We start from the raw sequence: 57671 nt of genomic DNA, 5'->3' as shown, positions 1-57671 counted from the left end.
CCTGCTCAGCAGCTTTGATCGATCGACCACGCCCCACCCCTAAACATTGATCTTGCAGCCAAACCTCCGCTTCAAAGCGTTCTGGATCCCCATGAACTGGACTAATTTCCCGACTCCGGTATTGGGGCAAAAGCTTTTGCTTACTCTGGGTCAGCGTCTGTAGCGCTGCTTTATAGTTATTGCGCGCAGGATCGGCCAAAATTTTCTCGGCACTTGCTTGAAACAACGGATCCAACCAAGGGTGAATCAAGTCAAGATTTTGTGAACTGAGATAGAGGGCGGCCAACACGGCCTCAAAACTGTCGGCCAGTCGCGACTCTCGGCCATTACTGTCAGCAGCAGCACTGCCCCCAACTACCAAGTAACGATCGAAATCGTATTGATCCGCAATGGTGGCTAAATTACGATCGCTCACTAAAATCGATCGAATGGCTGTAAAGTCGCCAACCTTCAACTGGGGATAGGTTTTGAGCAAAAATGTAGCAGCAGCCAATTTAACCACCGCATCTCCCACAAATTCTAACTGCTCATAGTTTGCAGTCGGAGAAGCACTGGCATGGGTCAAGGCTAAATCCAGCAAATCCCACCGCAGCTCAGACAGCTCATCCAATCCTAAACGGTGAACTAAGCTGACGAGTTGCTTTTGACGACGGGGATAGGGCAGGCTCATGAATGGACGGTTGATATGGACGATCGGGCAAGGTACTGTTTCTACCATCGCACGAAATCCTATCAAAACCACGCCCTTCGACAGCACTAACCGCTTCGACAGACTGACACCCCTCAGCAACCAGATGCATCCTCTCAGGCAGACTGAAGCTTTTCATAAACCCGATGGATTTCCTGCAAGGTCAGATTGCGGCCCAATGGCATCTGATTCGCGTGACCTTGGGTGGTGATCGTCTCTAGGTTGAGGGTCGTAATTTGAAGTTGTTCCGACGGGAAAATCACCGTCGTAGTATCAAATCGGGTAGGATGCCCTTGCCGCCGCCGGACTGTTTCCACCGTACTGGGTAAGACCCCCACCAACAGGGACAAAACTTCTGTCGGTAAGCTCATCACCACTTGGCGTCCAAAAAAGCCTTCTAGTCCAGCAAATAATCGCTCAACGCGACTCGTGGGATCGGGGTGGTCAGCAATCTTATGCAACCAACGCTCCCACTGGATCCGCAATCCATAGGCTTTGCGACGAGATTCCCAATCCTGAACGGGGACTAAACTCGGGGCTCCGATCGCAATGACTGCCTGGTAGGGTTGCTCACTCGCGCAGGCAACGGCTGCTCCAGGGCCAGCAAATTCTGCATGGAATTCCTTGCACAAAATCAAGCCACTCCGCTTCTGCTCTCCAACGGTCAACAGGAACCCTGGATTGCTTTCTTGAGTCACTTGACTAGATTGGAAGGTTAACAACGGGGTACTCACAAATCTACCCTAAATTAAATGAAGTCGTTAACAGGTCTGACGTGAAGGTGAATGAAGAATCTGCTCAGTAGCCTAAATCTAGCGGTTCAAACCCAGTACTCTAGCTAAATCTAGCGGTCTAAATCTAGCAGCCCAAGCCTAGCCCGTATAAGAATTAGGGAGCAAGGCTCCAGCACCTTCATCCTAGGTTAGATTAGGCACCCGACGGTCAATGCAAACGGAGCTTTGCTGAATTTATACATTACCTCAGCATTTATAAAGAAACCCCAAACCTCACCCTGTACTTGAGCAAAGTTTGCTGCCCATGGGTGTAATAAGGAGCTGCACCAATTTCGCCCTAAACCTTGCTGCGTTTTCATGCAGAACAATCAACGCAACCAGTTGTTCTCCAACTGCTCTAGTCACTTTCCTAGACGCGATCCACTATCTGAATGCACCTCGCACAAAGCGGGGAACAACACAGACATTAAATAGTCTGGATTCCTAGAAGGCTGGACGATCGTAAACAGAAGAAAAGGTAGATTGAAGAGAATCTTCCTGCGCCTGACCAAAGACTTGAAAAAATCATAAACCCAGCGGTTGACAAAAAACAGTCCCCTTCAAGATTTATACAAATCTACATATAACCCTGGATATATAGCTCTGGATATACGACCCTGGATATATAGCTCTGGATATATAGCTCTGGGTATACAACGCGGAAAATACTAGGAAGTATCCCCCTAGATAGTTGCTCTAAGATCGTTGCTCTAAAAATTTTTACTTGAAAGTCCCGTCGGGTAATGCGTTACTTGAATGACTCAGATTTATATCTGCTCCCAAAGGGATGAGCATGGGTCGTCAATCGAAGGTCGTCAATCTGTCAGTCATCAAACCCAAATCACTAAAACTCAAGAAGAGAAGAGTCAGACATAAGCCGGGTTCTGTTCTACATCAGCAAGCTGACGCGGGCAGTTATCTATCTGGGACAGTTGTTACCAACGGCCTCAAGCGGCACTCCGTAGAGTTGCCCCTACGGCACGGAACCGGGAAAAGACCAACCTTGGTTCCATCGGCCTTGCTCCCCACCGGGGTTTACCGAGCCAGCACCTCACGATGCTGCTGGTGCGCTCTTACCGCACCTTTGCACCCTTACCTTTCGGATCCTAAAAATTTAAGATCCTAGGGGCGGTATGTTTCTGTGGCACTATCCTCACGATCGCTCGCACTGGGCGTTACCCAGCAGGTCTGGTCTTTCGGGAGCCCGGACTTTCCTCAGAGGGATTCCCCTCCGCAACTGCCTCGCTGGCTCTTCTCTATTACTAGTGTACAGGGGCTTGTGTTATGGAGACTTGTGCATGGGGACTTGCATCCCAGAGGTTGCTGTGTCCAGGGCAAATCATGGGTCTCGTGACTGGGCACTTTACCTGTGTGCTTGACTTGTATGCATTACTTGGGATTCCAGGGTAAGCCCGCTGTCCAATGCAATTTAGACATGGTGAACTTCATGGGCACACGGGTGCGATAGCCGGTCACAGGGGTGTCGTTATCCACAAACCGAAAGACGAGATCAAGGGAAAATTGGAGCGTCCGTTGCAGGGCAATAAATTCCAGGTAACGGGTGAGGGCTGCGCCGGGTTTTCCGGGCTTACTCAAGTCAATTAGGGTTTTGGCAATTTCCATCTCGCCGTTGTCCCCTTTGCGCTTCAGCATATCTTCAGCGACGATTTTTTCCTTCAGGGTGGTACCAGGGGCGATCGCACTAAAGGCTTGGTCTTGGAACAAATCGAGGGTGGTTCCCGGCGGGAGTCGTGTGACACGACGGGCTTTGCCATCTAGGTCAGTGATTGAGCTATAGTCCCAATCAACATAGATAGGATAGTCGTTAGATTTGTTTTTAATTGAAATGGCGAGATCCTTCAACTTATCAAATTCGTAGCGGCCATTGAAATTGAAGCTAATCTCCACCCAGTCCTTGAGCTTCATCTTTTCAAGCCATTCTTCTAGCTCACCCTTTTCTAGCTTGATTGTGAACTCATCATTAAATGAATTGATGATCTGGTAGAGCACATAGGTGACACACAGAAAGTAGATGGTGAGTAGTAGAAGATCTGTGCTGGTCATGTAGACACATCAAGGAATCAACATTCCCCTTATACCATTGGTTTTCTAGATTGAACTGGTATTTTGCTGAGGTTGGGTCAAACCGCACTAGGCCGCCTAAAAAGTCGCATAAAAATAGGGGATCCGATCGGATCCCCTGCTGAGCCAATGGACTCAATCCAGATGGATTAGGACATCACCCAATTGACGAGCAACCGTACACCGTAGCCTGTTGCACCCACGCCGTTGTAGCCGTTTTCCTTATCAGCCCAGACAGGCCCCGCTACATCCAAGTGCGCCCAGGGGGTGTCTTTGACAAATTGCTTCAGGAAAACAGCGGCACTGATGGCTCCCCCAGCCCGAGCTCCCGTGTTTTTCATATCTGCCAAGGGGGATTTCATGCTGTCAAAGTAGGATTCCTCCATGGGCATCCGCCATAGCTTTTCCCCTGCTGTTTCGGATGCTGCCAGCAGGCCATTGGCGAGATCGTCATTGGGACTCCACAGCCCCGCAATGTCGTTCCCCAGCGCGATAACACAGGCTCCGGTCAGGGTCGCGAGATCCACGATCGCCTCCACACCGAGTTTTTCGGTATAGACCAGGGCATCGGCTAGGGTGAGACGGCCTTCCGCATCCGTATTATTGATTTCGATCGTTTTCCCATTGGAAGCGGTCAGAATATCACCGGGGTGGATGGCTTTGCCGCTGACCATGTTTTCCGTAACAGCGCTGATAAAGTGCACTTCCACATCGGGTTTGAGTTCGCCGATCGCCTTGGCAGCGCCAAAAGTGGCTCCGGCTCCCCCCATATCGGTTTTCATCATTTCGATCGAGGCGGCTCCCACCTTCAGGTTCAAGCCACCGGAATCGAAGGTTAAACCTTTACCCACGATCGCGACTTTTTTGCGGGGCGTTCCGGTAGGTTTGTAGACTAGGTGAATAAATTTTGGGGGAATATCCGAGGCTTGGGCCACACCGAGGAAGGCTCCCATCCCTAATTTTTCGCAATCTTCTTGCTCCAGGATGGTCAATTCCATTCCATAGGTCTTGGCCAAATCCTGAGCCATTTCGGCCATGGTGATGGGGGTAACGTAGTTGGCAGGGGCGGCTACAAGTTCACGGGTCAGGAAGATGCCAGAACAGATTTTTTGGGCTGTTTCGATCGCGGCTTCTTGTCCTACTAAGCCGATGAGTGCGATCGTATCGATTTTTCCATTCTCATCTTTTTCAGACTTAAAGCGTAGATCTTTATATAGAGCCAGTTCTACACCTTCCGTGATGGCTTGGGCCAAATTGCTGGCCTCCAGGTTCCCCGTCGGCAAGGAAATCCCAAGGGTTTTGCATTTTTCGCGGCGAGCGGTTTTGGCGATCGTGGCGGCAGCGCGGCGGATATGGTCGAGTTTGAGCTGATCAGCCTTGCCTAGGCCCACCAGAATCAGCTTTTTGAATCGACCGCCTGCTACACGAGTCGTGACAGTACTGCCCAGTTTGCCTTTGAACTCTGCGTCGGCAATGACTTCTTTAATCAGACCGGAGAGGGCTCCATCTAAATTGGCGATATCTCCGCTGAGTTCGAGTTGATTGTCAAAGAGGCCGATCGCGAGTCCGTCACCGGAAAAGTCGGTTAACTCGATCGCTGAACCTTGTACCTTCATGCGCATTCCCTTCTTATATGGGTTCTAATCATGTTTTTCCATTGTAGAGGGCTGGGGAGAGGTAGGGGCTACAGGGCGATCGGGGCTTATCAACAGTTCCTAGTGAACGATTTGGCTACTGAATCAGCCGCAGGCAGAGTAGGACGACTCCGACAACGGTGAGAAAGCCAAAAAACCAGAAGGTATGACGGGTGATGCTCTCAGGCAGGAAGGTGTCGAAGGCGTAGCCTTTCTGGGCTCCATAGTGCACAGCAAGGGCAGTTAAGGGGCATTTCATGCCGTTGCCAAAGAAAACCAAAGTTTCGATCGTGAGCAGCGCGAGTGCCATCCAGAGCCAGACTCCGGTGTAGCCTGTGATGCCAGCGTACAGCAGAACCCCGATCGCAGTTACCATGATGAGGTAAATCACGGTGTGAATGGCTCTTACGAGGGCTAAAGCTTTCGTATGCCTCATACAATTGCACCTCCATTGCACTGCCCAGGATTCCAGGATAGGGGCGAATTCTTAAAACGTTAATTCTTAAACCGCTACTTCTTAAAACATCGACTCTGGTTAAAACATCGGCTCTTACAATGCTGGATCGCTAAATAAACGATGCATCACTCAATTGATCACTTGTACGATCGCGCAACATTTTTTGATTGATCCCGTGTAAATCGATCCTTCTTCAATTGTATGGGGCTGAAATTGCGATTGCTGACTGCGATTGCTGACCGTTACTAACTAGCGATCGCCAACGGTTTTGGATTGGCTTGTGGGATTGCGCAACGACTGAAGCCTGCCAAAAACCTTGGGTGACGCCACGATCGATTTCTGTGGCGGCAAGGGGCATTCTAAAACGGAATATCCAAATTAATAGTCCTACTAGCAGGGTCGAGGGGTCGGCATGAGCGATTTATTCAAGGGCTTTGAGCAATTGCTAGAACTGGCAAAGGCACTCGAAGACAAAATCGACAGCGGCGAAATTAAAACCGATGTGCAAATTTCCTCCCGCCGTCTCAGTAGTATTCCCCGACGCACTGCATCCAATGCGGGGATTGGCGTCAGTCGCTTGCAAACTGATGCACCGACTCCAAGTTCCGACCCAGACGTGGTGATCATCACGCATCCTCCCAGCAATCCCGCTGCGCCCCCTGCCGATTCGACCCCAACAAGTTCGCCCCAACCCGCCCCCTCGCTCCAGGATGTCGGTGGACTGGGTGAAACCCTGCGGGAACTGCGGGAATTGGTTGAACTCCCGCTCAAACGGCCAGAATTGCTGGCAAAACTGGGTCTGGAGCCACCCAAGGGGGTGTTGCTGGTGGGGCCACCGGGCACAGGTAAAACCTTGACCGCTCGCCTGCTGGCGGAGGCATTGGGGGTGAATTACATTGCGATCGCAGGGCCGGAGGTGATGGGCAAGTTCTACGGCGAGGCGGAAACGCGCCTACGAACGGTCTTTGAAAAAGCAGCGAAAGCGGCTCCCTGTATTGTGTTCATTGATGAAATTGATAGCCTTGCCCCCGATCGCAGCAAGGTGGAAGGGGAGGTGGAAAAACGGGTCGTGGCGCAGCTACTCACTCTGATGGATGGGTTTGCCAAAACGACGGGGGTGATTGTCCTCGCGGCGACCAATCGCCCCGATCATCTCGATCCGGCCCTACGGCGTCCCGGTCGCTTCGATCGGGAAATTCAGTACCGAGTGCCCGATCGAGCCGGACGCTTGGAAATTTTGGCCATTCAAACCCGATCGATGCCCTTAGCTGAATCGGTGGATTTGGACGCGATCGCCGATCTCTGCGTCGGAATGGTGGGGGCTGATTTAAAAGCCGTCTGCCAAAAAGCTGCCTATCTTGCCCTGCGTCGCCAAGTGCCCTCCCTACAAGCCGCCGTACCCGATACGTTGACCCTAGAGCAAACAGACTTTCTGGAAGCGTTAAAAGAGATTAAGCCCTCGGTTCTGCGATCGGTGGAAGTGGAATCGCCCAACGTCTCCTGGGAGCAAATTGGCGGTCTGGAGGAAATCAAGAAAACCCTTCAGGAATCGGTGGAAGGGGCTTTGCTTTACCCAGAGCTCTATCAACAAACGGGGGCCAAGGCTCCGCGCGGGCTGCTGCTGTGGGGGCCACCGGGTACGGGTAAAACGTTGCTAGCCAAAGCAGTCGCGTCCCAAGCACGGGCAAATTTTATTGCGGTCAATGGCCCAGAATTGCTCAGCCGTTGGGTGGGAGCTGCCGAGCAGGAAGTGCGCGATTTGTTTACCAAAGCACGGCAAGCATCCCCCTGTGTCGTATTTATTGACGAAATCGATACCCTGGCTCCGGCCCGTGGCAAATTTAACGGGGATTCTGGTGTCAGCGATCGGGTGGTGGGGCAGTTGTTAACCGAGCTAGATGGCTTACAAGATGCGGGAACGGTGTTACTCATCGGTGCAACCAACCGGCCCGATGCCTTGGATGCAGCTTTACTGCGGGCTGGACGATTGGATCTGCAAATCAAGGTTGATTTACCAGATCAAGCAAGTCGCTTGGCCATTCTTCAAGTCCACAACGCCGATCGACCCTTAGAAGCGGTCGATTTAGTCAATCTTGCGGTGCAAACTGAAGGCTGGAATGGGGCTGATTTAGCGCTACTCAGTAATCAAGCCGCTCTGCAATCCATCCGTCGCTATCGTGCTCAAGGTCAGACCGACCCCAGTGCCCTTCGGATTACGCCAGAGGACTTTGAGACAGCCTATCAGGTGCTAGCCAACCAAAAAACGGTGGAATCGTAAGTAACTCATCAATTGCAACGATCAAATTGTTCGATCGTATTTTCGATCAAAGTACGACCTTTTTTCATCAATGCATTAGGCTCAATCCCATGTTTACCCATACCCAAAATGACCCCGTTCGTCAGCAAGCATTAACGGCCTTAACGGCTGCCTTTATTGCCCAAGGGCATCCGGCGGATTACGCCAAGCAAATGGCGATCGCAACGGTTTTTCAAGCGGATTTGGAATTACGCAATGCCCAACTCGCCCGACTTTTGGCTTGGCTCCAAGAGGCTCATCCGGAAATCGCGATCGCGGCCAATACCTTAGTTGAACAAACTCGTGAAGAATTTGAACGGCGAGTTCAACAAGGTTAGTAATTCGGTGAAAATTTCCCCGCTTTCTTCACAATTAATTGCCTCAGGTTTTTGTCAACTCAACAAGAAAAATCTCTAGCACGAGATTAGTAGATGTACGGATCTTTCAATTAAGAGCATATCTAGAAGAAGAATGAACTTCCGTAGATATAGCAGCTAGATTCCTAGACAGTTTGTCTACCTTAAGAACAGCTAAAGATTGGGTGGATACCCAGCCACTCAGAAAAACTCCAACCAACCGACCAACACTGAATTTTCGAGGATCTAAACAATGGCTGTTGAAAAAGTGAACTCTTCTTCTAGCTTGGCTGAAGTGGTCGATCGCATCCTGGACAAAGGGATTGTGGTTGATGCATGGGTACGGGTTTCTCTTGTAGGGATTGAGCTACTCTCCATCGAAGCTCGTGTCGTCATTGCCTCCGTAGAAACCTACCTGAAGTATGCCGAAGCGGTGGGCCTGACTTCCCAAGCTGCAGTACCCGCTGCATAACGTTTGATAACTGTGCAGGGATGTCCAGTTTGGATGTCCCTGCAAAGGATTCCCTTCAACGCATTTAGTCATGGCTCTCAAAGATATTTGGCAACAGGAACGGCAACGGCGTCAGCAAGGGCTCAGGGCACGGCAACAACGGGTGGCTACAACCCGTGACACTAACCGCCAATCCCACGCGAAAATGGCGTCTAAAATTCAACAGGAATTAGCAGATATTCGATCAAACCTGGCTCAAGATGACCAATTGCGTCGCCTTGAGTTTCAGTGTTTTCAGGCGGGGTTACAGGCAGATCAACAACAGCGTCAAGACGATGTGCAAGAGATGCTAGCAACCCTGTGCGATCGTCGCCAAGCCGAGGCTCAACAATCCGCGATCGATCGCAGCTTATTTGTCACCCAACTGCAAGCCCAAACCGCAGATTTCCTCAACCAAGCGGCCGTTGCCCGACAGCAGATGGCAGCCGAACTGCAAACCAACCTCCAGAACTGTCGTGCAGCCTTGCAATCGAGTAACCAGGAATTACGCCAAACTCTCCGGGCGGATCTGGACTTGCTCAAAGCAGAAGTGGAAGCCACCTTACAGGACTATGCTTTGAATCGGCAAGCGATGGGACAGGCGTTGCGGCAGGATTTGTTGGCCTCCGTCGATCGCTTGCAATCGGACGTTGCCCAACTGCTATCGGACTACGCTGAGCAACGACAAGTAAGGTCGATCGACCTCGCTGCCCAGCTACAAACTGCCCGCGAAGACCGTCAAGCGGAAATGGCTGAACTGTTTCAAGATTTGGCCGACTTCCGCCAATCCCTCGCGCGATCGGTGCAGGACTTGAAACGATCGGTTTGGGGAGATGGGACAAGCCAACCGGAAACCCTGCGACAGGAAGAGGCTGTAGCGGCGATGATTGAGATCGATCCCACCCCGGCGATCGTGCTTCAGTCCGCGAAAACGCCATCCATGCAAGCGCAGCCTGTTAAAACGCAGTCTATTAAAACGCAGCCTGTTAAAACACAGCCTGTTAAAACACAAGCCCCGAGCCAAACCCGTCCGGCAGTCGCTAGCAAGCCCAGTAAAGTCCCGACTAGTCAAGCACCTGCCAGCGGCAAGCAGCGATCGCCCCAAAAGTCGGAAAAGTCTGCCACTTCCACCCCAGCGACTCCCGTTCCGGCTATGCCCCTAGCCCAAGGGCCTCAGGAAGCGCTGCCGATCGAGCAAGTGCTGACGGATTTATTGATGATGGCGCGATCGGATACGCCGGTCAATGCGGAAAGTGTCAAGGAACTTCTGCAATCCGTGGATCAAACCCTGACAGCAAAAGTGGTACAGACTGCATCTTCTGAGGCAGCAGTACTCGAACCGTCGTCGGCCCAGACTGCGGAACCCCAATCCCGATCGACCGCCAAAACCCAGGCATCGCCAGCAACTTCGATGGAAATGCAGATGTTGCATCTGATCCAACAGAGTGAAGGTGTTCGTTTATCGGATCTGGAGTCCACTCTAGAGATGAGCCGTGCCGATGCGGTCAGTACGCTGACTCGGTTGATTCGGGAAGGCCATGTGATCCAGCGCGATCGCCTTTATATGGCTCGTTAGGGATCGGGCTCGCTAGTTGATCCGCCATCGGTGATTAGCGGCCCATCACTCAATCACCCATCGCTCAATCCACCTTCGGTAACGCTAGTTGCCCCTAGCGTGGCCCAAGGGTCTCCATCCCCTGCCCTGTCTAGACATTAGTTGATAGCAATTTATTTGAGGAAGTGCCTGTGACCACTGTACTTCGTACCAGCCCCCGACGATTTGTCACGACTCCTGCGATCGAACGTGTGACGGCACGGGCGCTGCGGTACTTACTATCGGGATTCTCGATTCACCTGCGGGGCCCCGCCGGAACCGGAAAAACCACCCTGGCGTTACATCTAGCGGATTTGCTGGAACGTCCGATGATGCTGATGTTTGGCGATGATGATGCCAAAACGTCGGATTTGATCGGGACCCAATCGGGCTACACCCGCAAAAAAGTGGTGGATAACTACATTCACAGCGTGGTGAAGGTGGAAGACCAACTGCGGCAAACCTGGGTAGATTCTCGGCTTACCTTGGCTTGTCGTGAAGGTTTTACGCTCATCTATGACGAGTTCAACCGATCGCGCCCCGAGGTGAATAACGTTCTGCTGTCGGTGCTGGAGGAAAAAATTCTGGTACTGCCGCCGGAAAGCAATCGGGTGGAATACGTGCGGGTCAACCCTCAGTTCCGTGCCATCTTTACCTCCAACCCGGAAGAATACTGCGGTGTTCACTCCACCCAGGATGCGTTGATGGATCGCCTCATTACCATCACGATGCCGGAGCCGGATGAACTCACCCAGCAGGAAATTCTGGTGCAAAAGGTCGAGATCGATCGGGTGAGTGCAGCCTTAATTGTGCGTTTGGTCAAAGCCTTCCGGGCGGAAACCAAGACCTCCAATTCCTCCGGGCTACGGTCCTGCTTGATGATCAGCACCATCTGCCGGGATCATGACATCGAGATTTCGCTGCATAATCCCGATTTCCGCGACGTTTGCCAGGACATCCTGCTGTCCCGATCGCCCTTAGAGATGGAAGAAGCAACCACGCTGCTATGGCATTTAATGCAGGGCGCGTCACCTATTCCAGAAAGCCAATCCATTCTGAAGGAACTGGTGCCCGTGCAAACGGTGTCAGTCCCCCAACCCGCGCAGCCGATCGCGCCCACGCCCTCCCCAGAACCCGTTGACAACACTCAAATTTCCACAATTTCAATTCCTCAAACAACAGTAGTCAGTGCAGCTAGTGAATCCTTGGGGGATGAACTGGTCAGCGATGAATCTGTAAGCAATGAACTGGTCAGTAACGAACTGGTCAGTAACGAACTGGTCAGCGATGACTTTGGACTGGGTGAACTCCCCATGGCCGATCTCATGTCTGATCTGATGTCTGCAACGTTGCCTGAAACGACGGAAACTGGGGTGGAAATCGCTCCCGACCCGCTTGTGATGGTGTTGGAGTCGGAACCGGAAACCCAAGATTTCCGAGGGAATGCCTTGGAAGTCGAAGTCGTGGCTGAAGTCCAGACTGCTGACGAACTCGACGCAATGCCTGAAGCCGATGAAATCGCTAGCGAGTTAACCGACGTGTTAGCCATGCTGCCCGATGCCTCGGAAGCCGAGACTGAAGCTGCCCCCGAACCGCCTGTGCAGTTATCGATCGAGGAGCAGATTTACCAATACCTGACCCTTTGCACAACTGGGGCACGGCTCTCCGAAATTGAAGGCGAACTGGGTCTACAACGCAGTCAAACCGTAGATGCCCTGCGCAAGTTAGCCCAAGAAAAACGCCTAGCCCATCGCGATCGTTCATTTTTTGCAATTCCCTAGGAGCTTGCCATGAGTTATTCGTCGGCAATGCCCCCGACTGGATTGCAATCCAATTTGCGATCGGATGCTACGAAATCCATCACCACGTCCACCCAAGGTTCCACGCTAGCGGATGTGCTAGAACGGGTACTGGATAAGGGAATTGTGATTGCTGGAGATATTTCCGTTTCCGTTGCCCATACGGAATTACTGAATATTCGGATTCGGTTGTTAATTTCCTCCGTCGATAAGGCACGGGAAATTGGGGTGAACTGGTGGGAAAACAATCCTCATTTCAGTAGCCAAACCCAAACCCTCGTCGAACAAAACCAGAAGTTACTCAACCGAGTGGAACAACTGGAAGCCGAACTGCAAGCCCTCAAAGCTCTGCCGCAGCAGCCGATCGGCTAATTGAACTGCCCCCTCTTGCCCCCCTCCTATTGCCGTGTCCCTTGAAGTTTCCCCTGTAAGCCCCGACGCCCCCGATTTAGGCTCGATCGTTCCCGAACCCACGGGTAAACGAGATGCGGGTTTGGCTCCTTTGTTATTGACGGTGGTTGAACTGATTCGCCAACTGATGGAAGCACAGGTGATCCGCCGGATGGACAGCGGAGAACTGACCGATGAACAACTCGATCGGGCAGCGGACAGCTTACAAACTTTAGAACAGCAAGTTTTAGAAATTTGCAAAATTTTTGACATTGATCCGGCGGATTTGAATCTGGATCTGGGCGAGGTGGGTACTCTATTACCAAAAGCAGGGGGCTATTATCCCGGTCAGCCGACGGAAAAGCCCACCCTTTTGGAATTACTCGATCGCCTGTTAAATAAGGGCATTGTGGTGCAAGGCAGTGTGGATTTGGGATTGGCCCAGTTGGATTTGATTCATGCCAAATTGCAATTGGTGTTAACCTCCAAACCCATCTAATCCCAAATTGATTAGCTATTACATTCCGCTGCTGCTTCCATTTTTGACTTCTCAGTTTCTTCCCCCAAGTCTCTAAGGTATTTTTCCCATGTCCCATGGTTTATATTTGTACGGCATCTTCCCCAGCCCCGGCCCCACTGGGTTAGCGCTAGAAGGCTTAGATCAACAGCCGGTTCAGACCCAAGTCATTGAAGATTTTGTCTTCCTATATTCCGAGGCCAAGCAAGCCCGCTATCTCGCCAGTCGGCGCAACTTGTTAGGCCATGAAAAAGTGTTGGAAAAAGCCATGGGTGAGGGCTATCGCACCGTTTTACCCTTGCGATTTGGCTTGACGATTCAGGATTGGCAAACGGTCAATGAGCAGTTGATTGCACCCCGTAGTGCGGAAATGAAAGCCCTATTAGCGCGACTGGAAGGATACCGCGAAGTGGGAGTAAAGGTATTTTGGGATGCGGAGGCAGAATTACAGCGTCTCATGGCAGAGAATGCAACGCTGAGGGCCGAACGCGATCGCATGTCTGGCCGCAATCTGAGCATGGATGAAGTGGTGCGAATTGGCCAAGCGATCGAGCAGGCGATGGATGCACGGCGCAACGCAATTATTACCGCCTTTAGGAATGGGTTAAGTGCCCTCGCGATCGAGGTAGTGGAGAATGACAATCTGACGGAAGCAATGGTTTACAATGCCGCCTTCTTGATTCCTTGGGAGACGGAAGTCGCCTTCAGTCAACAAGTGGAGGCGATCGATCAGCAATTCCCCGATCGCTTGAAAATTCGCTACAACAACTTCACCGCTCCCTATAACTTTGCACAGCTGAATTAAAGTCGCTGGGTTGAATTCAAGTTACTGAGCTGAATTAAAGTCGTTGAGCTGAATTAAAGGTGCTACGTGGTCACAGTGACGGGGATGACAACGATCGTGGGAGAGTTGGGTTATGTTGCATCAAATTTTGTTTGCACCGATTACGGGGTTGACTTGGATTGCAGAACAGGTTCACGATCGGGTGATGGTGGAACTGGATCAAAAGGAAAACCTACACAAACGTCTGTTAGCCCTGCAAATGGCCTTTGATATGGGAGAACTGGACGAAGAAACCTTTGAAATCCAAGAAGAGGAACTGTTGCTAGCCATTCAGGCCATGGAGGAGGCTGAATAACTATGTATACCTATGCCTTCACCGACGATACCAATATTTGTCTACCCACAGGAATGGTCGGTGAGTTAACGATCGTCGAGCATAATGGAATTTCGGCCATTGTCGAACCAGGTTTTAGTCTTCAATCCTGTGAAACGGACGATCGCGCCTTGCTTCAGGCCGTGATGATTCATGATTGTGTATTACGAGTTCTGTTTGCCCAGACGACAATCCTGCCCCTGCGATTTGGGACTGAATTTGCGTCGGAACAGGATTTACTTCAGCATTTGCAGGAGAGCGCTTCTCACTATTTCAACAAACTGACCGATCTAGATGGCAAAGCAGAATATCTCTTAAAGCTCTCGCCCGTGGATTGTCCGGAAGAAGACCTCAACCCACAACTCAAAGGTCGCGCTTATTTTCAGGCGAAAAAACAGCTTGCAGAGCGCCAATATGAATGGCAACAAAAACAAAGAACCTCCTTTGAAATGATGTTGGGCATGATGGCGACGATCGGTGCGAAGTTCGTTGCAGGCAGTGGTCATCAGGTGCATTTGTTGCTCGATCGGGCCAATAATCTTCCACAAACCGTTTCGGATTGGCAGGCCCATTGTCCATTTTGGCAAGTGCAAGTTAGCGAAGAGTTACCGCCCTATCATTTTGTTTAGTTGGGACTGGTGATTTAGTTGGGACTGGTGATTTAGTTGGGACTGGTGATTTAGTTGGAACTGGTGATTTAGTTGGAACTGGCTATTGAATTAGACCTGATCTCCGGGATGAACCCAATGGCTGGTACCCTGAACCACTGAGGACACAGTAGAATAGCTTTGCTGAGTAAGGACAACGCTGAGTAAGGAGGATTCTATGACCTTTGACCCGAAGTCTGTGTCTGTCAACGAATCTTCGGCACAGATCGATCGGGGAGATCGGTCACCCATCATCATTGCCCAGGATGTCCAGAAATGGTATGGCCAGTTTCAAGTGCTGCAAGGGGTGAGCCTGCAAGTCTATCCCGGTGAGGTTGTCGTCGTCATGGGGCCATCGGGATCGGGCAAGTCCACCTTCATCCGCACCTTTAATGCGCTGGAAGAATATCAACAGGGGCACATTACGATCGACGGGATTGAACTGTCCCAAGATGTGAAAAACATCGAAAAAATTCGCCAAGAAGTGGGCATGGTCTTCCAGCAGTTCAACCTATTTCCCCATCTGACAGTCCTGCAAAACATCACCCTAGCGCCCACCCACGTCCGCAAATGGAGTGCCGCCAAAGCCGAAGAAGTGGCGATGCAACTGCTGGAGCGGGTGGGCATTCTGGAACAGTCCCACAAGTATCCCGGTCAGCTTTCCGGGGGCCAACAGCAGCGGGTCGCGATCGCCCGTGCCCTGGCCATGCAGCCCAAAATCATGCTGTTTGATGAACCCACCTCAGCCCTAGACCCGGAAATGGTGCGGGAGGTGCTCGATGCGATGAAATCCCTGGCGCAGTCCGGTATGACCATGGTCGTGGTGACCCATGAGGTGGGCTTTGCGCGGGAAGTGGCCGATCGGATCGTTTTTATGGACAGTGGGTCGATCGTGGAGATTGCCCCGCCGGACGCATTTTTCCAAAATCCCCAGGAGGAACGCACCCAGCGGTTTTTGGCACAAATTCTCTAGCTTTTCAACCTTTTCAACCCAAATCCCATAACGGTTGCAATGGCACTACCAAGATAATTAACTCTCGAAAAGTTAACCGAATGGCAGAACTTACGCTGTACTTCTTAACGAAATCCCATCCATTTGTTAAAACATGCTGCGACGATCGCTCCGAGGACTCAGAATTTCGGGATAATGCAATCAAGCAGGTACAGCTTAGCTCAAAGTTCAACTCAAGGTTGAAGAGGTGATGAGCCTCAGGCTTCGTCAATATTTGCCTAGGTACTCTGCATCTAGGTCTTCTGCACAAGTATTGCGAAGGCTTCCCCTTCCCGTACTGGATTCTCGCTGAACTCCTTCCAGTACTCTCCCAAGGTCGCTACGCCTAACGTCTCTATCTGACTGGTTTAGTGATCGGCTCTCCATCTCTTCATCCCTCCAACTCATTCGCTACATGCAAGTTCGCTACATGTAAAGAGAGGGATCTGTTATGACCGAAAGAAGACTCTCGGGGTCACGAAGCGTTGCGATCGTTGGCCCCTACCTCAGCGGAAAAACTACCCTATTAGAAAGCCTACTGTCTGTGACGGGAGCCATTACCCGTAAAGGTTCGGTTCAAGAGAAAAATACGGTCGGGGATAGTTCACCAGAGGCCCGCGATCGGCAGATGTCCGTTGAAGTGAACGCCGCCAGTACGTCCTATGGCGGTATTTTATTGACCTTTTTAGACTGTCCGGGTTCCATCGAATTTGCCCAGGAAACCTACAATGCTCTGGTGGGCGTAGACGCCGTGGTTATCGTCTGCGAACCCGTGGTCGATCGGGTATTGAATCTGTCGCCCCTGTTTAAATTTCTGGATGATTTGAAAATTCCGCATTTGGTCTTCCTCAATAAAATGGATCGGGCCGATGTGGACTTTATGGAAGTGCTCCATGCGTTGAAGGGCATTTCCAGCCGTCCGTTAGTACCGCACCAATACCCGATCGGACGGAGCGAAAATCTACTGGGCTTTATCGACCTAGTTACTGAGCAAGCCTACCACTACCATCCCGGTGCCCCCGCCGATCCGGTGCCCTTCCCCAAGGAATTGGAAACGGAAGAACACATCGCTAGAACGGAAATGTTGGAAACACTAGCGAACTTTGATGATCACTTACTGGAGGAATTGCTAGAAGACATTGCCCCCTCGGAAGAGGAAATCTTCCAGGATCTGAAGATGGAACTGGGAGCCGATCAAATTGTGCCCGTGTTCTTTGGCATGGCCGATCGGGATTTTGGCGTCCGGCCTTTATTGGATGCCTTGGTGCGGGAAGCCCCAGAAGCTGATACGACTGCCGATCATTGGGGGCTGAAAGCAGCGGAGAAAGACCCGATCGCCCAAGTACTCAAAACCTACTACACGCCCCAGGGCGGTAAATTAACACTGGCACGGGTCTGGCAGGGCGAAATCACCGATGGCATGGTGCTAAACGGGGTTCGGATTGGCGGACTCTATCGCCTCATGGGAATGCAAACCCAGTCGGTACAAACGGCGCGGGCCGGAGATATCGTGGCTTTGGGCCGGATGGAAGGCATCAAAACCGGAGACATTCTCACCACGGGGACAAATCTGCAACCCTTACCGCAGGCAGATTCAATCTCTCCAGTGTTCGCCCTAGCGATCGCAGCGGAAAAACGCAATGATGAAGTCAAACTCACCACAGCGTTGACAAAACTGTTGGAAGAAGATCCCGCCTTGAGTTGGGAACACCATCCCGACACCCACGAAATTATCCTGTGGGGCCAGGGGGATATTCATTTGCAAGTCGCCCTCGATCGGCTGCGGCGGAAATACAATCTGCCCATGGTGACCCATAAACCGCAGGTGCCCTATAAGGAAACCATTCGCAAAGCTGCTAAATCCCACGGGCGCTACAAGCACCAAACCGGCGGCCATGGTCAGTTCGGCGATGTGCATTTGGACATTAAACCCGTGGGTCGTGGGGAAGGCTTCAGCTTTAGCGAAACCATTGTTGGGGGAGTTGTTCCCAGACAATACATTCCGGGGGTGGAAATTGGGGTGCGGGAATACCTCAACCAGGGGCCGTTGGGATTCCCGATCGTCGATATTGCCGTGACGCTCACCGATGGTTCTTACCACAACGTGGATAGTTCCGAGCAAGCCTTTAAGCAAGCGGCCCGCATTGCCATGCAGGAAGGCTTAGTCAAGTGTGAACCGATTTTGCTGGAACCAATTCTCAGCATTACGATTTCCGTACCCACGGACTTTACCTCCAAGGTTCTGCGCTTGGTCAGTGGCCGTCGGGGCCAAATCCTGGGCTATGATGCCAAGGCGGGTTGGGTTGGCTGGGATGAGGTGCAAACCCAAATTCCCCAGGCGGAAATGCATGACATGATTGTGGAACTGCGATCGCTCACCATGGGCGTTGGCAATTTTGAGTGGCAGTATGACCACTTGCAGGAAGTGCCGGATAAGTTGGCAGAACGGATTTTGGCTAAAACCGATAAGGGAACGGTAACGGCCAACGGTAAACGTTAGGGGCGTCCTGCTAGGCCAGGGTTACCCCCCCTACGATCGAATGACTTTTGGGCAGATCAAGGTGGATTGCAGAAGCGATCGATTACCATAGATCTGCCCTTTTGTTGTGATCTCCCATGACTTCTGCTGCTACGCCCAAGCTTTGGCCCAAACCCGCGATCGCGACGAAGGTGTTCCACTGGCTCAATATCATCAGTGTGGCGATCATGCTGACCAGTGGCCTGCAAATTTATAATGCTAATCCAGTTTTTGGAGGTCGGGCGGGGTGGCACATTCCCCCCATTTTCGGCCTCGGTGGTTGGCTGGCGGGGGGACGCGATTGGCACTTTGCCGGGATGAATCTCTTTGCCCTCAATTTGTTGTGGTATGGCGTTTATATTTTGGCGACCCGCCGCTGGAAAATTCGCTATGTTGGCTGTAACGATGGGAAAGCGTTAATTCAAGGTAAAAATCCCAAACGCAAAGTCTATGCGCTACATCGCTTGGTTTACACTGCGATCGTGCCGGTGTTGCTGCTAGCAATCCTGACGGGCTTGGGAATGTATAAACCGGCGCAGTTTGCTTGGATTCTGGAACTTTTTGGGAACGATTGGCAAGTGCTTCGCACAGTGCATTTTCTAACGGTTCCGATTACGTTAGTGTTTACTGCGTTACATTCCACCCTGGCATTGCGGGCCGGGGGTTCTCGGCTGGTGGAATCCATGTTTTGGTGAGCCGTTCCCGCAACCATTACCAGTCCCGACGATCGGAATAGTCCTCCGAGGATTTGGGATCCAGTTCCCAGCGGTGGGAGTCGCGATTTTCCAGCATTTCTGTGGTGTGGAGCCATTCCCGATCGGGAATTTCAATGCCCACGGCAACAGCTAAATCTTCCACGACATTTTGTTCTGGGGTGGGCGCTGTGCCGCCGACGGCTTCCTCACCGGAAACTTGCGCTAGGGACTGATCAATATTGAAATCTCCGCCGGTGGTCGAAGCCCCAGTTGAACAGTTGTTTTGGAGTTGTTGCAAAACCCGACCCATTCCAGTATCCCGATCGGTCAGTCCAGCCCAAAGGGGCGATCGGGCATTTTGCAAGTTGGGGGCATGTTTCAGAATTTCATTTTCCATAAGGGGTTGAATACGATTGGGGGGAGTTGGAGACTGTTCATTGTCATCGCATTCCACGGGGTGTTGTTTTAACATGGCTAACTCTCCTGTAATGATAGATATCTATCTCCATTACAATACTTTCTTGCTATCTCTAGCATATAAATTATTTCTAAATTCCATCAGATTAAATACATTACTTTTTAATCGCGACTATCCACGGAATCGCGGGCGATGCCTTGCAGATAGACCGGTGTGGCAATGCCCCAAAAACATGGCAACACCTACAAAACCGACGCATGGGTTGAAGCGATGGATGAGCGACGGATGGACCATTGCATTATGACGAATCGATCGCGTTAATTGTATATGATTTTAATCAGCTTGTTCCCTCAAAAAAAATAGGACTAAAAACAGATTGCTCCGCTCTTAGTCTCTAACATTTCTAGTACTTAAACAGGAAGTAAACCAATGAATGATGTTGTGAGGTTGACAGTCACCTATTCCTCATCTTCTTCATCCCAGGTCTCTTGGGTATAGCCCAGAGCTTCCGCAGATTGGCGTTCGGAACCACTCAGCTCTTCCCAATACTTTTCGCTCGATGCAGGGGGATCGGTTTCTTCCTCCCAACTGTCAGCATCCCAACCCAGATTGCCCCAAAGTTGTTGTTCTGCGCGGTTCAAGTCATCCCAGCTTAGATCATCCCACACTTCAGAAGGATTGCCTGCTACTGCCCGAACGTCTGACATGATGATTTTCCCTTAGCGTTTCAAGGTGTTAGCTCTAGACTGCCCACCTGATTCGTTCAGAGAACACTATTTTCCCAAGAGCCTAAAAAACAAGAGCATACAAAAGATGTTGCCCAATTTGACCCAAAGTTGATCTGGATGGGGACAGGGCCTGTGACCGCCTGGAGGAGAGAGGATCGGGAATGAAGCCTGTCGGGACTGCAAGCGCATCAGGACTGTGAGAGGACTGTAAGGAGCCTCGGCGGACGGGATTTGCTAGACTAAACGAGGATTTCTTGTTGTAAGCAGGTTCACGATCGAAGACCATGACTAACATTTCCAATATCACCGTCAAAACGATTACTGGCGACGAAAAGAAGCTATCGGACTATGCAGGTAAAGTTCTGCTGATTGTTAATGTAGCTTCCTACTGTGGTTATACGGGGCAGTACAAGGGATTGGAAGACCTGCAAAAACAATATGCTGACCAAGGCTTGCGGGTATTGGGCTTTCCTTGCAATGATTTTGGGATGCAGGAGCCAGATTCCAATGAGAAAATCCAGCAGTTTTGTGAAACTCGCTATGGGGTGACGTTTGATTTGTTTGATAAGGTGAAAATCCTGGGAAGCGATCGCCATCCGCTATATGCAGAATTGACCCAAACGCCGCCCCAAGGGGATGTGAAGTGGAACTTTGAAAAATTTCTGGTGAACAAGCAAGGGGACGTAGTGGCTCGCTATGGCAGCAGTGCTACACCGGGAAGCTTGGTTGCAGCGATCGAAGCGGAATTGGCCCAGTAGTCTTCATCGCAACTGTCTAACTGTCACTAGCGAATCAATAGGCTAGGAGTCCGATCGCGCTCCTAGCCTATTCAGTTTAGGATTCAACAGTACAATAGAGGGCAATGACCCTTTAACAAGCGATTGGATTCGGCTATGGTGGGATTTTTTCGGCGCAAAACGTGGAGATGGGGCGTTCTTTGGGCAGCGATCGCCCTCTGCCTTGCGGTTCAACTCTCCGCCTGCAATCCCACCCACTTCAAAAGCCAAGCGGCCCGAGTCCCTGAACTGATCATTAGCCAAACTGGCAACCCAAAAACCTTTAATTATGCCCTGAGCAACGAAAATCCGAATGTTTTTGGCTACCTGTATGAAGGCTTGATCAACGAAAATACCTTGACTGGCGAACTAGAACCTATCCAAGCAGAGTCTTGGGAAGTTTCGCCCGATAAAAAACGAGTGATTGTGACCCTGCGCCCCGGACTGCAATGGTCGGATGGGCAACCACTCACAGCAGATGATGTCGTGTTTAGTTTTCAGGATGTTTATTTCAATCCTGATATTCCGACGGATATTCAAGATGTTTTGAAGATTGGAAAAGATCGCAAGTTGCCGACGATCCGCAAAATTGACGATCGGCGCGTGGAATTTACCACCCCAGAACCCTTTGCGCCGTTTTTACGCCAACTGGGTCTCGCCATTTTACCGAAACATGCCCTGGAATCGACGGTGCGGGAAAAAGTGGATGGCAAGCCCAAGTTTATGTCTACCTGGACAACGGAAACTGACCCTCGGCAAATTGTCTGTAATGGCATGTATGTGCTGGACAGCTACACACCGAATCAGCGAGTGATTTTTAAACGCAATCCCTACTACTGGCGCAAAGATTCGCAAAATCAGCAACAACCCTACATCGAACGGATTGTTTGGAAGTCCGTAGAAAACCAAAATACGGAATTGCAACAGTTTCGATCGGGGGGGCCAGATCTCGTAGAACCGATTCGTCCAGAGGATTTCGCGCTGTTGAAGCAAGAGGAAAAACGAGGTAAATTTACGCTTTATGTCGGTGGGCCGCGTCCGATTTTCACCTTTGTTGCCTTTAACCTCAACCAGGGCAAACGCAACGGCAAACCTTTGGTTGATCCGGTGAAATCCAAGTGGTTTAACAACGTGAAGTTCCGCCAAGCAGTGGCCTATGCATTGGATCTCGATCGCATGAATACCAACCTGTTTCGCGGTTTGGGAACCCGGGTGCATTCCAGCATTGTGCAGCAAAGCCCCTTTTATTTACCGCCCGAAAAGGGACTGAAAACCTACAGCTACAATCCAGAACGAGCGCGGCAAATTTTGCAATCCGCTGGGTTTAAATATACGAGTGACAACAAATTGGTAGACGCTGACGGCAATCCTGTGAAGTTCACAATCACCACCAATGCAAGTAACGTCTTGCGGGTGCAAATGATTTCGCAAATTAAACAGGACTTGGCCCAGATTGGCATGGAAGTGGCTCTGAGCGCGATCGACTTTAATGTACTCAGTGACAAAGTAGATAACTCCATGGACTGGGATGCGGTGCTGATGGCCTACGGGGGCGGGGGCCTTGACCCCCATGGCGGTTCCAATATGTGGCTGACCGACGGACGATCGCACCTATTCAACCAAAAACCAGGGCCGTCGGCTCCCCCGGTGGAAGGACGGGTGGTGTCCGATTGGGAAAAGGAGATTGAGCAACTGTATATCAAAGGAGCTCAGGAACTGGATGAAACGAAGCGTAAACAGATTTACAACCAGTTTCAACAAATCGCCCAGGAACAAGTCCCCTTTATTTACCTCGTCAATGCGCGGATTATGGCAGCGGTGCGCGATCGGGTTAAAGGCATTCGCTATCCAGAAGGCGGTGAAGCCCTGTGGAATCTCCATGAGTTGAAGGTGGAAGACTAATGGTGAGTTTTCCAAGAACGTTAGGGCTCGGTTTAGGTTCGGGATTGCTAGCCTTGATGCTATGCGGCTGTAATCCCCATCGCTGGGCAAAAGAATCTGAATCAACGCTGCGATTGCTAACTCCGATCGATCCCAAAACCTTTAATTACGCCAACAGTGCCTCGGTGCCCAATATTTTTCTGTTTAGCCATGAGGGCCTCACCCGCGAAAATGGTATGACGGGGGCGGTGGAACCCGCACTGGCAGAGAAATGGGAGTTCTCGCCGGACAAAAAGAAGGTGGTGTTTACCCTCCGGCCAGGACTGCGCTGGTCTGATGGGCAACCCCTCACCGCAGCGGATGTCGTGTTTACCTATAACGAGATTGTTTTTAACGAAAAAGTCCCGATCGAATCCAAGGATCAAATTCGCATTGGCGCGAAGGGTGAGTTTCCCAACGTGCGGCAACTAGACGATCGGCGGGTGGAGTTTACCTTTCCCGAACCGTTTTCGCCCTTTCTCCATACGACTACTGGAGGCCGCACGGGGTCGGTCGCGATTCTGCCGAAACATAAGCTAGAGCGATCGCTGAAGGAAGTTGACCAGAAGGGCAATCCAAAGTTTCTCAATACTTGGGGCACGGATACCAATCCGAAAGATGTTGTGGTTAGCGGCCCCTATATGCTGGAAAGTTACACGACGGGACAGCGAGTGATTTTTCGCCGTAATCCCTACTACTGGCGCAAGGGAGCCCAGGGAGAAACACTGCCGAAAATTGAAAAAATCATTTGGAAGGTGATCGAAAATCAAGATCTGCAATTGCTGAAATTTCGATCGGGTGATTTGGATGTGATGGGCGATGCCCGTCCGTTGAAAGCAGAGTATTATGCTTTGCTGAAACGGGAAGAGCAACGGGGTAACTTTCGGCTAATGGATGGGGGGCCATGGTCGGGGGTGTTGCAGTTTGTATTCAATTTGAGTACCGCTAAAAATAAAGACGGGAAACCCTTTGTTGATCCGAAAAAATCCCGTTGGTTCAATAACAAGCTGTTTCGCCAAGCCGTTGCCTACAGTATTGACAAGGAACGGATTAATAACAATATTTTCCGGGGATTGGGTGTGGTGCAGCATTCCCCCGTATCAGTGCAAAGTCCCTTTTATCTCTCGCCCCAGCAGGGCTTAAAAACCTACGCTCACAACCCAGCGAAGGCTAAGGAATTACTGCAACAAGCGGGTTTTCGCTACAATGCCCAGGGCGAACTCTTCGACGATCGCGGCAATCGCGTTGAGTTTGAACTGATTACCAATGCCAATAACCTGGTGCGGGTGGCGATCGCGGCACAGGTACAGCAGGATTTGAACAAAATTGGCATGAAGGTGAATTTCCAAGCAATTAACTTTAATGTGCTAGTGGATAAGATTAATAGTTCACGGGATTGGGATACCCATATGGTGGGGTTTGAGGGCGGTGTGGAACCTCATTTGGTGGCAAACCTGTGGATGAGCAGCGGCGGTTCCCATTCGTTTAATCTCAAGCAGCAACCAGGGCAGCCTCCCATCCAGGACTACGCGCCGAAGCCCTTTGAAGTGGAAATCGATCGCCTGTTCCGGGAAGGGGCGCGGGAATTCGACTTGGAAAAACGCAAAAAAATCTATGGTCAATTTCAGCAACTGGTGCAGGAAGAGTTACCGATTATCCATTTGGTCAACGATCGGGCATTGATGGCGGTGCGTAACCCCGTGCAGGGCTTGCAATACAACGGGTTACCCTTTTGGGGGCTATGGAATATCGATGAACTCTACCTGACCCAATCCCGTTAGCGGGGTGGATAGTAAATATAGAATTCTGGTGGGGTGGGGCGAGAAGGGGGTAAGTCAATGGTAGGTTAGTTCCAGTGTAATTGATTTTCTGCGGCACTATGACCCACCCGGAACAGATTCGATCTCTGCTGCAAGCTGTTGCCCAAGGCCATCTCAGTCCCGATCGAGCGTTGGAAAATCTCAAGGATCTCGCCTTTGAAAAGGTGGGGGATTTTGCCCATGTGGATCACCATCGGGCGATTCGGACAGGCTTTCCAGAGGTGATTTGGGGGCCGGGAAAAACGCCGGAACAAATTGCCCAAATTATGGAGTCGATGCGCGATCGGGCGTCGGTGGTGATGGCGACGCGGGTGGAGCGGGAGGTCTACGATTGGATTCAGCAAATGGTGCCGCAGGTGGAATACTTCGATCGGGCGAAGATTTGTGCATTGCGATCGGCTCCTCCACAACCGATTCCGGGAACGATCGGTATTCTGTCAGCGGGGACGGCGGATTTGCCGGTCGCGGAGGAAGCGGCCATTACAGCGGAGTTGTCGGGGTGTTCTGTGAAGCGTTTGTGGGATGTGGGCGTAGCGGGAATTCATCGTTTATTAAGCAATCGCCATGTGATTGCTGATGCTGATGTGTTAATTGTAGTCGCGGGAATGGAGGGTGCATTGCCCAGCGTGGTGGGAGGATTAGCAGATTGTCCGGTGATTGCTGTGCCGACTAGTGTTGGCTATGGTGCTAGTTTTAATGGATTGGCTGCATTACTGGGGATGTTGAATTCCTGCGCAGCGGGGATTGGTGTAGTGAATATTGATAATGGGTTTGGGGCGGCGATGCTGGCGGCACAGATTTTACGAACTGCGAATCGAGTTCGCGATCGCGCAAGGGGATGATGATCCACAGTAACAGACTATCGACGGACTATCGGTTGCTTTAAGATCTGGCTAATTGCTGTTACAACAGGCTTTGAGCTAGTCCGACTCCAATCCTTAGTCCACATGAATGGTACTAGTGAAATCGTTCCCCCTGATCGGGTGATTAAGTCGATCGTGTAGGATGTCGTGCTCCCATCATAGTTGCTATGAACCTTTTCGATCCAATGGATCGATTGAATCTGAGCGAGCGGTTTCTGATATTGATGCCGCCAAAAAATGTGGCGACAATTGGCGGACAGCCAGCCAGTTTCGGTATCAAATTGCCAATCAACTGAAATTGGTGTACACAGCAGCACGAGAATCAAAACACCGGTGCCAACCCCCCAGAAAATAGTCCAGTTACGGCTGCTACTCTGATTGTTATATTCGAGCTTGAATGGTTCTGCCGGAACCTGCTGACTGAATGTGTTGATCGTCTGGGTACTGCGCTGCACCACATCACCGGTGACACCAGGAAATTCAAAGGTTCGCTGAGGCGTTGTCAGCATGAGTTTATAGCTAGTCCCGCCATCAAAGGTTTCTTCGATGATTGAGGCGGACTGAATTGATTCGATTGTGGTATTGCGTTCATTCGGCACGATCGCTTGTCGCCATCGGGTGACTTGGCAAGGCATCGGGCTACGACTGGAAGTGCATTCTAGCTGCATCACTTGACCGGATGTGTAAGAATACCATGCTCCATACGTCGTACATAGGAGACCGAACAAGATGACACCGAGCCACCCAATACGCTGGCCATATAGATGGAGCCTTGTGGGTTGCTGCTGGATGATATAAAGCGACTGACTCATGTTGGGGTCAATTTGGACAGAATAACTGCACGCTACAGATGAATCAAGCGATCGTCTATCAAATTATGAGAAAAGCATTAACTTATAAAAAGTTCTATTACCTCGGAATACTAGTTCGATTGCTACAAAGAGATCGCGATCGCTCTAACCACACAACCTGAGCAGATAATCTTAAACTACGTCAAAGTTTGAACGAAGCCAGCTAACAAAAAGCTGAGCCGCGAGCTTGCGAGTCGGATCCAGCGACGGGTTAGCATTTCCCAATCATTTCTCTGCGATTACAAGCATTTCAAAATCCTCAGTCGATAATTCGTCATTCCGACTAAAAGCACCAAGCTTCGCGCCGAAAATATCAATGACGTTGAAATCAAGGGTTTTTAACAGCCATGCTATTTCCGGTGGCGTATAATACCTTTCGTTGCAGTGGAGTTCCTTTTTATTCCCGAGATCATCTTCGACATATACGGTATTGTGTTCCCGAAAAGTCATCAAATCGAATGAAATACTGTCGCATTTTGCGTTTCCTTCTTTTGTGTTTGAATCAAGAAAATCTTTGACGGAATGGAACAGAGGAAATAGGGCATTCAGAGTCGTAAATATCAGTTTCCCTTTCTGCGTTAGGGCATTAGAAGCATTCCGGAGGATCTGATAGTTCATTTCATCGGTCTCCATCAGCGAAAACCCTCCTTCGCACAACATGATTACCAAGTCGAATTCATGTAGGAATGGAAGATCTCTGGCATCATGCTTTTGAAAATGAATTTGGAGATTATCCATAGATGCCTTTTCTCTTGCACGCTCTAACTGCGAATCTGAAAGGTCAACCCCCAGAACGGTGTAGCCTCTTTTTGTCAACTCAATTGCATGCCTGCCTGTTCCACACCCAATATCCAGTATCTTTAAGCTCTTATCATAACCAATCTCTTTTTCAATAAAGTTGCATTCACCAACGGTGCCTTGGGTGAAGCACTCGTTGTCATATTTCATTCCATAATTTTCGAATAGTTCTTCATACCATTGTTTCATGGTGTTATGTCCTTTCGTTATGATGCTATCGTTCCTGCTGAGCGGCTGTGAGCGATGCTACGCCTATTGTAGATCAACATTTGACAGCCCGCTCCAATGGACTTGTTAGCTGATAATATCTCAGAGCAGTCAGATCAATCGTCATAGCGATTCCCAGTCTGGTGAGATGCAGTCTGCAATCTAAAGCCCTTCTCTGGCTCAATTTGGATGTACTTCATTACGAGGGGAAGCGCTATATGCAAGAAGAGTAATTAGCTTTCAGCACTTGTTCTATCGTCTATATAATGGGATGAAAACCATCTGGACACATTACCTCATTTAAATTGAGTCCTTCACCTATGATCTTAGGCTGTTGTGAGCGAATGAGCGTTGAGCGTTGATCTGATTCACAGCTAAGTTGATAGGTTAGATACTCAGAAAATTCCGGAATCTCTCGGGAAAAGCCTAGCCACACAATTCCAATGTAGCTACTGAGTTTATCTTGCTTGGCAGTAGCTGTGATCAAAACTGCACGGTTCTTGCAGTCCCAAATTTCACATTTGGCGAAAACGCCATTCTTCAATACAGGCATATCTACTTTAAGTAGACCATATCGATAATATTTATTTTCTTTGCCAAGATTAAGTCTTCTCTGTTTATTCAGCTCACGCCAATCAAGGGTAAAACGATTCTCCTCTAAGAGCTAATTTCTAAAGTAAAGCTTAAGCTGCTTTACGGCGTAGCATCAGACGAATCAGCGCCCCGTAAATCATGGCTTCGCTGGTCTCAGTGTAGACCTCATAATCTTTGCTCAAGCGTCGGTAGCGGTTCAACCAACCAAAGGTGCGTTCCACAATCCAGCGTTTAGGCAAGACTTCAAAGGTCTTGGAAGAGCGTTTAATGACCTCAACCCGCACCGAGTCACCACAGACTTGACGAACCGCTCGCGCAAAGGTCTCCCCCGAATAGCCTTGATCCACATAGATGACCTCTAGACGAGCTAACTGGTCGCGAGCCTCGTTCAACACAACAATGGCTCCTAATCGTTCTGAAGCATTGGCTTCCGTCACCAAGACTCCCAACACGAAGCCCTGAGAATCCACTACGACATGGCGCTTACGGCCTTTAACCTTCTTGCCGCCATCAAACCCGTAGACCGCCCCCTTTTTTCCGTCGTTTTGACGGATTGCGAATCTGCGATTGCTATGCTGGAGGCGACCGCTCGTCCCAAGTCTTCGCGAAGTTCACCCCGCAATTCATCATGAATTGCCTGCCAAAGGCCTTTACGTTGCCACTTCCGGAAATATTTGTAGACCGTCTGATGAGGCGGCAAGTCGTGAGGCAGCATTTCCCATTGGCATCCAGTCCGTTGAATGTAGAAGATGGCGTTGAGAATCTCGCGCAAGTCCACCTCACGCGGATGCCCAAAGCCTTTGGGAGCTGGTAACTTAGGTTCAATGATGACCCATTCTGCATCGCTCAGGTCACTGGGATAGAGTTGGCGGGTTGGATTGGCAACTGCAGGGAGTCGGCTCATCGTCAACGCTTGAATGCAACACATTTACAATAAAAAATGTCGGAACCTGCCTTTGCCTCTCTTTAGATTCTCTTTAGAACTCAGCTCTTAGTCTAGGCGCAGCCTAACATAGGGCCTGCGCCTCACATACCGTCTTAAGCTAGACGATCGCGTCCCTCCAGCCCCCATCTCTGACTATCAATTCTATCTAACCAGCAGCCGGACTCTGTGCCTCCGGTTGATCCAGCGCAAAATCCCAGAATGTCGCCTCAATTTTATGGCCATCTAAATCCCTCACAAAACACCCATAGTAAGGATCGCCATAATCCGGCCTAGGGCCAGGAGCCCCGTCATCTTGCCCGCCCGCCTGCAACGCCGATTCATAGAACGCATGAACCGCTTCCTTCGTTGGCGCAATAAATCCAATGTGCGATCCATTTCCCACATTAGCCGGTCGCCCATCGATCGGAACTTGCACCCAAAACTCCGGATAAACCTTGCCATAGGCCACAGCATCGGGATAATCCATCAGTCGTTGGTAGCCCAACGTTGCCAACACCGCGTCATAAAACGCAACAGCCTGTTCAAACTGATTCGTTCCCAGCGAAACATGGGACAGAATACTGGGACTTTCTTCGGAGCCAGTGGAGCCTTGAGCAGGGGAAGGGTGAGTTTCAGAACACATATTTCCTCCAGACAATCTATGTCAATCGAAATCATGCAATAGACAGTTTTGCCAATTCTCGTTCTGTCAGGATCATGGCGGAGTTCAACGGCTCTCCTTCTGACTGCTTGCCAGTCGCCTTGCCCAGTGTTTACTCGCTCTATTTGCTCAAGGGCACAGATCTCAAAGATCGATCTCATCGGTCGATCGATCAGACTACGCCCCTAGCCAAGCGCCCAACCCGATCGCACTGTAGTCCGGTTTAACCACAGAGTCGATCACTAGAAGCGTCCTAATGACCCAGCGCCCAACTAGACCCTAAGCAGAATTAAGCCACCCTAGATCAAGCAGTTTAATTAAAAATGGAGCTAAGCGGATTCGAACCGCTGACCCCTTCAATGCCATTGAAGTGCTCTACCAACTGAGCTATAACCCCTTACGGTAAACTAAATTACCGCAAACCTTCCCCCTTCGTCAAGCCTCAAAATAAATTTCTATTCCTCCCGCCACAACTGCGGCTGCTGAAAGCGATGCACATCCTCAATCACCTGCGCCCAGCCCTCCGCCAACGAAGCCAAAATCCGATCGCCCTTTTCCTTCGTTGCAGCCGTCGCATCCCCAATTACCCCACTGCGACTGATATCCCGCGTTGTCCAAGGAATCGGCAAATTGCGCTCCAACGTGAGTAAACTATCCTCCGGTAGGCCATGGGGATATTCCATAACCGCCCGATCCATTTTTACTTGATCCGGCAAAATAGACAGCAACAAACTCGTTTCCGCATCTCCCGCATGAATCCCCAACCAGCCTTCCTTTTCCGTCAGCAGTTGCTTCGTGATATGGGGGACACGCCAGGTAAAGAACGGAAATACCTCAAAATCCTCATGGGCCACGTGCAAATCCCGCGCCACGATGTCCATAATCTGCGGCTGCCCCCCATGGGAATTCATCAGAATCAACTTACGAAATCCTGCTCGGTATAAACTTTCGCCCGTTTCCATCAACACACTAGTTAACGTCTGGGCCGATAATGTAATCGTGCCAGGAAAATGCCAATGCTCATTGGATTTGCCATAGTACAACGAAGGCATCGCATAGGCAGGAACAGCGGGATTAAGCCGATCGAGGGCTTGACCTAACACCGCCATCCCGATCGCAGAATCCACCACCAACGGTAAATGCGGCCCATGTTGTTCGATCGCGCCTACAGGTTGCACAATCACAATGCGCTCTTTATCGGGTAAATTGCGAATATCTGTCCAAGTCAAATAGGGAAAAAAACGCTCCGGTGGAATAAATCCATGCATCATGGCAGTACTCACCCTCAATGAATAACAGTAATAGACAACACTAATAAACAATGGCAAGGAATAACATAGACAATGGCAAGGAATAACAAAGCAACCAGGGCACGATCGCGGGTTTCGATACCCACTGCTCCTCAGACCATTGCCATAAATTCCAAATGATCTCAAGATGGAAAGCGGTAGGAGACACCATCCATGGGATCGTGATCTCCTCACCGCCTTCAAAATCACTGTTCCAAGAGCTGCCTAGAACCGCTTAGAACTTGCCATCGATCGCATCCACACAACGATCGCACAATAACGGATGGTCCTCGGCCTGCCCGACATGGGTGGAATAGTTCCAGCAGCGATCGCACTTTTGTCCTTCCGCATCCGCCACACCCAGAGACCATGTTTCAGAACTGAGCGAATATTTCATACCTGAAATGCGATCGGCACTTTCCACCAACTCCACCTGCGAAGTCAGGAACAGATAACGCAATTCATCAACCCGATTCCCGGCCTTGCTGTCTGCGGGATTCAGCGTTTGTAACACCGCTTTCCAGCTATCATCCGCCACGTAGATTAATAACTTCGCTTCCAATGACGAACCAATATCCTTCGCCGCCCGTGCCTGTTCCAGGACTTTGTTGGCTTCGGTGCGCAGTTCCCGCAGCTTCACCCATTTGTCTGCCAAGGTTGGATTCTTCCAAGACTCCTCCAGGTGTACCCAGCCCGATTGGAAGACGGACTTATACGGTGTGGCATAGGGCAAAAATTGCCAGATATCCTCCGCCAAGTGGGACAGGACAGGCGCGATCGCCTTGGCTAGGTTTTCCAGCGCGATCGCCAACACCGTTTGGCAACTCCGTCGCCGTTCTGCATTAGCGGAACTGATGTAGAGCCGATCCTTGGCAATATCCAGATAGAAATTGGATAAATCCACCACACAGAAATTCTGCACGGTTTGGAAGAAGCGCGAAAATTGATAGGTTTCAAAAGCGTCAGTGACTTCTGTAAACACCTCCGTAATGCGATGCAGCATATAGCGATCGAGTTCCGGCAGGTCTTCATACTTCACCGCATCCTTGGCCGGATCGAAATCGTGCAAATTCCCCAGCAGGAACCGTGCCGTATTGCGAATCTTGCCCCGAACATCGTTCAGTTGTTTGAGGATATTTTTCCCTAAGGGCATATCGTTGGTGTAATCCACGGAGGAAATCCACAGTCGCAGAATATCAGCTCCATAGGGAGGCTCCTGCTGCTGATTTTTGCCCCCTTTGATCACCACCGCCGGATCAATCCCATTACCCAGGGATTTACTCATCTTGCGACCCTGTTCATCGATCGTGAAACCGTGGGTCAATACCGTTTTGTAGGGCGCATGACCATTGACCGCTACACTGGTCAGCAAACTGGATTGGAACCAACCTCGGTGCTGATCGGAGCCTTCCAGGTAAATATCCACCGGATAGCGATCGCGCAACTCAGACCGCGCCTGCACCACCGAAGCCCAGGAAGACCCGGAATCAAACCAGACATCCATCGTGTCAAAGCCCTGGCGGTAAGTTCGACCATTGTTGCGATACTGCGCAGGCAGCAATTCCTCCACCGTCATCTCCCACCAGGCATCGGAGCCTTTCTCCGCAATAATGGCTTGGATATGAGACAGGGTTTCCGCTGTGATTAACGGTTCATTGGTTTCCTCGTCGTAGAACACCGGAATCGGGACCCCCCAACTGCGTTGTCGAGAAATACACCAATCTGATCGCTCCGCTACCATTGCCGTGATGCGATTTTCCCCCTGTTCCGGAATCCATTTCACTTCCTGGATGGCCTTGAGTGCCGCCTCCCGGAAGCCTTCCACCGAGGCAAACCACTGTTCCGTTGCTCGGAAAATCACGGGTTTTTTCGTCCGCCAATCGTAGGGATATTTGTGCTGGTAGGGTTCTTCCTTCAGCAGAGAACCCGCTGTTTGTAACGCTGCCACTACCGCAGGATTCGCATCCTTCAGCACATTGAGTCCCGCAAACGGCCCCGCTTCCTCAGTCATATTCCCCGCATCATCCACCGGCGACAGGATCGGCAAACCATAGCGCTGTCCCACGAGGTAGTCTTCCTGCCCATGGCCGGGAGCCGTATGCACCAAACCCGTTCCAGATTCTGTGGTGATGTAGTCCCCACCGATAATGATTTCACTCACGCGATCGAACAGGGGATGTTGATAGGTGCAATGCTCCAACAATTTACCCATGGTCGAAGCCTTCACCGTTAGCGTTGTGCCCAGCTTTTCCGCTAAGGTTTCCACAAGATCCTTAGCCACAATCAGATATTTGAAGCGAGTCGGATTATTGTCACCCACTTCCACCACGGCATAGACCAAATCCGCATTCACGGCAACCGCTAAGTTCCCCGGCAATGTCCAAGGCGTTGTCGTCCAAATTGCCACACCCAATTCTCCTAGGAAGGGATCAAACGGGGTCTGCAAAGCAGGTGCAAGATTCAGGACTTCAAAGGCCGCATACAAGCTATTGGAGGTGTGACCTTCGGGATATTCCAACTCTGCTTCTGCAAGGGCCGTGCGGGAACTCGGACTCCAATACACGGGTTTCAATCCCCGGTAGATGTAGCCCTTGAGAAACATTTCTCCAAATACACCAATCTGGGCCGCTTCATACTGCGGATTAAGGGTGACGTAGGGATGATCCCAATCCGCCCAAACGCCATAACGCTTAAAGCCTTCCCGTTGGTTATTCACCGTTTCCAGGGCAAACTCCGCTGCTTTTTTCCGCAGGGCGATCGGCGTCAAGCCTTGGCGTTCTGATGACTTCAGTCCCTGTAATACCTTCAGCTCGATCGGCAACCCGTGGCAGTCCCAACCGGGTACAAATCGCACTTTCCGCCCATTGAGCAGTTGATACTTGTTGATGATGTCCTTGAGGATCTTGTTCAACGCATGGCCTAGGTGCAGATCACCATTGGCGTAGGGCGGGCCATCGTGCAGCACAAATAGCTCACCGGGATTTTCCTGGGCTAGGGTTTCGTAAATCTTCTCCTCGTTCCAAAGGGTTTGAATCTCTGGCTCCCGTTTGACAGCATTGGCCCGCATGTCAAACTTTGTCTGAGGCAGATTAACGGTCTCTTTGTAGCTTCCAGGTTCGGTTAGAGCCATGATTCCAAGAAATGTAAGAGTTGCGTGGGCAGAGTTTGCAAGTCGTGAACAGAGTATTACAGGAGATGACCCAGCCTTTACCGGCCTTAATCTCAATCGACTAACTTAATCTCAATTGACTAAATCGATCGCACATACAAAAGTCCTGATACTCCCACAGTTTAGACATTATTGACAACTGGGGGGGGTCACCGCAAGGGATTTTTAGTGACCGGACGCGGGATGCCAGATCGAGGCTTGGCTTTACAGTCGGCTTTACCGGAAGCTTGCTATGCCCCTGGGGCCAGCTTGGGAGGCACACGCTTGGAAAGCACAGGTTTGGGAGGCACAGGTTTGGAAAGCAGAGTCTTTCGAGGGCAGCAAGACTAGAGATCTAAGCGATCTCAAGACATGGGTTGGCATTTTGCCCACAGATGGTATTTTGCCCCAGTTGGATCCTGGATTCGATGTCAATAATAGTTAACAAATCCCGTCCAACCTCTTGACAGAAAACGCCAAATAGTAGATTGGGCAAGAGTTTTACAAATCTGAGGAACAATATTACAAAATATTGCAGACCCACAGGAATGAACCGCGTCATGCCGCAAAATTGGTTCTGGAAGGTCGCTAGTCCAGAAGCTGAATTCAGCCAAAGGTTGCCAGATGGGCGCTTCAGGCATGATGTCAGATACTGTACTCGCCCAGCCTTGGGAGCCATTTGGGGAACTCCTTTTTTAGACAATTTTTTTGGTTACAGATCTTTTGGAGGAATCCATCCATGAGTATTGTCACGAAGTCTATCGTGAATGCAGATGCTGAGGCTCGTTACCTCAGCCCTGGTGAGCTGGATCGCATCAAGAGCTTCGTTGCTTCTGGCGCAAGCCGCCTGCGGATCGCTGAAACCCTGACCGGTGCTCGTGAGCGCATCGTGAAGCAAGCAGGTGATGCACTGTTCCAAAAGCGTCCTGATGTTGTTTCTCCTGGTGGAAACGCATACGGCGAAGAAATGACCGCTACCTGCCTTCGTGACCTTGACTACTATCTGCGCCTCGTGACCTACGGTGTAGTTTCCGGCGACGTTACCCCGATCGAAGAAATCGGTATCGTGGGTGCGAAGGAAATGTACAAGTCTCTGGGTACCCCCATTGATGCAGTGGTGGAAGGCGTTCGTGGTATGAAGAGCGTTGCTACTTCCCTGCTGTCTGGTGAAGATGCTGCTGAAGCTGGCGCATACTTCGACTACGTAATCGGTGCAATGAGCTAGTTCTTCGAATTCTGTTCGAGAATTTCTGCCATTCCACATATTTCGTACAACCCGATTGTAAGGAACTTAGAATCATGCAAGACGCAATTACCGCTGTTATTAATTCTTCTGACGTTCAGGGTAAATACCTGGATTCCTCCGCTCTGGACAAGCTGAAAGGCTACTTCGCAACTGGCGAACTGCGCGTTCGGGCTGCTAGCACCATCTCTGCTAATGCTGCTGCGATCGTGAAAGAAGCAGTTGCTAAGTCTCTGCTGTACTCGGACACCACCCGTCCCGGTGGCAACATGTACACCTGCCGTCGTTATGCAGCTTGCATCCGCGACTTGGACTACTACCTGCGCTATGCAACCTATGCAATGCTGGCTGGCGACCCCTCCATCTTGGATGAGCGCGTTCTGAACGGATTGAAAGAAACCTACAACTCTCTGGGTGTACCCGTCGGTTCTACCGTTGGTGCTATCCAAGCAATGAAAGAAGTGACCGCTTCCCTGGTTGGCGCTGACGCTGGCAAGGAAATGGGCGTGTACTTCGACTACATCAGCTCTGGCTTGAGCTAGTTCCGTTAATAAACGGTACAAGGTTGATAGGTAAATCAGTTGTGGGCTTAGAAGTTTACTTTGCTCAGATCTGGTAACCCTATAGCTTTCCTAGGAGCCAGGAGTCAGGTTTAGCTCGTCGAAGGCTAGTTATTTTCTGGTTTTAGCGATCTAAGTCTGGTTCTTGGTTTCTTAGCATCCAGGAAAGTAATGTCTTGAATTTTGCAATCTCCTTTGGAGAAGTTGCGCGATCGCTGCGTAGGCTAGTTCCTGTAAGCGCTTGCGTTTTGAGAAATTGCATAAATTTGCCCTATTGACAGTGACGAGTCTGGGGCACAACATTTTAGATCTAGGCTTGCTTAGGTTGGCATTAGGAGAGATAAATCCATGAGAATGTTCAAGGTTACCGCTTGCGTTCCTAGCCAGACGCGCATTCGCACCCAGCGGGAATTGCAAAATACCTTCTTTACCAAGTTGGTTCCCTACGAAAATTGGTTTAAGGAGCAGCAACGCATCCAGAAAATGGGCGGCAAGATTGTGAAAGTTGAACTTTCCACCGGAAAGCCCGGAACCAATACTGGACTAGCGTAGTAATGCTCTATGCCACAACTGCCCTTGTAAGGCGTGGCTCTGAGTATCAAGACTGTTGGAGGCTACTGTAGCCTCCTTTTTTGTTGGGCTTATCCCGACCCCTCAGCCCCCAGGAATTCTCGCTAAAGCCTCTAAATAAACTGGCTAAAGCCTCTAAATAACTGGCTAAAGCCTCTAAATAAAAAGAGAGGCTACTCGCCTCTCCTGCGCTCCCCTTCAGCTTCTTGCGGAGCATTTGGGTTTGCTTCTTGATTTGTCGCTGTCTAGCAGAACTCCGTTTACCTTTATCATTCCGTCCCTCTCGACGGGGGGACTCCCATCGTTTTAGTCTCATAGGATGACCTCATGCTGTCATAGTAATATACTACCAACATACTACAGCAATCGTCTAGTCCATTCCTGAAAATACAGAACCCAAGAACCGAAACTACAGAAATCTAACCAGAAGAAATCCAACCAGACTATGGGAATCTGCCAGCATTAAAATGAACAACTCAGCTGTTACCAATGCCAACTATGTCGTCTTGTAGGAATTCGATAACTGACCAGCTTCCGAAATAGAAACTTTGTTTTAGAGTAATGGGCGAGGAGAGACTCGAACTCTCATGCCTTTGCGGGCGGCAGATTTTGAGTCTGCTGCGTCTACCATTTCGCCACTCGCCCGAGTTGCGTTCCCTTACTATACCCTAAGCTTTTAGCAGAAGCAACCATTGGCTGCAAAATTTCTGCTTTGGGTTGAATTCTTGGGAGGCTCGCTATCCAGGGACCTCATTGACTGAGCATGGTCTTGAGGGGGTGGATGGGCTAGAGCTTACCAATTCCGCCAGCCTCGCTGCCCCAGAGCTTCATCCTTGCCTAGGGATTGCTGGAGTAGGGTTTGATATTCCACACTATTGGCCCAGCGATCGACCTCGCGTGCCCGCAGAACGGGTAACGGATGGGTCAGTTGGCTGGTTTGTAGTTCCCGCAGCATTTGCCCTAAATCGGTTTGGCTGGCCCGATCGTACTGTCGCGCTTGATCAATAAATGCCTTTAGGTTGAGTCGATCGGCCAATGCAGGGGATCCGCCCGTGAGCTTCATGAGCACGGACATCATCACTTTGGGATCCTGAGTGGCTAAGAGGGCTGCCCGATCGCAGGTCAATTCAGCACAGCGCACCCAATGCAACATTTGAGCTTGCAGGCTTTGAGAAAGGATATTGCCCCAGGGAATCTGACCCGCCGCCAGCACCAACAGATTGGCCAAGGTGAGATAGACCCCATGCTCGCACTTCAAATGGCCTAATTCATGGGCTAAGACCGCCTGAATCTCCGGGGGATTGAGTAGCTCTAACAATGCGGTGTGCACCACGATAAACGGCTGCTGACCCCGCATCGCCAAGGTATAGGCATTGGGTACAGGATGCTGGCGGATATACAGCTGGGGCGGCTCTAAATCCAAAATATGGCAGGCATCCAGTAATAACTCATGCAGCTCCGGTAGCTGGGCTGCACTGACTTGAATACTGGATGCCAAATTTTCCATATACAGAAATTTTTCTGTCAGTCCGCCCAGTAAAGTTCTCACCACCACATCCAACCCTAGCAATTGCTGGAGTTGGCGAGTGGCTTCTAAGTCGAGCGGATGACGAAACTGATGCGCTTTTAGCCCCAGTAACGGTCGCTGAGCGGAGGCGGTGTATAGAGCACAGCGTTCCGAGCTTGGGGTTGAGTTACTTTTGAGGATCCGCTTCGCATCCTGCATCTTCTGGTTCTTCCGGTACATAGGCACGGACGAGGTTTGCTCCCAATTTCTGGAACTTTTCTTCTAGACGATCGTACCCCCGATCTAAGTGATGGAGTCCGTGAATGGTCGTTTTCCCTTCTGCGGCCAGTCCTGCAATCACCAAGGCAGCAGAAGCCCGCAAATCCGTCGCCATCACAGGTGCACCGGATAGCATCGGGACACCACGAACGATCGCGATATTGCCCTTGACCCGAATATCCGCTCCCATCCGGTTCAGTTCTGCCACATGTTGCAGACGATTCTCAAATAGGGTTTCCGTAATGACACTGTTCCCGTCTGCCAAGGTGAGCAGCGACATAAACGGCGCTTGCACGTCCGTCGGGAACCCAGGGTGGGGGAGTGTCTCGATATCGGTGCCGCGATAGGTTGCAGTGGGGTGTACCCGCAGGTAGGTGGGGGTTTCCATAGTGTACCCAATGCCAATTTCCCGCAGCTTGGCCAAAACCGGCGTGAGATGATCCGGCACGATCGGCCCGACCAAGATTTCCGATCGGGTAATGGCTCCCGCCAAAATAAAGGTCGAAGCTTCAATGCGATCAGGGATGACGGAATAATCTGCCCCATGCATTTTTTCCACACCTTCGATCACAATGCGCTTGGTGCCCGCACCAATAATCTTGGCCCCCATGGCATTACAGAAATTTGCCAAATCGATAATTTCCGGCTCTTGGGCGGCATTTTCAATCACGGTTTCCCCTTCCGCCAGGGTCGCCGCCATCATGATGTTTTCGGTGGCTCCGACACTGGGAAAGTCAAGGTATACCCGCGCACCTTTGAGCCGTCGTCCTTGCTTCACATAGGCGTGAACAACCCCATGCTCAATATGCACTTCAGCACCCAGGGCTTGGAGGCCGCGTACATGCAAATCTACGGGCCGATCGCCGATCGAACAACCACCGGGCAAGGGGATCCGTGCGGTACCCATACGGGTCAACAAAGAACCCATGATAAAAAAGCTAGCGCGCATCTTACTGACTAGCTCATAGGGGGCTTCTGCACTGGTTAAGTGCGATGCATCAAACTCAACGACATCTTGATCCCGCTTAACTTTTACCCCCAGAGACGCCAAAATCTCACTCATACGAGTGACATCCAGCAAAGAGGGAACGTTGCGCAAACGACAAGACCCTGAGCAAAGCAAGGTTCCTGCCATCAGAACCAGGGCAGAGTTTTTCGCACCGCTGATGGTTACATGACCGCTGAGTGACTGACCACCAACCACTTCAAGCACCGCTTGGCTTGTTTTAGGACTGGTGGAAGATTGGGATAAACGAGATGCCACAGTAATGGGACTACCCTCCTGGGTTAACATTTCTAAAAACTTTTAAAGTTGGTTCCGATTCTACCCGAAAGTTTTTTTATGTCCAGCCTAGATAGCTACAGTGAATTTCTGAAGAAGCTGGAAGCGTCCGGATCACGCTCAAAATTATTTTTAAAATTGGCTTGACAAGCTAAGGGTTTTCCGGAAGAATAGTAAATGTCGTGAGTGACACAAATCACTCGCTTCGAAATCACTAAACAGGTGTTTTTCGAAAAGTTACTTCTCCGTAGCTAAGCATCTGATAAGTGAATGACTTAAGTAAATAAGCGGAACTGGCGGAATTGGTAGACGCGCTAGATTCAGGTTCTAGTGTTCGCAAGGACTTCCGGGTTCAAGTCCCGGGTTCCGCATTAAACTCAAGTTTACCCAAAAGCTACTCGAATCTAGAGAGTAGCTTTTTTGATGGAAAACAATTTCCGCATAGACATAGATTTAAGTTTTTAATGATACTCAGAACATTTACTCGAGTTGGCTAATCACTGGCTGATCCTCATGAGTCTGAAGCAGCTTGGTTGATTGGAAATTGCTTCTAGCTGCAACTGCTTTTTAGCTTTTTGGGATTTTTGAAGTCAGTCTGTTCTGGGGGGATACTTTGGGACATTAGCTTGATCTCTTGCTAGCTAGCTAAAGTCTATTTATGCTGATTAGTCCTACTATCTGGGTTTATCTGTCTTGCCAGGAGCTTCGATCGCCATGCTCACCAGCCTCCAAAATCCTTTGGTCAAACAGTTGCGCAAGTTGCAGCGGGCTAAAGAACGGGTGAACCAAGGTGTATTTTTGCTAGAAGGAACCCATTTACTGCAAGAAGCACAAGCCACCCAGCAACCGTTGGAGGTGGTCTGTTGTACGGAAGAGTGGCAGAACCGATATCCTGATCTTTTTGCATGGGCGATAGGAGCGGCCCAGCGCTTAGAACAGGTGAGTCCGGAGGTCTTAAAGGCGATCGCCACGACGGTCGAGCCGGATGGGGTCGTGGCAACGATGCCCAGGTTACATACCCAGGCGATCGACATTCAGAGTTTAGGGTTAGTTCTAGAGTCTATTCAGGATCCAGGCAACCTGGGGACGATGATTCGTACCGCCGCCGCAACTGCGACCGAAGGGATTTTGGTTGGGGGGGGCAGTGTGGATTTAGAGAATCCTAAGGTGTTACGCGCCTCAGCGGGGCAATGGTTTCGTCTACCGATGCAGGTAATTCCCCAGCATCCCGTGCCTCAATTGCCTGAGGTTCTCCGGGCATACCGCGATCGGGGATTTCAACTGGTTGCCACATTGCCCACTGCCAAGCACAGTTACTGGGATGTTGATTTCAGGCAACCCACCTTGGTGTTGATGGGCAATGAAGGTGCGGGGCTCTCAGCGGAATTAGCCAACCTAGCGACCCTCCCTGTGAGGATTCCCCTCGCGCCGGGGGTAGAGTCCCTCAATGTGGCGATCGCGGCAGCATTGGTACTCTATGAAGCGCAACGACAGCGGCAGGCGCTGGCCTGAGCAATCCACAACCTCCCCAGATTGCGCCTTATTTCTGAATTACGACGCTTCCGATCGGGGAGCCTGGGCAAAGGGATTGGCGGGATGATTGGTAGCGTGGTTGGCGGGATGTTGCCAATCATCTTGGTGCTGCATAAATTGCTCGATATCTGCAACAGCCTCATCCAGTTCTGCGGGAGTGATGGCCAAGTCCTCGGGAGGTTGGGCGGCTTTGGCGGGGGTGGGTGGCACGACTTGAGGGCTGGGTTCTTCCCTGCAAAGGGTTTGCTCAAGCTGATTGAGTGAATTCATAAATGCTTGAGCAGCAGCACGGCGAAGATGTTTTTGATGTTGACCCATGATGCTTGACTCCAAATTCGAGAACAGCGTCCCTCAACGATCCACCACCTTAGCAGTTGGTTGATGGAATGAGCTTGTTGATGGAATGAGCGGCGAATGCCTGTATGGTTGCTTGGCTGAGTTTCCGAGTCATGGCTAACTCACCATCACTACAAAACCTAGAATGCCCAGATTTCGCTGTGGGTTTCACAACCTTGAATCGACCTACCGTCGATCTGCGGCTATATGCTGATACGCTAGTGAGGTAGCTCTATCGGGACGATCGCAATGATTTGTCATGGCTTTCAGGGAAAACCCTGAATCGCTTGTACCAATACGATCGTAGTTGAGAAACAGTTTATCGGTCTGAGGCATTTTGCCAAGGGTAAAAACTGGCAAAAATTTGAACGAATGCTGGGATCGAGTTCACAGGGCAGGTAATTTTTGGAGGGAAGTGTGGCTCAGACGTTTGATTATGATTTGGTCATTGTGGGTGCGGGCGTGGGCGGCCATGGGGCAGCGCTGCATGCAGTGGCCTGCGGCCTCAAAACCGCGATCGTGGAAGCGGCTGAGATGGGCGGAACCTGTGTCAATCGAGGCTGCATTCCCTCCAAGGCGCTGCTGGCGGCCTCCGGAAAGGTACGGGAATTGCGGGATGCAGGCCACTTAGGCGCGATGGGGATTCAGGTTGGAGGCGTGGCCTTCGATCGCCAAGCGATCGCCGATCATGCTAGTTCCGTCGTCACCAAACAGCGAGATGGGTTGACCAACAGTCTCAAGCGGCTGGGTGTGGAGGTGATCCACGGATGGGCACGGGTGGCGGATAGCCAGAAACTCAGTATTACCACTGCGGAAGGCGAAAAAACAGTTACGGCAAAGGATGTTATTTTAGCTCCTGGATCCGTTCCTTTTGTGCCGCCGGGGGCTGAGGTGGATGGAAAAACCGTCTTCACCAGCGATCATGCCGTGTCCCTGGAAAGCTTGCCCCCTTGGATCGCGATCGTGGGTAGTGGTTACATTGGTTTGGAGTTTGCCGATGTTTATTCCGCCCTCGGCTGTGAAATCACCCTGATTGAAGGCTTGGATCAATTGATGCCCACCTTCGATCCCGATATTGCCAAGGTGGCCCAGCGGACATTGGTACAGGCACGGGATATCGAAACACGTACAGGCGTTTTTGCGAAGAGTGTGACGCCGGGTTCGCCCGTGACGATCGAACTGATGGATGCCAAAACCAAGGAAGTGGTGGAAGTCCTAGAAGTCGATGCTTGCTTGATCGCCACAGGTCGGGTACCTGCCACCAAGGACATGGGACTGGAAACTCTGGGCATTGAGTTACAGCGCCCTGGATTTATCCCTGTGGATGATCACCTGGCAGTGGTCAAAGACGGACAGGCCATTCCTCACCTATGGGCAATCGGGGATGCCACGGGCAAGATGATGCTAGCTCACACCGCTTCAGCCCAGGGCATGGCAGTCGTGGAAACCATTTGCGGTCGGCCTCGCACCATCAATTACAATGCCATTCCCGCAGCCGCCTTTACCCACCCCGAAGTTAGTTTTGTCGGCATGACGGAACCAGCAGCCAAGCAAAAAGGCGCAGACGAAGGCTTTGAAGTGCAGTCCGTGCGGGCGTACTTCAAGGGCAATGCTAAGGCGATCGCAGAGGGCGAAACCGAGGGCTTAGCCAAGGTCATCTTCCGGCCAGACAATGGGGAAATTCTAGGGGTTCATATCTTTGGTCTCCATGCGGCGGATTTAATCCAAGAGGCGGCCAACGCCATGGCCCAAGGCACTACGGTACGAGACTTAGCCTTCTCGGTGCATACCCATCCCACCCTTTGCGAAGTGTTGGATGATGCCTTTAAACGGGCTGCGGGTGCCGGTGGTGGTCACTAAGCGATTCAGTTAAGCTTGACTGAACAAGCTTGTTCAGCAGTAACTCCGCTGATTACTCAGTTCACCCAGTTACTCAGTTCACCCAGTTACTCAGTTCACCCAAGGGGCGGATAGTTGTCACTAGAGTTGTCCTAGAGTTGTAAGCTAAGTCGCCCCTCTTGCAGTGGAAAACCCTCGATGCCGGGTTGTCTAGCCGGGTTGTCTAGCCGGGTTGTTTCACCAGGTTGTCTAGCCGGGTTTTCTCACAATGCTGGGTTGCCTGGGGGAAGGCGTTGTTACCGGCGTTGTTACCGGCATTGCTACGGGCGTTGTTGCCACTGCAATGTTGGGCTGAGTTAGATTAACCCTTGTCCTGGTGTCTTGCCTTAATGCCATTCTCGAACGCATAAAAAATATGGAAATTCGTCGTCGTCCTCCTAACCCATCCATTGCAGTGTTGGATCTGACATATCGGATCAATACTCCAGATTCGGCTCCCCACCATATTTTGGAAGAAATTGTTTGGCATAAGGAAACGGAAGTTGAGCAACTGCGGGAAAAACTCTCGCTACTGGAACTTCAGCGAAAAGTGGCCCAATTAGAGACTACGCCGAAGGATTTTTTGGGTGCGTTGCGTCAAGGTCAAACTCAGCCTGCGGTCATTGCTGAAGTCAAGAAAGCCTCGCCGAGTAAAGGGGTGATTCGGGAGGACTTTGATCCCGTGGCGATCGCGCAATCCTATGCTACTGGCGGAGCTTCCTGTCTTTCGGTATTGACCGATCGCCGATTTTTCCAGGGGGGCTTTGAGAATCTGGCCCTGATTCGCGATGCGGTGGAGTTGCCGCTGCTCTGCAAAGACTTTGTCATCTATCCCTATCAAATCTATTGGGCAAGATTGCATGGGGCCGATGCGGTGCTCTTGATTGCAGCAATCTTGAGTGACAAAGATTTGGCCTATTTCCTCAAAATTGTCAAAAAGCTAGGGATGACGGCTCTGGTAGAGGTGCACACCCTCGCGGAACTCGATCGGGTTTTGGCGATCGACGGAGTGGAATTGGTGGGGATCAACAATCGCGATCTGCGTGATTTCTCAGTTAGCCTCCAAACCACCTGTGAGTTGTTGGATTTACGGCAACAGGTCATTCGCGATCGGGACATCGTGATGGTGAGTGAATCGGGAATTCATACCGCTGAGGATTTGCAAACCGTGGCCCAAGCCGGTGCGCAGGCGGTGCTGATCGGGGAGTCATTTATGAAACAGCCCGATCCCGGTCAAGCGCTCAAGCAGCTATTCAGTTAGGGGGATCCTGTCAACCGTCGTGGGCAGAAAACGTAGACAAGAAGACGTGGGTAAGAAGCTGCTCGGGGGAGCGCGTTGAGTCATGGGGCGTGTGGGACGTACGATTTAGGCGTATGGTTAGAACGATCGTCTCGCGAACTTCCAGGTTTCTGACTGAGATAGTTTCCTCCTCCCCCAAGTTTGTTTAGACTGGGCATAGGATCTTGCTGGTTTGTAACCTACGTCGTTTTTTTCACGCACTGTTTTGTTCCCCCGTCTAGACCTCGTACGCTTTCTGCTAAGGACACCATGGAGCCAATTTCTCTACCATCCCATGTCCACTACGAGTTGTTGCTGCAATTGCTAGAGCGGCAGACGCTCTTCGAAGTTGGCAAAACCTTTGGATTGGGTCAGCGTCCTCACCAGCGGGAGCAAGTCCAGCAGTTGATCAGTACCCTCCGCAAAGCCTTGGCTCAACAAAAGCAATTGGAAGATGATCTACAGCGCTTGAATATTCCGATCGAATACCGTTGGTCGCTGAATAGCTCCATGGAAGCGCCCTCACCTTCCCCTGACATCACGGCAGGATAGGTGGTTAAAGGTTGTCGATATTATGCTGCATATAATTTGGACGCTATAGGACTTCGGGAACAGCGTACCAATAAAATTCCAAGGGGATGGGGCAATGGGTCGGTGGGTGGATTGTGGAAATAAGTTCTAGAAAATAGTCTGGATAATCACTATGGCATCAGACGATCGACCTGCCGATGAACTAGAAGAGTTACTGGATGTTATTCAACACCAGAGTGAAAGAATTTCTCAACTAGAGCAGGTTCTCGATCAAACGATCGTCATTGTCAATGAGTTGCGATCGCAGTTGGTGCATCAAGACTGGTTGGAAGCGCAATTGGCTGCAACGGAAGAAATTGCTAACGTTCAGCAGCAAGCCATTCACCACTTAAAGCTCAAGATGACAGCGGAGCAACCTTTGGAAACCAGTCGGGCTTCAGCGTTGCCAGGGCTTTTACTGGCAGACGGGGAGCAGGCTTGGGAACAACTTACGGAACAAGAGGGTGCTTTTGGAGAAGGAGCAGAACATGCTCAGGATTTGGATGATCTATCTAACAGTGCCTCCAGTCAAACCCCAGCCACACGCCTGGAAGTCCGGTTTACGCAGGCCCAGCAGCAAATTCAAATTCTCTATCAACGCTTACGGGGCGATTCTAACGATCGCTTGAAAGCCTCCCAGGAATCTGTAGATCCCTCCAAGCTAGCCCATGACTTGCCGTTAGAAGGACAAATTGGCCAACTGCAACAGCGATTACAGGAGCTAGAAAGTGAAAGCTCAAAGCAAATGCAAGTCCAAGCATTTCTCCAACAGGCATGCCAAGAACTAGAACGGGAACGCGAAGAACATCAGTTAAGAATTCTGGAATTGGAACATCAAACAGCAGAAATGCAAGAACAAATTGTAAGACAAGCACAGCAAGCCAGTGAATATGAAACCGCAATTCAGCACTGGAAAGATCGCTTCTACCACATTCAGAATCAAACTTTAAGTCTTAAAGAATTGCTAGAACAAATGTCAGAGCCCTTGCCAGATCAGATTATGACATTGCTGAGTACTATTCCCCAACCCACCACTTCTGAACAAATGCAAAGCTTACGTCGAGCCGTTCCTAGGCGTAGTGATTTACCGGAATTTTTGCAGCGGAGACGGGGCTATCGCAAACGGTAAAAACGGTATGCAAAGTTGTTGCAAGACCCCAGTTACAAGACCCTAGTTAAAATGCCCTAGCTACAAGACCCCAGTTACAAGACCCCATATTTGACAAGGCCATAGATTGACACCATCCCCAACAAGCCCAGAGCCATGACTAATGGTTGCACCCCTGCTAGCCAGCAACCAATCAGCACAAGACCTAAGCCATCGGCAATGAATACGGGTAGGCGATCGCGGATGCCCCAGGGAATGATCGGTGCTGAAGCCTTAGGCTGAAGCTGAATTCCGGCAAATATATTAAATCCAACTTGGCTCAGTAACACGATCGCAACACCCCACCCTAGCCAACCGATCGCGCTATAGAAGCCTAGTAATTCAACAACAATCGTTGCAATTGTGACTCTATGAAACTGCTCTAACTGCGCATTCTGTACCAGTAATTTGACCTCGGCCACCTGTTCTAGATCCGCGATCGCCATGCGGCACTGATCTATGCATAAAAAAAGCAAGGCAATGGCCAATCCTCGGCTGGCCCAATTAACGAGCGCGATCGCCTGCCAGCCCAACCCCAGCAGCGCGGGTAGAAACAATAAGCTGACGATGACCGCGATCGAGGAAATCTTCTGCCCCATGTCTTGACTCGAACCCAAAGCCCTATAATCATGCCATATTGTTTTGCTTTTATTGTTTTGCTTTCTCTGCGGTTTTCGATCGTCCCTTGTCGCCCTGTTAAGCGCTCCTATGGTACACCCTGCTAATTCTGAAACCCTCTCCCCAGAAACGATGTCCCCCGTAGGCAGAGAGCCCATTGCTGAATCGTTACTTGCGATTGCTGATCAATTTGCCCATCCCGGTCAAGTGACGGATATTCAGCCTTTTGGGAACGGCAATATTAATGACACGTTTTTAGTGACGGTTGATGTTCCGGTGAATCATCAGTTCATTTTGCAACGGATTAATACCCAAGTGTTTCGCCAACCGGAACTCGTGATGCAGAATATGCGGGTCGTCACTGACCACATCCACGATCGCCTGCAGCAGCAACCCCCCGATCTCCGCTGGGAAACACCACGGGTTCTACCCACTCGGAGCGATCGAGACCATTGGGAAGATGCAACAGGAGCCGTTTGGCGGGCGATTAGTTTTATCGATCAGTCCCAAGCCTTGGAAGCCATCCAAAATGTCGAACACGCCAGAGAAGTTGGCTATGCCCTGGGAAATTTCCATCGTTTAATCAGCGATCTCAATCCTGATAAACTGGCAGATACATTGGAAGGATTTCATATCACTCCCCGTTACCTCCAGCACTATCAGTCTGTTCTCAGCAACATTCATCAAACCAGTCAAGCGCTTGTTGATGAGAATGTTCAATATTGCATTGATTGGATTGCCGATCGAACAACTTTTGCATCGGTCTTAGAAGAGGCGAAAAACCAGGGGAAATTGCGCTTACGTCTAATGCACGGTGATCCCAAGGTCAATAATGTCATGATTGACATCGCCACCCAAAAAGCAGTGAGCATCGTTGATCTAGATACGGTCAAGCCTGGATTGATTCACTATGACATTGGTGACTGTCTCCGATCGGGCTGTAATCCCCTAGGCGAAGAAACCCAGGATTGGCAAGCGGTGCGGTTTGACTTGGATCTCTGCCGTGGCATTTTGCAAGGCTATCTTTCCGTGGCCCACGCCTTTCTCACGGGGCAGGACTATGACTATTTATTCGATGCCATTCGATTAATCCCCTTTGAACTGGGTTTGCGGTTCTTTACTGACCATCTGGAAGGGGACGTTTACTTTAAAACAAAATATTCCGGCCATAATCTGATGCGAGCGTTGGTGCAATTCAAATTAATGGAGAGTATTGAGCAACAGGAAGTTGCAATTCGTCAAATGATGGAGGAGATGCACTAATGATGCAGTCCTTCATGCTTAAACCTTTTACAGAGTCCGGGAGCCAATCGTCCCCCCCCAATCGACAACTTACAGGAACGATCGATCGTCGAGATAACATTCTCGCACTGCATTACAGCTTACAAGGATTACTCGACAGTCAAGATTTATTGGATTCCCTAGCGATCGCGCCCCCAGCGAATTGTCCAGAACGTCGCGACAACCTGTGGGAGACTACTTGTTTTGAGTTTTTTCTGGGGTTGCCAAACTCGCCGCAGTACTGGGAATTCAACCTTTCTCCATCGGGTCATTGGAATGTGTATCGCTTTACAGACTACCGTCAAGGGATGGAACCAGAGACACAAATTACATCGCTACCGTTTCAACTTAAACAATGGTCTAATCAATTAGAACTTGCTGTGGAATTTGACCTTGCCTCAATCCTTTCCATTACACAATCGTTAGATGTAGGGATTACGACAGTCATACAAGATAAGTCGGGAACCGTTACCTATTGGGCCTTAACCCATCTCGGTGAACAAGCTGACTTCCATCGCCGTGACAGTTTTATCTTGACGATTTAATTCCAGTTTCTGATGAATTTGAGTTTTTGCCTGATGCATTTGAGTTTTTGATCGTATTCCCTTGCCTAAAAATCATCAGGAAAGTTTAATAAATTGCGCCCTCGATCGCTGCGTACTATGGAGAAAAGTCGTTCTCGCAAACCGTTTCACCATGGCTGATGCACCCAAATTAGCAGAGTTAGAATTCATTCCCTATATTGACGCCGAGGGCCAACTCCCTGATTCCCTCCCAGGCAAGGTCGGGGTGTATGCCATTTTCGATCGGGATCACAGCCTGCAATACATCGGCTATTCCCGCGATGTTTTTCTCAGCCTGAAGCAACATTTAGTCCGGCAAGTCGATCGCTGCCATTGGTTGAAGGTTTACTGTGTTGAAAAACCCAGTCGATCGCTACTGGAAACGGTACGCACCGATTGGATGCAGGAAAATGGGGCAACACCACCGGGTAACGGCGCAGATCTAGCCGCTTGGACGGAACCGATCGCGGTCAGCCATCAAATGACTTCGGAAGAACAGGAGAAATTTAACCATCCCGGCAACAGCGAAGTTGAGCGGGGGAAAGTCCTCAAAGCGGTGGCTCGTCGCATCGAAGCCACGATCCTGCAAACGCTCCACGATCGAGGGATCCAAGTAGAATTGCGATTCAATCCGAAGCTCAAAGAAGAGGGCTTATTGGATTTGAAATAAATTGGATTTGAAATGAATTGGATTTGAAACGAATCCAAAAGGGATGTCCCTTTCAACCATTCACACATAGCAAGAGGGATCCACGATCGCGGATCCCTCAGTACTGTCAATAGATTTAATTTAATCAGTGGGGCTTGCGGATAGCATCCTAACCACCCGCAACGCAATCTACGATTACTCAGCAGTTGCTTCTTCAGCCCCACCTTTCCCAGCTTCCTGTTCTTGCTCATCCAAGCGGTTATCATCAAACCGACGACGACCATGGCGACCGGTATTAGTCCGCTTACGGAACTTACGAGCGTAGGCTAGGTTACGGAGTGCTTTTTCTTTCTTTTGATTGCGGCGCTTTGCCATGTTGGTTCCTCTATCACAATATCGGTGGCGACATAAAGCCTGACGCAAGCTGGAGTCTCAACTCTTGGATACCTGATATTGTCCAGGAGTTAACAGCCAACGAATTCACACAAATAGTAATCCTATCACAGGACTCCAGCGATTCATCGTTCTGACCGATCGAATTTTCCCGTCACGCCTCACATGCCACACCCCGCGATCGGTCAGGGATCAGCTTGCCGTCAGGGATCAGTCTAACCCGAATGGCAATGCGTCTCTCAATCCCCCCTAGGCTCGAATTCCTTCCACCACGCTCACCATACTGGGCGTTGGGACAATCCGGGTCAGTTTGAGCCCTGCGGCGGCAAAGAGTTGTTCATACTCGTCAGCGGTGCGCTCTTTGCCGCCGGGACACATGACGAGCATATTGACATCCAATAATTTACTCATATGGGGATCATTCCCCGGTGGGATCACCTGCTCCACCACAAGAACCCTGCCGTTTTCGGCCATTGCCGCCCGACATTGTTTGAGAATTTCAATCGATCGTGCGTCGTCCCAGTCATGGATGATGTGCTTCAGGAGATAGGCATCGGCTCCGGCAGGCATCGGCTCAAAAAAGCTACCGGCAACCAATTGGCAGCGATCGGCCACAGACGTTCCAGCAACCACAGACTGCGCCCCTGCAATCACCGCTGGCAGATCGAATAGGATGCCTTGCATAGTGGGGTAGGCTTGCAGAATAGCAGTCAGCATACTGCCATGCCCCCCGGCTACATCGACTAAAGTGCCAATGCCCGAAAAATCATAGTGACTTAGGACGCCGCCCATTTCCTGGGCAGAGAAGCTGGTCATGGCCCGATCGAACACCATGGCAGGTTCTGGGTTTTGGGCATAGTAGTCAAACACCTGCATCCCAAAGAGATTCTCAAAGGCACTTTCGCCTGTCATGATGCTGTGAACGATATTGCCCCAACTGTTGTAATGCTCCCGATCGCCCAACATCAGGGCCATCCCTGCCACCGATCCAGGCACATCACTACGGAGATAGACACCCATAGGTGTCAGGCTGAAGGTTTGGGCAGGGGCTTCCAGAATGACGCCCACACTGGCTAGGGCACGGAGCAGACGATACAGCGAAGGCTCATGGGCTTGGGTTGCACTGGCTAACTCGCTCACCGATCGAGGCCCCGCTTGCAAATGGTCGGCAAGGTTCAGTCTGGCGGCTGCGTAGAGGCATTGGGACACCCAATACCCTGTGATCATCTGACTCAGGAGCAACTGGGGGGGCTGTTGGGATGGTTGTGCATTGCTTGCAGTCAGTAGGGTATCGGCAAGTGGGGTGTCGGCAAGTGGGGTGTCGGCAAGTGGGGTATCAGCAACAGGTTCGGGAGTCGGCTGGGCGTCAAGGTGTCTGGTTGTGTGCATCGAGATTCAGTTCCTTGCTCTGAAGATAAAAGGTTGTGTGTTGATGATAAGAAATACGTCGTTCCGTTAGGGTTGGATTGCCACGATCACAGGGAACGGGCAATTCTGTCATCTGGAGTTTCACGTAGATCGATGCATACAGAACCTTATGCAAAGCCAATACAGAGCTTCTAGACAAGCTGGTGCAGAACCAATGCAGAATCACGCTATGCATAAAAAAAAGCTGAATAGTTTAGACTACTCAGCACTGGATTCAAGCTTATTAACAATTGGACGAAAACAATTAGACTCAGTTGTGGATGCAACCTAGATTCGTCAAGGCCAATCCCAACAATCCAGTCTTAAAACCGTTTTTGTTCTTGGCAATCTTAATCACTGCGATCGTCGCGATCGAGGGTTAGTCCTAGATGAGTTTAAGCCTTCATCGACTTGGCCATGTCACGGAACGCACCCAAGCTGGGGCCAGGACGGCGACGGCTACCAGTAGCTACTGGAGTTAAATATTTCGTTGCAAAGGCAACTTCTTTAACTTCTGTAACGGTGGGTGCGGGCAAGTTCAGCGTTGCCGCAGGGGTGGCTGCGGGAGCTGTTTCTGCCTTGGCTTTGTTCAGGGCTTCTAATTTAGCGGCCCGTGCGCTACCAGCCTGTGCGGGGGCTGCTTCCGTAGCCTCGGCTGCTGCGGGGGCAGCTTCGCTGGGTGCTGCATCTCCAGCATCCAAATAAAAGCCATCGGCTCCTTTCTTACCGCCAAACAATCCGCCAATGAAGCCGAAGATTCCACCAATTAAACTTTTGAAGAAATTAATCAGACCGCCCATGTATGACTCCTGAAGGTTTGATTCAGAGATTTTCTCTTACAAAACAGCAAGCTTTGGGTCTATTATCCAGTGCGGTGTCCCCTTGGAGCAAGGGGCTGGGAGATTCTAGGGGCAGATCGGGAAGTCCAGGGTCTAGTAAACCGGTTCATCGTCGTCCTTTTGAAAGAGTCCGAGCAATGGCCCTAGGATTGCGCCAAAGACGAAGCCGCCCGCGTGGGCCCAGTAGGCAATCCCGCCGCTCTGCATCCCGATATTCGACTGAGCGAGGCTGCCAATGCCGTAGATGGCCTGCTGGATGAACCAGATACCCAGATAGAGAAAGGCGGGGACGTTGAAAATTAGGGGGAAAATCCCGATCGGGATGACGGTGCGGACGTTGGCGGTGGGGAAGCGGAGGATGTAAGCACCCAGGACTCCGGCGATCGCGCCACTGGCTCCGAGGGAGGGGATGGTGGAGGTGGAGGAGAAGAACCACTGGGTTAATCCGGCTAGAATTCCGCAGGTGAGGTAAAACACCAAGAATTTGCTGTGGCCTAATTTGTCCTCGATGTTATTGCCAAAAATCCAGAGAAACAACATGTTCCCTAGGATGTGCGCGAAGCCGCCATGCAAAAATTGAGAGGTGATCAGCGTGATCCATTCCGGAGGTTCGCTGAAAACACCCTGGAGGTGGGGGATGGGTTCGCCGATGAAGCTGGCGGTCAGTTGCAGGGGAACGACGGCCCAATCCCGTAGGAAATAATCGAGGGCACTGCCCAGAAGTCGGCCATTAGAGGTCACGATCGCTTGATTCTGGAGCACTAATTCGTACAGAAAGACCACTACGTTAATCGCGATGATCGCGTAGGTCACATAGGCTGTTCTGCGGGTTGGATTTTCATCACCGATCGGAAACACAATCTCTTATCCCCAATGCACAGGTTAACTGGAGGATAGCGCATTTTCCTTGGCGACAAGACTCTCAAAGGGGATACATTTTGTTGGCAAATTGTTGGCAAAAAAGTTGGTGTTGGCAAAGAAGTTGTTGCCCAAAAAAGAAGAAAGAGGAGCGATCGTGCGATCTCCTGACCTTCCTAGCGCAACTCTCACATACCCGCGCGACTAAGGCGCAATGTTAAGGCGCAATGCTAAGGCGCAATGTTAAGGCTCAGTTGGTTTACTGGAATAAGTTGTTGACCAGCTTGAAAGAATTGAAAAAACCGTTGACACTCTTGGCTGTTGCTTTTTCTTGAGTCGTGAATGCTAAGAGTTGATATAGCCGATTTCCAACGAGGAACATCCGAACTTTCCCAGTAATATTGCCATCGATGCGGAAGGTGACTTCACGCCCTGGATAACCGTTTAAAGCAAAGGTTTGATAGGAAACCAGTTCTCCTGGAACTCTACTGAGTCCCCCATTCATCACATTGTCTAGGATTTGTTGAATTTGGTTACTGTCTTCGTTACCAGATAAAGGCATATCTGAATATAGAACTAGATAGCCTCCTTTGCTAGGGCCAAGATCGACTACATAGCCAATTAACTCAATTGTTGCTCCAGTTTGAGTTTTCACTAAATGGGAGCTTTTTTTGGGTGTTCCGGGCATCAAGATCGAAAAGCCACCCCCCGCAGGGGAAAACGTTTTCCAGATGGATTGTTTGGCTGGTTTAGCTTGGGCAACGGAGGGCTGGGCGATCGCCATGTCTACGATCGCGCTACCAACGCCTGTGAAAAGCGCGATCGATAGGGCAGGGGCTAACCAGTTTAGTTTTTTCAGCATGGAGACGATCGAACTATTACGGTGAATGATGAACTGCTTCTTGCATAACATTTGCGAGGTGGGAGATGCCAAGGAGACATTCACTAAAATTACTGAAACTTGATTAAAGTTCTGATTTTGGACAAATTTCGACAAAAAAGCCCATTGGGGACGGTTTGCATCCACGCAATGGGCTTTTCGAGGTATTCGTAAACCGCTTAGCCGATCGTGATGCTTAACTGATCGCAGTGCTAAGTCGAGCGCGATCCCAGCCTTTCTGGTTCAGAAGTAGCCAGGATTGCATCAGATCTGGCCCCTGGAGGGATCCGGTTAAGCCTGCCCGCAGGGACTTCATGACTAAGCCTTTTTTGACGCCTTGGCCTTTCACAACTGCTTGGATCAGGGCGTTGGCGCTGTCCTGGGTGAGGGTTTCTGCGGGGAGGCCATCGAGGATGCCTTGGAGAGCTGCGGTGACGCCGTCTTGCTTCAGGTGGGCGATCGCGTCTTCTGTGGGTTCAACGGCTTCCACAAACAGGTAACGGGTCATGTCCACCGCTTCCGACAGTTTGCTGAGGCTGGGGCCAATCACGGCAGTGAGTTGCTCTAACCAAGGGCGATCGGCGACGGGATCGAAGGCAAAACCGGCTTCCTGCCAGTAGGGAATTAGGAGATCGGTCAATTCTGCGGCGGGCATTTTGTGCAGGTATTGGCCGTTAATCCAGTTGAGTTTGTCCCAATCGAACTTGGCTCCGGCTTTGTTGACCCGATCGAAGCTGAATTCTTGGGCGGCTTGCTCTAGGGTGAAAATTTCGTCCATACCTTCCACGGGTGACCAACCGAGGAGGGTCATGTAGTTGGCGATCGCTTCGGCGGTGTAGCCCATTTTTTTGAAGTCGAAAATGGAGGTGACGCCATCCCGTTTGGACAGTTTTGCGCCCTGTTGGTTCAGGATCAGGGGGGTGTGGCCAAATTCGGGAACGGTTGCGCCGAGGGCTTCGTAGAGCAGGATTTGTTTGGGGGTGTTGCCGATGTGATCTTCGCCGCGAATGACTTGGGTGATGCCCATGTCAATGTCATCGACAACGACGACGAAGTTATACAGCGGTGCACCGATCGTGCTGGTGCTGGCGGCTCGGGCAATGACCATATCTCCGCCGAGGTCGCGGCCTTTCCAGGTGACTTGGCCCCGCACAAGGTCGTTCCAGGTGATTTCCCGATCGTCGTCGATTTTGAAGCGGATAACGGCGGTGCGGCCTTCGGCTTCGTAGGCGGCGATTTGCTCTGGGGTGAGGTTGCGGTGGCGGTTGTCGTAGCGGGGGGCTTCGTTGCGGGCTTTTTGGGTTTCCCGCATGGCGTCGAGTTCTTCGGGGGTGTCGTAGGCGCGGTAGGCCAGTCCTTGGTCGAGGAGTTCTTGGATTTTTTGGGCGTACAGTTCGGTGCGCTGGGTTTGGTAAACGGGGCCTTCATCCCAGTTCAAGCCGAGCCATTGCAAGCCTTCTAGGATGTTTTGGGTGTATTCTGGCTTCGATCGTTCTAGATCGGTGTCTTCGATCCGCAGAATGAATTGGCCGCCTTGGTGCCGTGCGTAGAGCCAGTTAAAGACGGCTGTTCTGGCGGTACCGATGTGAAGGTTGCCGGTGGGACTTGGTGCAATGCGAACTCGAACGCTCATAGAAGACCGTTTGTAAAACCCAATTTTTGTGCATTCTCCATTCTAAGGGGATTGGTTGCGTTTGGGTGGGTTGGGAAAAGACTGCCAGAACAAACTTTCTATTCCAATCTTCAGGGAATGAATTGTTCTTCGACTTGGATACTGTTTGCTCCGCACCTTTCTTGATCAAGAGGCGGTGGTAACAATTGAATTCCAGGAGATTGGGCTTCACACACAATTGTCTGAGCTATTTTTTTGCCATTGGTTGCTTTCACAATAAAAACACCACCAACATAACTTTTCAGATTATTTCTTCTGGAAAGGGCGTAACTAAATGCTTTTGGCCGCACCAGTTCATTATCGATCGCCTGGCATAGAAAGATATAGGCTTCATCCTGCCAAAAACATTTCTCTGCTTGAAATCTGGGAGCCAAATTTTTATTTTCTAATAGTAGATAACCTTGAGTCTTGTTGCTGGATGTGACCCAAGCATTACCTCTTCTTTGTGCATACGCAACTGGATTGATACAAATACTGGCAGGACAGTCGTGAGTCAGAATAAAGAGATAGACGGCCAGCAACATTGCTCCTAAAAAAACAAATCCAGCCAACCCGTACTTTTTGATTAGATTGATATTCATGTTCTCACGCACATCATGCGGTTGCGGTACGAGGCTGTAATTATTTTAGGCTTGAAATTATTCACATAATGATTATTACCAGCCTTCCTCGTGCAGGCTTTTGAGGTCTTGTTCTAGCTCTTCAACATCGTAATGGACACAGATTCCACGACTGGCGATTAATTGCTGAAATTCAATTTGATGCAAGCCTGCAAGTTGGCTAGCGCTGCAGAGGGTGATGCGCTCTTGCTGAAACAGTGAAATCGCTAGTTCGGTGCGGAGGTCTGCCTCACTGATTTCTAGTGCGTCGGGAAGATCGATCGTGATTTGCACGGGTTAAGCTCCTTGATCAGGGGTTTCGCTAAGTTTGTCGAGATAGGTAGTTTGGGAAAAGATCACGCAAATGGCTCGGTAGCTTGGGTGGCAAGTTTTCATCAAGAAGTAACTTTATATGAATAAGGGAGCGATCATAACTCGACGCTCACGATCGGCGGCAAAGGCAAGACAAGCTCTGATGTCTTCAGGGGTGAGCTCAGAAAAATCTTCCAGAATTTCTGCCTCGGTCATTCCACTGGCCAGATATTCTAAGATGCTCAGTACAGGACAAAAGCTTGAAAATCTGAGGTGGAGGGGTTTTCATAGGAATAACCACAAACCAAGAGAACCCCTCCTATGGAACAGATTAGCGAAATTCGTCGAACTTTGCAGCCCTATCTCAACTGGCATGGTGCCCGAATCGGCTTTCTCGCATTGTTCTTGGTGGCCTTATTTCGAGTCAAGACGGTCAACTTGCAGGAACTGTCGCTCGGATTTATGGGGTCGGCCCAGTCGGCATCGCACTACAAGCGCTTGCAACGATTTTTCCGGCAGTTTGAGTTGGACTACTACGAAGTGGCGCGTCTGGTCGTGGGCTTGATGGAGATTCCCCAACCTTGGGTGCTATCGATCGACCGCACCAACTGGCAGTATGGCGACTGTGTCTTCAATATCTTGATGCTGGGGGTGGTGCATCAAGGGGTTGCCTTTCCGCTGTTGTGGGTCATGCTCGATAAAGCAGGCAACTCCAACCAGGGTGAGCGGATTGATTTACTCGATGAGTTTGTCAGCCTGTTTCCAACGGTCGAAGTGGCTTATATTACCGGAGACCGGGAGTTCCTGGGCCACCTGTGGGTGGATTACTTGCACAATACGCGCCATCTGCCCCTCCGCCTTCGGATTCGCCACAGTGAGAAACTCTATGATGGGCGACGGCAACTGACGGCCAAGGTGCTATTCAGCCATCTGCAAATCGGGCAACACAGTCGTTTGCGCCAACGACGACGCTTGTGGGGGCATTGGCTCTATGTGGCGGCCTTGCGGCTCGAGGCTGGGGATTTGCTGGTGGTGGTCAGTGATGCTAAACCCAACGAGTCGATCCGGGATTACGGTCAACGCTGGGGCATTGAGACTTTGTTCGGGTGTTTCAAAACGCGGGGCTTTTGTTTGGAATCCACCCATCTGCAAGCCCCAGAACGGCTCAGTCGGATGATTGCTTTGCTTAGCATTGCACTGTGTTGGGGGCGTTGCATAATAGGGATATGAAAAGAGGATAAAACCGATGCAATGTCCCGAATGTGGCTCCACTAGTATCAGTAAGAACGGTAAACAAAGAGGTAAACAAAATTATCTGTGTAAAGACTGTCGCC

General features: G+C 50.6%; 55 protein-coding genes, 3 tRNA genes, 1 other RNA gene and 2 pseudogenes (1 of these 61 running past the window's edge). 31 read left to right on the top strand and 30 right to left on the bottom strand.

Annotation, left to right across the window (positions count from 1 at the left end):
* The 6 genes from rnc to H6G21_RS21440 form a co-directional block, all read right to left on the bottom strand.
* Window positions 1–670 carry the 5' portion of a ribonuclease III gene (gene rnc, locus H6G21_RS21465; RefSeq protein ID WP_190575800.1) on the bottom strand. The gene continues 71 nt to the left of window position 1, outside the view, so the window shows 670 of its 741 coding nt (coding positions 1–670); the start codon lies at window positions 668–670; its stop codon lies beyond the left edge, outside the window.
* A 134-nt stretch (window positions 671–804) separates the two neighbouring features.
* The gene (locus H6G21_RS21460) at window positions 805–1422 is read right to left on the bottom strand and encodes a hypothetical protein (protein ID WP_190575784.1); all 618 of its coding nucleotides are present in this window, start codon (window positions 1420–1422) and stop codon (window positions 805–807) included.
* An 897-nt stretch (window positions 1423–2319) separates the two neighbouring features.
* An RNA gene (rnpB, locus tag H6G21_RS21455) (RNase P RNA component class A) lies at window positions 2320–2714 on the bottom strand.
* A 136-nt stretch (window positions 2715–2850) separates the two neighbouring features.
* Window positions 2851–3525, bottom strand: a complete 675-nt coding sequence (locus H6G21_RS21450) for a hypothetical protein (RefSeq protein WP_190575783.1) — start codon at window positions 3523–3525, stop codon at window positions 2851–2853.
* A gap of 167 nt (window positions 3526–3692) precedes the next feature.
* Window positions 3693–5159 carry a leucyl aminopeptidase gene (locus tag H6G21_RS21445; RefSeq protein ID WP_190575781.1) on the bottom strand — a complete coding sequence of 489 codons (1467 nt, stop codon included), beginning with the start codon at window positions 5157–5159 and terminating at the stop codon, window positions 3693–3695.
* A 115-nt stretch (window positions 5160–5274) separates the two neighbouring features.
* Complete coding sequence (locus tag H6G21_RS21440; protein WP_190575779.1) at window positions 5275–5613, bottom strand: hypothetical protein; 339 nt, start codon at window positions 5611–5613, stop codon at window positions 5275–5277.
* A 433-nt stretch (window positions 5614–6046) separates the two neighbouring features.
* Here H6G21_RS21440 and H6G21_RS21435 point away from each other — a divergent pair, with 433 nt between their 5' ends.
* The 13 genes and pseudogenes from H6G21_RS21435 (at window position 6047) to H6G21_RS21375 (ending at window position 19084) form a co-directional block, all read left to right on the top strand.
* Window positions 6047–7912 carry an AAA family ATPase gene (locus tag H6G21_RS21435; RefSeq protein WP_190575777.1) on the top strand — a complete coding sequence of 622 codons (1866 nt, stop codon included), beginning with the start codon at window positions 6047–6049 and terminating at the stop codon, window positions 7910–7912.
* An 89-nt stretch (window positions 7913–8001) separates the two neighbouring features.
* Window positions 8002–8268 carry a hypothetical protein gene (locus tag H6G21_RS21430; RefSeq protein ID WP_190575775.1) on the top strand — a complete coding sequence of 89 codons (267 nt, stop codon included), beginning with the start codon at window positions 8002–8004 and terminating at the stop codon, window positions 8266–8268.
* Window positions 8269–8539: 271 nt separating this feature from the next.
* Complete coding sequence (gvpA, locus tag H6G21_RS21425; protein WP_190575773.1) at window positions 8540–8758, top strand: gas vesicle structural protein GvpA; 219 nt, start codon at window positions 8540–8542, stop codon at window positions 8756–8758.
* Window positions 8759–8828: 70 nt separating this feature from the next.
* A complete protein-coding gene (locus H6G21_RS21420; RefSeq protein ID WP_190575771.1) occupies window positions 8829–10352 on the top strand; it encodes a hypothetical protein in 1524 nt (507 codons plus the stop codon).
* A gap of 170 nt (window positions 10353–10522) precedes the next feature.
* A pseudogene (gene gvpN / locus H6G21_RS26370) lies at window positions 10523–11362 on the top strand (gas vesicle protein GvpN); the annotation flags it as partial.
* Window positions 11363–12178: 816 nt separating this feature from the next.
* On the top strand, window positions 12179–12541 hold the full coding sequence (locus H6G21_RS21410) for a gas vesicle protein (RefSeq protein WP_199307368.1): 363 nt from the start codon (window positions 12179–12181) through the stop codon (window positions 12539–12541).
* Window positions 12542–12626: 85 nt separating this feature from the next.
* A complete protein-coding gene (gene gvpJ, locus H6G21_RS21405; protein WP_347278054.1) occupies window positions 12627–13058 on the top strand; it encodes a gas vesicle protein GvpJ in 432 nt (143 codons plus the stop codon).
* Between the two features lie 88 nt (window positions 13059–13146).
* Window positions 13147–13881, top strand: a complete 735-nt coding sequence (locus tag H6G21_RS21400) for a GvpL/GvpF family gas vesicle protein (RefSeq protein ID WP_190575762.1) — start codon at window positions 13147–13149, stop codon at window positions 13879–13881.
* A 112-nt stretch (window positions 13882–13993) separates the two neighbouring features.
* The gene (locus H6G21_RS21395; protein ID WP_190575759.1) at window positions 13994–14215 is read left to right on the top strand and encodes a gas vesicle protein GvpG; all 222 of its coding nucleotides are present in this window, start codon (window positions 13994–13996) and stop codon (window positions 14213–14215) included.
* A gap of 2 nt (window positions 14216–14217) precedes the next feature.
* Window positions 14218–14862, top strand: coding sequence for a GvpL/GvpF family gas vesicle protein (locus H6G21_RS21390; protein WP_190575757.1), 645 nt, complete (start codon window positions 14218–14220; stop codon window positions 14860–14862).
* A 196-nt stretch (window positions 14863–15058) separates the two neighbouring features.
* Complete coding sequence (locus tag H6G21_RS21385; RefSeq protein WP_199307364.1) at window positions 15059–15853, top strand: amino acid ABC transporter ATP-binding protein; 795 nt, start codon at window positions 15059–15061, stop codon at window positions 15851–15853.
* Between the two features lie 469 nt (window positions 15854–16322).
* A complete protein-coding gene (locus H6G21_RS21380; protein WP_190575755.1) occupies window positions 16323–18371 on the top strand; it encodes an elongation factor G in 2049 nt (682 codons plus the stop codon).
* Between the two features lie 116 nt (window positions 18372–18487).
* Window positions 18488–19084: a cytochrome b/b6 domain-containing protein gene (locus H6G21_RS21375; RefSeq protein WP_190575753.1), complete on the top strand. Its 597-nt coding sequence runs from the start codon at window positions 18488–18490 to the stop codon at window positions 19082–19084.
* Window positions 19085–19100: 16 nt separating this feature from the next.
* Here H6G21_RS21375 and H6G21_RS21370 read toward each other — a convergent pair whose 3' ends face one another.
* Window positions 19101–19556 carry a DUF6335 family protein gene (locus tag H6G21_RS21370; RefSeq protein WP_190575751.1) on the bottom strand — a complete coding sequence of 152 codons (456 nt, stop codon included), beginning with the start codon at window positions 19554–19556 and terminating at the stop codon, window positions 19101–19103.
* 404 nt (window positions 19557–19960) lie between these two features.
* Window positions 19961–20209, bottom strand: coding sequence for a hypothetical protein (locus H6G21_RS21365; RefSeq protein ID WP_190575749.1), 249 nt, complete (start codon window positions 20207–20209; stop codon window positions 19961–19963).
* A 305-nt stretch (window positions 20210–20514) separates the two neighbouring features.
* Between H6G21_RS21365 and H6G21_RS21360 the strand changes: the two genes are divergently transcribed.
* From H6G21_RS21360 to larB, 4 genes are all read left to right on the top strand, one after another.
* A complete protein-coding gene (locus tag H6G21_RS21360; protein WP_190575745.1) occupies window positions 20515–20988 on the top strand; it encodes a glutathione peroxidase in 474 nt (157 codons plus the stop codon).
* Window positions 20989–21123: 135 nt separating this feature from the next.
* On the top strand, window positions 21124–22908 hold the full coding sequence (locus H6G21_RS21355; RefSeq protein ID WP_190575743.1) for an ABC transporter substrate-binding protein: 1785 nt from the start codon (window positions 21124–21126) through the stop codon (window positions 22906–22908).
* A complete protein-coding gene (locus H6G21_RS21350; RefSeq protein WP_190575741.1) occupies window positions 22908–24707 on the top strand; it encodes an ABC transporter substrate-binding protein in 1800 nt (599 codons plus the stop codon). The genes H6G21_RS21355 and H6G21_RS21350 overlap by 1 nt, the downstream gene beginning before the upstream one ends.
* A gap of 98 nt (window positions 24708–24805) precedes the next feature.
* Entirely contained in the window at window positions 24806–25588 is a 783-nt protein-coding gene (gene larB / locus H6G21_RS21345; RefSeq protein ID WP_190575739.1) for a nickel pincer cofactor biosynthesis protein LarB, read from the top strand.
* A gap of 17 nt (window positions 25589–25605) precedes the next feature.
* Here the strand turns inward: larB and H6G21_RS21340 are convergent, their stop codons facing one another.
* The 7 genes from H6G21_RS21340 to ileS all read right to left on the bottom strand — a co-directional run bounded on the left by H6G21_RS21340 (window position 25606) and on the right by ileS (window position 34064).
* Window positions 25606–26421, bottom strand: a complete 816-nt coding sequence (locus H6G21_RS21340) for a hypothetical protein (protein WP_190575731.1) — start codon at window positions 26419–26421, stop codon at window positions 25606–25608.
* A gap of 264 nt (window positions 26422–26685) precedes the next feature.
* Window positions 26686–27447, bottom strand: a complete 762-nt coding sequence (locus H6G21_RS21335) for a class I SAM-dependent methyltransferase (protein WP_190575729.1) — start codon at window positions 27445–27447, stop codon at window positions 26686–26688.
* 701 nt (window positions 27448–28148) lie between these two features.
* Window positions 28149–28963, bottom strand: a protein-coding gene (locus H6G21_RS21330; protein WP_190575727.1) for an IS5 family transposase whose coding sequence is annotated in 2 segments (ribosomal slippage) — window positions 28149–28585 and window positions 28585–28963 — 816 coding nt in all. Because the reading frame shifts where the segments join, the coding sequence is not laid out codon by codon here.
* 187 nt (window positions 28964–29150) lie between these two features.
* Window positions 29151–29627 carry a VOC family protein gene (locus H6G21_RS21325; protein WP_190575725.1) on the bottom strand — a complete coding sequence of 159 codons (477 nt, stop codon included), beginning with the start codon at window positions 29625–29627 and terminating at the stop codon, window positions 29151–29153.
* A 342-nt stretch (window positions 29628–29969) separates the two neighbouring features.
* Window positions 29970–30042, bottom strand: a tRNA-Ala gene (locus tag H6G21_RS21320).
* A gap of 58 nt (window positions 30043–30100) precedes the next feature.
* Complete coding sequence (locus tag H6G21_RS21315) at window positions 30101–30913, bottom strand: creatininase family protein (RefSeq protein ID WP_190575796.1); 813 nt, start codon at window positions 30911–30913, stop codon at window positions 30101–30103.
* A gap of 256 nt (window positions 30914–31169) precedes the next feature.
* Window positions 31170–34064: an isoleucine--tRNA ligase gene (ileS, locus tag H6G21_RS21310; protein ID WP_190575723.1), complete on the bottom strand. Its 2895-nt coding sequence runs from the start codon at window positions 34062–34064 to the stop codon at window positions 31170–31172.
* 757 nt (window positions 34065–34821) lie between these two features.
* On the opposite strand from ileS, the gene apcA reads away from it, so the two are divergent.
* The 3 genes from apcA (at window position 34822) to H6G21_RS21295 (ending at window position 36437) form a co-directional block, all read left to right on the top strand.
* Window positions 34822–35307 (top strand): allophycocyanin subunit alpha, encoded by a 486-nt coding sequence (apcA, locus tag H6G21_RS21305; RefSeq protein WP_190575721.1) that lies wholly within the window; start codon window positions 34822–34824, stop codon window positions 35305–35307.
* Window positions 35308–35381: 74 nt separating this feature from the next.
* On the top strand, window positions 35382–35867 hold the full coding sequence (gene apcB, locus H6G21_RS21300; protein WP_190575719.1) for an allophycocyanin subunit beta: 486 nt from the start codon (window positions 35382–35384) through the stop codon (window positions 35865–35867).
* A gap of 366 nt (window positions 35868–36233) precedes the next feature.
* Window positions 36234–36437 (top strand): phycobilisome linker polypeptide, encoded by a 204-nt coding sequence (locus tag H6G21_RS21295; protein WP_190575717.1) that lies wholly within the window; start codon window positions 36234–36236, stop codon window positions 36435–36437.
* Between the two features lie 46 nt (window positions 36438–36483).
* Here H6G21_RS21295 and H6G21_RS26365 read toward each other — a convergent pair whose 3' ends face one another.
* The 4 genes from H6G21_RS26365 to murA all read right to left on the bottom strand — a co-directional run bounded on the left by H6G21_RS26365 (window position 36484) and on the right by murA (window position 39535).
* Window positions 36484–36771, bottom strand: coding sequence for a hypothetical protein (locus H6G21_RS26365; RefSeq protein WP_347278052.1), 288 nt, complete (start codon window positions 36769–36771; stop codon window positions 36484–36486).
* 246 nt (window positions 36772–37017) lie between these two features.
* Window positions 37018–37100, bottom strand: a tRNA-Leu gene (locus tag H6G21_RS21290).
* 148 nt (window positions 37101–37248) lie between these two features.
* Window positions 37249–38181, bottom strand: a complete 933-nt coding sequence (locus H6G21_RS21285) for a M48 family metallopeptidase (protein ID WP_190575716.1) — start codon at window positions 38179–38181, stop codon at window positions 37249–37251.
* Complete coding sequence (gene murA, locus H6G21_RS21280; RefSeq protein WP_190575714.1) at window positions 38150–39535, bottom strand: UDP-N-acetylglucosamine 1-carboxyvinyltransferase; 1386 nt, start codon at window positions 39533–39535, stop codon at window positions 38150–38152. Before murA ends, H6G21_RS21285 begins: the two co-directional genes overlap by 32 nt.
* 275 nt (window positions 39536–39810) lie before the next feature.
* On the opposite strand from murA, the gene H6G21_RS21275 reads away from it, so the two are divergent.
* Window positions 39811–39894, top strand: a tRNA-Leu gene (locus H6G21_RS21275).
* Between the two features lie 343 nt (window positions 39895–40237).
* Window positions 40238–41035: an RNA methyltransferase gene (locus H6G21_RS21270; RefSeq protein WP_190575712.1), complete on the top strand. Its 798-nt coding sequence runs from the start codon at window positions 40238–40240 to the stop codon at window positions 41033–41035.
* A gap of 39 nt (window positions 41036–41074) precedes the next feature.
* On the opposite strand, the gene H6G21_RS21265 is transcribed toward H6G21_RS21270, so the two are convergent.
* Window positions 41075–41374: a hypothetical protein gene (locus H6G21_RS21265; RefSeq protein ID WP_190575710.1), complete on the bottom strand. Its 300-nt coding sequence runs from the start codon at window positions 41372–41374 to the stop codon at window positions 41075–41077.
* A 435-nt stretch (window positions 41375–41809) separates the two neighbouring features.
* Here H6G21_RS21265 and lpdA point away from each other — a divergent pair, with 435 nt between their 5' ends.
* The 4 genes from lpdA to H6G21_RS21245 all read left to right on the top strand — a co-directional run bounded on the left by lpdA (window position 41810) and on the right by H6G21_RS21245 (window position 46248).
* Window positions 41810–43252, top strand: coding sequence for a dihydrolipoyl dehydrogenase (lpdA, locus tag H6G21_RS21260; protein WP_190575708.1), 1443 nt, complete (start codon window positions 41810–41812; stop codon window positions 43250–43252).
* Window positions 43253–43646: 394 nt separating this feature from the next.
* Entirely contained in the window at window positions 43647–44531 is an 885-nt protein-coding gene (gene trpC / locus H6G21_RS21255; RefSeq protein WP_190575706.1) for an indole-3-glycerol phosphate synthase TrpC, read from the top strand.
* 288 nt (window positions 44532–44819) lie between these two features.
* A complete protein-coding gene (locus H6G21_RS21250; protein WP_190575705.1) occupies window positions 44820–45101 on the top strand; it encodes a DUF5340 family protein in 282 nt (93 codons plus the stop codon).
* Window positions 45102–45252: 151 nt separating this feature from the next.
* On the top strand, window positions 45253–46248 hold the full coding sequence (locus tag H6G21_RS21245) for a hypothetical protein (protein WP_190575703.1): 996 nt from the start codon (window positions 45253–45255) through the stop codon (window positions 46246–46248).
* Window positions 46249–46322: 74 nt separating this feature from the next.
* Here the strand turns inward: H6G21_RS21245 and H6G21_RS21240 are convergent, their stop codons facing one another.
* Window positions 46323–46865, bottom strand: coding sequence for a hypothetical protein (locus tag H6G21_RS21240; protein WP_190575701.1), 543 nt, complete (start codon window positions 46863–46865; stop codon window positions 46323–46325).
* A 151-nt stretch (window positions 46866–47016) separates the two neighbouring features.
* Here H6G21_RS21240 and H6G21_RS21235 point away from each other — a divergent pair, with 151 nt between their 5' ends.
* The 3 genes from H6G21_RS21235 to H6G21_RS21225 all read left to right on the top strand — a co-directional run bounded on the left by H6G21_RS21235 (window position 47017) and on the right by H6G21_RS21225 (window position 49398).
* Window positions 47017–48147 carry an aminoglycoside phosphotransferase family protein gene (locus H6G21_RS21235; protein ID WP_190575794.1) on the top strand — a complete coding sequence of 377 codons (1131 nt, stop codon included), beginning with the start codon at window positions 47017–47019 and terminating at the stop codon, window positions 48145–48147.
* Window positions 48147–48710 carry a DOMON-like domain-containing protein gene (locus H6G21_RS21230; protein ID WP_190575699.1) on the top strand — a complete coding sequence of 188 codons (564 nt, stop codon included), beginning with the start codon at window positions 48147–48149 and terminating at the stop codon, window positions 48708–48710. Before H6G21_RS21235 ends, H6G21_RS21230 begins: the two co-directional genes overlap by 1 nt.
* Window positions 48711–48861: 151 nt before the next feature.
* Complete coding sequence (locus H6G21_RS21225) at window positions 48862–49398, top strand: GIY-YIG nuclease family protein (protein WP_190575697.1); 537 nt, start codon at window positions 48862–48864, stop codon at window positions 49396–49398.
* A gap of 174 nt (window positions 49399–49572) precedes the next feature.
* Here H6G21_RS21225 and H6G21_RS21220 read toward each other — a convergent pair whose 3' ends face one another.
* The 9 genes and pseudogenes from H6G21_RS21220 to H6G21_RS21180 form a co-directional block, all read right to left on the bottom strand.
* Window positions 49573–49752: a hypothetical protein gene (locus H6G21_RS21220; RefSeq protein WP_190575695.1), complete on the bottom strand. Its 180-nt coding sequence runs from the start codon at window positions 49750–49752 to the stop codon at window positions 49573–49575.
* 267 nt (window positions 49753–50019) lie between these two features.
* Entirely contained in the window at window positions 50020–50997 is a 978-nt protein-coding gene (locus H6G21_RS21215) for a methyltransferase (protein ID WP_347278053.1), read from the bottom strand.
* Between the two features lie 575 nt (window positions 50998–51572).
* The gene (locus tag H6G21_RS21210; protein ID WP_199307361.1) at window positions 51573–51977 is read right to left on the bottom strand and encodes a hypothetical protein; all 405 of its coding nucleotides are present in this window, start codon (window positions 51975–51977) and stop codon (window positions 51573–51575) included.
* Between the two features lie 132 nt (window positions 51978–52109).
* Window positions 52110–52874 (bottom strand): rhomboid family intramembrane serine protease, encoded by a 765-nt coding sequence (locus H6G21_RS21205; RefSeq protein ID WP_190575692.1) that lies wholly within the window; start codon window positions 52872–52874, stop codon window positions 52110–52112.
* 259 nt (window positions 52875–53133) lie between these two features.
* A complete protein-coding gene (locus H6G21_RS21200; protein ID WP_190575690.1) occupies window positions 53134–53808 on the bottom strand; it encodes a hypothetical protein in 675 nt (224 codons plus the stop codon).
* Window positions 53809–53950: 142 nt separating this feature from the next.
* Window positions 53951–55387: a glutamate--tRNA ligase gene (gltX, locus tag H6G21_RS21195; protein ID WP_190575688.1), complete on the bottom strand. Its 1437-nt coding sequence runs from the start codon at window positions 55385–55387 to the stop codon at window positions 53951–53953.
* A gap of 110 nt (window positions 55388–55497) precedes the next feature.
* Window positions 55498–56007, bottom strand: a complete 510-nt coding sequence (locus H6G21_RS21190) for a type IV pilin-like G/H family protein (RefSeq protein ID WP_190575686.1) — start codon at window positions 56005–56007, stop codon at window positions 55498–55500.
* A 75-nt stretch (window positions 56008–56082) separates the two neighbouring features.
* Window positions 56083–56319, bottom strand: coding sequence for a UPF0175 family protein (locus H6G21_RS21185; protein ID WP_190575683.1), 237 nt, complete (start codon window positions 56317–56319; stop codon window positions 56083–56085).
* 114 nt (window positions 56320–56433) lie between these two features.
* A pseudogene (locus H6G21_RS21180) lies at window positions 56434–56577 on the bottom strand (DUF433 domain-containing protein); the annotation flags it as partial.
* Between the two features lie 81 nt (window positions 56578–56658).
* Here H6G21_RS21180 and H6G21_RS21175 point away from each other — a divergent pair.
* Window positions 56659–57567: an IS4 family transposase gene (locus H6G21_RS21175; RefSeq protein ID WP_190575679.1), complete on the top strand. Its 909-nt coding sequence runs from the start codon at window positions 56659–56661 to the stop codon at window positions 57565–57567.
* Window positions 57568–57583: 16 nt separating this feature from the next.
* A partial coding sequence (locus H6G21_RS21170; RefSeq protein WP_347278042.1) for an IS1 family transposase occupies window positions 57584–57671 on the top strand: 88 nt, incomplete at its 3' end.

Source organism: Alkalinema sp. FACHB-956 (assembly GCF_014697025.1).
Classification (GTDB): domain Bacteria; phylum Cyanobacteriota; class Cyanobacteriia; order Leptolyngbyales; family Leptolyngbyaceae; genus Alkalinema.
This window is presented reverse-complemented; position numbering and strand designations above follow the sequence as displayed.

Coding starts and splice junctions, on each gene's coding strand:
- gltX (WP_190575688.1), bottom strand. CDS start 55,387: ATGAGCGTTCGAGTTCGCATTGCACCAAGTCCCACCGGCAACCTTCAC.
- H6G21_RS21370 (WP_190575751.1), bottom strand. CDS start 19,556: ATGTTAAAACAACACCCCGTGGAATGCGATGACAATGAACAGTCTCCA.
- H6G21_RS21340 (WP_190575731.1), bottom strand. CDS start 26,421: ATGAGTCAGTCGCTTTATATCATCCAGCAGCAACCCACAAGGCTCCAT.
- H6G21_RS21295 (WP_190575717.1), top strand. CDS start 36,234: ATGAGAATGTTCAAGGTTACCGCTTGCGTTCCTAGCCAGACGCGCATT.
- H6G21_RS21190 (WP_190575686.1), bottom strand. CDS start 56,007: ATGAATATCAATCTAATCAAAAAGTACGGGTTGGCTGGATTTGTTTTT.
- H6G21_RS21235 (WP_190575794.1), top strand. CDS start 47,017: ATGTCCCCCGTAGGCAGAGAGCCCATTGCTGAATCGTTACTTGCGATT.
- H6G21_RS21175 (WP_190575679.1), top strand. CDS start 56,659: ATGGAACAGATTAGCGAAATTCGTCGAACTTTGCAGCCCTATCTCAAC.
- H6G21_RS21270 (WP_190575712.1), top strand. CDS start 40,238: ATGCTCACCAGCCTCCAAAATCCTTTGGTCAAACAGTTGCGCAAGTTG.
- H6G21_RS21315 (WP_190575796.1), bottom strand. CDS start 30,913: ATGCATGGATTTATTCCACCGGAGCGTTTTTTTCCCTATTTGACTTGG.
- H6G21_RS21325 (WP_190575725.1), bottom strand. CDS start 29,627: ATGTGTTCTGAAACTCACCCTTCCCCTGCTCAAGGCTCCACTGGCTCC.
- H6G21_RS21265 (WP_190575710.1), bottom strand. CDS start 41,374: ATGGGTCAACATCAAAAACATCTTCGCCGTGCTGCTGCTCAAGCATTT.
- H6G21_RS21410 (WP_199307368.1), top strand. CDS start 12,179: ATGCCCCCGACTGGATTGCAATCCAATTTGCGATCGGATGCTACGAAA.
- H6G21_RS21210 (WP_199307361.1), bottom strand. CDS start 51,977: ATGGGCGGTCTGATTAATTTCTTCAAAAGTTTAATTGGTGGAATCTTC.
- H6G21_RS21215 (WP_347278053.1), bottom strand. CDS start 50,997: ATGATCACAGGGTATTGGGTGTCCCAATGCCTCTACGCAGCCGCCAGA.
- H6G21_RS21380 (WP_190575755.1), top strand. CDS start 16,323: ATGACCGAAAGAAGACTCTCGGGGTCACGAAGCGTTGCGATCGTTGGC.
- gvpA (WP_190575773.1), top strand. CDS start 8,540: ATGGCTGTTGAAAAAGTGAACTCTTCTTCTAGCTTGGCTGAAGTGGTC.
- H6G21_RS21245 (WP_190575703.1), top strand. CDS start 45,253: ATGGCATCAGACGATCGACCTGCCGATGAACTAGAAGAGTTACTGGAT.
- H6G21_RS21450 (WP_190575783.1), bottom strand. CDS start 3,525: ATGACCAGCACAGATCTTCTACTACTCACCATCTACTTTCTGTGTGTC.
- H6G21_RS21335 (WP_190575729.1), bottom strand. CDS start 27,447: ATGAAACAATGGTATGAAGAACTATTCGAAAATTATGGAATGAAATAT.
- H6G21_RS21440 (WP_190575779.1), bottom strand. CDS start 5,613: ATGAGGCATACGAAAGCTTTAGCCCTCGTAAGAGCCATTCACACCGTG.
- H6G21_RS21360 (WP_190575745.1), top strand. CDS start 20,515: ATGACTAACATTTCCAATATCACCGTCAAAACGATTACTGGCGACGAA.
- H6G21_RS21375 (WP_190575753.1), top strand. CDS start 18,488: ATGACTTCTGCTGCTACGCCCAAGCTTTGGCCCAAACCCGCGATCGCG.
- H6G21_RS21225 (WP_190575697.1), top strand. CDS start 48,862: ATGGCTGATGCACCCAAATTAGCAGAGTTAGAATTCATTCCCTATATT.
- H6G21_RS26365 (WP_347278052.1), bottom strand. CDS start 36,771: ATGAGACTAAAACGATGGGAGTCCCCCCGTCGAGAGGGACGGAATGAT.
- trpC (WP_190575706.1), top strand. CDS start 43,647: ATGGAAATTCGTCGTCGTCCTCCTAACCCATCCATTGCAGTGTTGGAT.
- H6G21_RS21285 (WP_190575716.1), bottom strand. CDS start 38,181: ATGCAGGATGCGAAGCGGATCCTCAAAAGTAACTCAACCCCAAGCTCG.
- H6G21_RS21430 (WP_190575775.1), top strand. CDS start 8,002: ATGTTTACCCATACCCAAAATGACCCCGTTCGTCAGCAAGCATTAACG.
- H6G21_RS21355 (WP_190575743.1), top strand. CDS start 21,124: ATGGTGGGATTTTTTCGGCGCAAAACGTGGAGATGGGGCGTTCTTTGG.
- H6G21_RS21445 (WP_190575781.1), bottom strand. CDS start 5,159: ATGAAGGTACAAGGTTCAGCGATCGAGTTAACCGACTTTTCCGGTGAC.
- ileS (WP_190575723.1), bottom strand. CDS start 34,064: ATGGCTCTAACCGAACCTGGAAGCTACAAAGAGACCGTTAATCTGCCT.
- larB (WP_190575739.1), top strand. CDS start 24,806: ATGACCCACCCGGAACAGATTCGATCTCTGCTGCAAGCTGTTGCCCAA.
- H6G21_RS21400 (WP_190575762.1), top strand. CDS start 13,147: ATGTCCCATGGTTTATATTTGTACGGCATCTTCCCCAGCCCCGGCCCC.
- H6G21_RS21240 (WP_190575701.1), bottom strand. CDS start 46,865: ATGGGGCAGAAGATTTCCTCGATCGCGGTCATCGTCAGCTTATTGTTT.
- H6G21_RS21365 (WP_190575749.1), bottom strand. CDS start 20,209: ATGTCAGACGTTCGGGCAGTAGCAGGCAATCCTTCTGAAGTGTGGGAT.
- murA (WP_190575714.1), bottom strand. CDS start 39,535: ATGTTAACCCAGGAGGGTAGTCCCATTACTGTGGCATCTCGTTTATCC.
- H6G21_RS21230 (WP_190575699.1), top strand. CDS start 48,147: ATGATGCAGTCCTTCATGCTTAAACCTTTTACAGAGTCCGGGAGCCAA.
- H6G21_RS21435 (WP_190575777.1), top strand. CDS start 6,047: ATGAGCGATTTATTCAAGGGCTTTGAGCAATTGCTAGAACTGGCAAAG.
- H6G21_RS21250 (WP_190575705.1), top strand. CDS start 44,820: ATGGAGCCAATTTCTCTACCATCCCATGTCCACTACGAGTTGTTGCTG.
- H6G21_RS21390 (WP_190575757.1), top strand. CDS start 14,218: ATGTATACCTATGCCTTCACCGACGATACCAATATTTGTCTACCCACA.
- H6G21_RS21385 (WP_199307364.1), top strand. CDS start 15,059: ATGACCTTTGACCCGAAGTCTGTGTCTGTCAACGAATCTTCGGCACAG.
- apcB (WP_190575719.1), top strand. CDS start 35,382: ATGCAAGACGCAATTACCGCTGTTATTAATTCTTCTGACGTTCAGGGT.
- H6G21_RS21420 (WP_190575771.1), top strand. CDS start 8,829: ATGGCTCTCAAAGATATTTGGCAACAGGAACGGCAACGGCGTCAGCAA.
- H6G21_RS21395 (WP_190575759.1), top strand. CDS start 13,994: ATGTTGCATCAAATTTTGTTTGCACCGATTACGGGGTTGACTTGGATT.
- apcA (WP_190575721.1), top strand. CDS start 34,822: ATGAGTATTGTCACGAAGTCTATCGTGAATGCAGATGCTGAGGCTCGT.
- H6G21_RS21220 (WP_190575695.1), bottom strand. CDS start 49,752: ATGGCAAAGCGCCGCAATCAAAAGAAAGAAAAAGCACTCCGTAACCTA.
- H6G21_RS21350 (WP_190575741.1), top strand. CDS start 22,908: ATGGTGAGTTTTCCAAGAACGTTAGGGCTCGGTTTAGGTTCGGGATTG.